Source organism: Streptomyces sp. NPDC096193 (assembly GCF_040302905.1).
Taxonomy (GTDB): Bacteria; Actinomycetota; Actinomycetes; order Streptomycetales; family Streptomycetaceae; genus Streptomyces.
Window position 1 is genome coordinate 1 of the sequence record NZ_JBEOSJ010000006.1, and the last position, 56,749, is coordinate 56,749.

52 protein-coding genes and 2 pseudogenes (1 of these 54 cut by a window edge) are annotated in these 56,749 nt (G+C 70.9%); 18 read left to right on the forward strand and 36 right to left on the reverse strand.

Annotated features, from left to right (window positions below; translation table 11 throughout):
• The 3 genes and pseudogenes from ABTX78_RS11665 to ABTX78_RS11675 all read right to left on the reverse strand — a co-directional run.
• Positions 1-80, reverse strand: a pseudogene (locus ABTX78_RS11665) (hypothetical protein); the annotation flags it as partial.
• Between the two features lie 219 nt (positions 81-299).
• Positions 300-1,085 carry a sulfite exporter TauE/SafE family protein gene (locus ABTX78_RS11670; protein WP_352206621.1) on the reverse strand — a complete coding sequence of 262 codons (786 nt, stop codon included), beginning with the start codon at positions 1,083-1,085 and terminating at the stop codon, positions 300-302.
• Between the two features lie 10 nt (positions 1,086-1,095).
• A complete protein-coding gene (locus ABTX78_RS11675) occupies positions 1,096-1,938 on the reverse strand; it encodes a putative protein N(5)-glutamine methyltransferase (RefSeq protein ID WP_352206622.1) in 843 nt (280 codons plus the stop codon).
• Positions 1,939-2,253: 315 nt separating this feature from the next.
• Between ABTX78_RS11675 and ABTX78_RS11680 the strand changes: the two genes are divergently transcribed.
• The 5 genes from ABTX78_RS11680 (at position 2,254) to ABTX78_RS11700 (ending at position 9,021) form a co-directional block, all read left to right on the forward strand.
• Positions 2,254-3,420, forward strand: a complete 1,167-nt coding sequence (locus ABTX78_RS11680) for an NAD(P)/FAD-dependent oxidoreductase (RefSeq protein ID WP_352206623.1) — start codon at positions 2,254-2,256, stop codon at positions 3,418-3,420.
• Position 3,421: 1 nt separating this feature from the next.
• A complete protein-coding gene (gene nirB, locus ABTX78_RS11685; protein WP_352206624.1) occupies positions 3,422-5,929 on the forward strand; it encodes a nitrite reductase large subunit NirB in 2,508 nt (835 codons plus the stop codon).
• Positions 5,926-6,318: a nitrite reductase small subunit NirD gene (gene nirD / locus ABTX78_RS11690; RefSeq protein ID WP_352206625.1), complete on the forward strand. Its 393-nt coding sequence runs from the start codon at positions 5,926-5,928 to the stop codon at positions 6,316-6,318. The genes nirB and nirD overlap by 4 nt, the downstream gene beginning before the upstream one ends.
• A gap of 134 nt (positions 6,319-6,452) precedes the next feature.
• Entirely contained in the window at positions 6,453-7,379 is a 927-nt protein-coding gene (locus ABTX78_RS11695) for an oxidoreductase (RefSeq protein WP_352206626.1), read from the forward strand.
• Positions 7,380-7,863: 484 nt separating this feature from the next.
• Positions 7,864-9,021: an alkaline phosphatase PhoX gene (locus tag ABTX78_RS11700; protein ID WP_352206627.1), complete on the forward strand. Its 1,158-nt coding sequence runs from the start codon at positions 7,864-7,866 to the stop codon at positions 9,019-9,021.
• Positions 9,022-9,083: 62 nt separating this feature from the next.
• Here the strand turns inward: ABTX78_RS11700 and ABTX78_RS11705 are convergent, their stop codons facing one another.
• The 5 genes from ABTX78_RS11705 to dusB all read right to left on the reverse strand — a co-directional run bounded on the left by ABTX78_RS11705 (position 9,084) and on the right by dusB (position 15,551).
• Positions 9,084-10,076, reverse strand: coding sequence for an ArsR/SmtB family transcription factor (locus ABTX78_RS11705; RefSeq protein WP_352206628.1), 993 nt, complete (start codon positions 10,074-10,076; stop codon positions 9,084-9,086).
• A gap of 542 nt (positions 10,077-10,618) precedes the next feature.
• Positions 10,619-13,336 carry a pyruvate, phosphate dikinase gene (gene ppdK / locus ABTX78_RS11710; RefSeq protein ID WP_352206629.1) on the reverse strand — a complete coding sequence of 906 codons (2,718 nt, stop codon included), beginning with the start codon at positions 13,334-13,336 and terminating at the stop codon, positions 10,619-10,621.
• 543 nt (positions 13,337-13,879) lie between these two features.
• Positions 13,880-14,056, reverse strand: coding sequence for an HAD family hydrolase (locus tag ABTX78_RS11715; RefSeq protein WP_352206630.1), 177 nt, complete (start codon positions 14,054-14,056; stop codon positions 13,880-13,882).
• A 20-nt stretch (positions 14,057-14,076) separates the two neighbouring features.
• Positions 14,077-14,346: a hypothetical protein gene (locus ABTX78_RS11720; protein ID WP_352206631.1), complete on the reverse strand. Its 270-nt coding sequence runs from the start codon at positions 14,344-14,346 to the stop codon at positions 14,077-14,079.
• A gap of 47 nt (positions 14,347-14,393) precedes the next feature.
• A complete protein-coding gene (gene dusB, locus ABTX78_RS11725; protein ID WP_352206632.1) occupies positions 14,394-15,551 on the reverse strand; it encodes a tRNA dihydrouridine synthase DusB in 1,158 nt (385 codons plus the stop codon).
• 52 nt (positions 15,552-15,603) lie between these two features.
• Between dusB and ABTX78_RS11730 the strand changes: the two genes are divergently transcribed.
• Complete coding sequence (locus tag ABTX78_RS11730; protein ID WP_352206633.1) at positions 15,604-17,031, forward strand: MFS transporter; 1,428 nt, start codon at positions 15,604-15,606, stop codon at positions 17,029-17,031.
• A gap of 242 nt (positions 17,032-17,273) precedes the next feature.
• Here the strand turns inward: ABTX78_RS11730 and ABTX78_RS11735 are convergent, their stop codons facing one another.
• Positions 17,274-18,125 carry a helix-turn-helix transcriptional regulator gene (locus ABTX78_RS11735; RefSeq protein WP_352206634.1) on the reverse strand — a complete coding sequence of 284 codons (852 nt, stop codon included), beginning with the start codon at positions 18,123-18,125 and terminating at the stop codon, positions 17,274-17,276.
• 101 nt (positions 18,126-18,226) lie between these two features.
• Between ABTX78_RS11735 and ABTX78_RS11740 the strand changes: the two genes are divergently transcribed.
• Positions 18,227-19,663: an MFS transporter gene (locus ABTX78_RS11740; protein ID WP_352206635.1), complete on the forward strand. Its 1,437-nt coding sequence runs from the start codon at positions 18,227-18,229 to the stop codon at positions 19,661-19,663.
• Between the two features lie 131 nt (positions 19,664-19,794).
• Here the strand turns inward: ABTX78_RS11740 and ABTX78_RS11745 are convergent, their stop codons facing one another.
• Complete coding sequence (locus ABTX78_RS11745) at positions 19,795-19,989, reverse strand: DUF6243 family protein (protein WP_352206636.1); 195 nt, start codon at positions 19,987-19,989, stop codon at positions 19,795-19,797.
• Between the two features lie 381 nt (positions 19,990-20,370).
• On the opposite strand from ABTX78_RS11745, the gene ABTX78_RS11750 reads away from it, so the two are divergent.
• A complete protein-coding gene (locus ABTX78_RS11750) occupies positions 20,371-21,384 on the forward strand; it encodes an aldo/keto reductase (protein WP_352206637.1) in 1,014 nt (337 codons plus the stop codon).
• Positions 21,385-21,422: 38 nt separating this feature from the next.
• Positions 21,423-22,013 (forward strand): TetR/AcrR family transcriptional regulator, encoded by a 591-nt coding sequence (locus ABTX78_RS11755; protein WP_352206638.1) that lies wholly within the window; start codon positions 21,423-21,425, stop codon positions 22,011-22,013.
• Between the two features lie 12 nt (positions 22,014-22,025).
• Here the strand turns inward: ABTX78_RS11755 and ABTX78_RS11760 are convergent, their stop codons facing one another.
• Complete coding sequence (locus ABTX78_RS11760; RefSeq protein WP_352206639.1) at positions 22,026-22,244, reverse strand: hypothetical protein; 219 nt, start codon at positions 22,242-22,244, stop codon at positions 22,026-22,028.
• A gap of 235 nt (positions 22,245-22,479) precedes the next feature.
• Positions 22,480-23,865: a glycine--tRNA ligase gene (locus ABTX78_RS11765; protein ID WP_352206640.1), complete on the reverse strand. Its 1,386-nt coding sequence runs from the start codon at positions 23,863-23,865 to the stop codon at positions 22,480-22,482.
• A gap of 207 nt (positions 23,866-24,072) precedes the next feature.
• Between ABTX78_RS11765 and ABTX78_RS11770 the strand changes: the two genes are divergently transcribed.
• From ABTX78_RS11770 to ABTX78_RS11785, 4 genes are read left to right on the forward strand one after another with little or no spacing between them, the layout of a single operon-like run.
• Complete coding sequence (locus ABTX78_RS11770; RefSeq protein ID WP_352206641.1) at positions 24,073-25,050, forward strand: metal ABC transporter substrate-binding protein; 978 nt, start codon at positions 24,073-24,075, stop codon at positions 25,048-25,050.
• 7 nt (positions 25,051-25,057) lie between these two features.
• A complete protein-coding gene (locus ABTX78_RS11775; RefSeq protein ID WP_502993858.1) occupies positions 25,058-25,837 on the forward strand; it encodes a metal ABC transporter ATP-binding protein in 780 nt (259 codons plus the stop codon).
• Between the two features lie 2 nt (positions 25,838-25,839).
• The gene (locus ABTX78_RS11780) at positions 25,840-26,733 is read left to right on the forward strand and encodes a metal ABC transporter permease (protein WP_352206643.1); all 894 of its coding nucleotides are present in this window, start codon (positions 25,840-25,842) and stop codon (positions 26,731-26,733) included.
• 58 nt (positions 26,734-26,791) lie between these two features.
• Entirely contained in the window at positions 26,792-27,226 is a 435-nt protein-coding gene (locus ABTX78_RS11785; protein ID WP_352206644.1) for a Fur family transcriptional regulator, read from the forward strand.
• 106 nt (positions 27,227-27,332) lie between these two features.
• Here the strand turns inward: ABTX78_RS11785 and ABTX78_RS11790 are convergent, their stop codons facing one another.
• Together ABTX78_RS11790 and recO are read right to left on the reverse strand one after the other, a co-directional pair.
• A complete protein-coding gene (locus ABTX78_RS11790; RefSeq protein ID WP_352206645.1) occupies positions 27,333-28,178 on the reverse strand; it encodes an isoprenyl transferase in 846 nt (281 codons plus the stop codon).
• A 24-nt stretch (positions 28,179-28,202) separates the two neighbouring features.
• Complete coding sequence (recO, locus tag ABTX78_RS11795) at positions 28,203-28,949, reverse strand: DNA repair protein RecO (RefSeq protein WP_313946414.1); 747 nt, start codon at positions 28,947-28,949, stop codon at positions 28,203-28,205.
• Between the two features lie 351 nt (positions 28,950-29,300).
• Between recO and ABTX78_RS11800 the strand changes: the two genes are divergently transcribed.
• Positions 29,301-29,696 carry an SHOCT domain-containing protein gene (locus ABTX78_RS11800; protein ID WP_352206646.1) on the forward strand — a complete coding sequence of 132 codons (396 nt, stop codon included), beginning with the start codon at positions 29,301-29,303 and terminating at the stop codon, positions 29,694-29,696.
• A 33-nt stretch (positions 29,697-29,729) separates the two neighbouring features.
• Here ABTX78_RS11800 and ABTX78_RS11805 read toward each other — a convergent pair whose 3' ends face one another.
• The gene (locus ABTX78_RS11805) at positions 29,730-29,999 is read right to left on the reverse strand and encodes a DUF1905 domain-containing protein (RefSeq protein WP_352206647.1); all 270 of its coding nucleotides are present in this window, start codon (positions 29,997-29,999) and stop codon (positions 29,730-29,732) included.
• Between the two features lie 61 nt (positions 30,000-30,060).
• Complete coding sequence (locus tag ABTX78_RS11810; RefSeq protein ID WP_352206648.1) at positions 30,061-30,900, reverse strand: hypothetical protein; 840 nt, start codon at positions 30,898-30,900, stop codon at positions 30,061-30,063.
• A 313-nt stretch (positions 30,901-31,213) separates the two neighbouring features.
• Between ABTX78_RS11810 and ABTX78_RS11815 the strand changes: the two genes are divergently transcribed.
• A complete protein-coding gene (locus tag ABTX78_RS11815; protein WP_352206649.1) occupies positions 31,214-32,575 on the forward strand; it encodes an FAD-dependent oxidoreductase in 1,362 nt (453 codons plus the stop codon).
• Between the two features lie 5 nt (positions 32,576-32,580).
• On the opposite strand, the pseudogene ABTX78_RS11820 reads toward ABTX78_RS11815, so the two are convergent.
• The 3 genes and pseudogenes from ABTX78_RS11820 to leuA all read right to left on the reverse strand — a co-directional run.
• Positions 32,581-32,730, reverse strand: a pseudogene (locus ABTX78_RS11820) (DNA-binding response regulator); the annotation flags it as partial.
• A gap of 10 nt (positions 32,731-32,740) precedes the next feature.
• Positions 32,741-33,397, reverse strand: coding sequence for a tellurite resistance TerB family protein (locus tag ABTX78_RS11825; protein ID WP_352206842.1), 657 nt, complete (start codon positions 33,395-33,397; stop codon positions 32,741-32,743).
• A 246-nt stretch (positions 33,398-33,643) separates the two neighbouring features.
• Positions 33,644-35,413 carry a 2-isopropylmalate synthase gene (leuA, locus tag ABTX78_RS11830; protein ID WP_352206650.1) on the reverse strand — a complete coding sequence of 590 codons (1,770 nt, stop codon included), beginning with the start codon at positions 35,411-35,413 and terminating at the stop codon, positions 33,644-33,646.
• A gap of 295 nt (positions 35,414-35,708) precedes the next feature.
• On the opposite strand from leuA, the gene ABTX78_RS11835 reads away from it, so the two are divergent.
• Together ABTX78_RS11835 and ABTX78_RS11840 are read left to right on the forward strand one after the other, a co-directional pair.
• Positions 35,709-36,785 carry a M4 family metallopeptidase gene (locus tag ABTX78_RS11835; RefSeq protein ID WP_352206651.1) on the forward strand — a complete coding sequence of 359 codons (1,077 nt, stop codon included), beginning with the start codon at positions 35,709-35,711 and terminating at the stop codon, positions 36,783-36,785.
• Between the two features lie 411 nt (positions 36,786-37,196).
• Positions 37,197-37,466 carry a protealysin inhibitor emfourin gene (locus ABTX78_RS11840; RefSeq protein WP_352206652.1) on the forward strand — a complete coding sequence of 90 codons (270 nt, stop codon included), beginning with the start codon at positions 37,197-37,199 and terminating at the stop codon, positions 37,464-37,466.
• Between the two features lie 5 nt (positions 37,467-37,471).
• Here ABTX78_RS11840 and era read toward each other — a convergent pair whose 3' ends face one another.
• From era to ABTX78_RS11900, 12 genes are all read right to left on the reverse strand, one after another.
• On the reverse strand, positions 37,472-38,422 hold the full coding sequence (era, locus tag ABTX78_RS11845; protein WP_313946403.1) for a GTPase Era: 951 nt from the start codon (positions 38,420-38,422) through the stop codon (positions 37,472-37,474).
• Positions 38,423-38,433: 11 nt separating this feature from the next.
• Complete coding sequence (locus tag ABTX78_RS11850; RefSeq protein ID WP_352206653.1) at positions 38,434-39,402, reverse strand: WxL protein peptidoglycan domain-containing protein; 969 nt, start codon at positions 39,400-39,402, stop codon at positions 38,434-38,436.
• A gap of 68 nt (positions 39,403-39,470) precedes the next feature.
• Complete coding sequence (locus ABTX78_RS11855) at positions 39,471-40,757, reverse strand: beta-xylosidase (protein ID WP_502993859.1); 1,287 nt, start codon at positions 40,755-40,757, stop codon at positions 39,471-39,473.
• Positions 40,758-41,108: 351 nt separating this feature from the next.
• A complete protein-coding gene (locus ABTX78_RS11860) occupies positions 41,109-41,462 on the reverse strand; it encodes a cytidine deaminase-like protein (RefSeq protein WP_352206654.1) in 354 nt (117 codons plus the stop codon).
• A gap of 76 nt (positions 41,463-41,538) precedes the next feature.
• Positions 41,539-42,273, reverse strand: coding sequence for a hypothetical protein (locus ABTX78_RS11865; protein ID WP_352206655.1), 735 nt, complete (start codon positions 42,271-42,273; stop codon positions 41,539-41,541).
• A gap of 200 nt (positions 42,274-42,473) precedes the next feature.
• The gene (locus tag ABTX78_RS11870; RefSeq protein ID WP_327684329.1) at positions 42,474-42,827 is read right to left on the reverse strand and encodes an MmcQ/YjbR family DNA-binding protein; all 354 of its coding nucleotides are present in this window, start codon (positions 42,825-42,827) and stop codon (positions 42,474-42,476) included.
• Positions 42,824-44,122, reverse strand: coding sequence for a hemolysin family protein (locus ABTX78_RS11875; protein WP_352206656.1), 1,299 nt, complete (start codon positions 44,120-44,122; stop codon positions 42,824-42,826). Before ABTX78_RS11875 ends, ABTX78_RS11870 begins: the two co-directional genes overlap by 4 nt.
• Positions 44,119-44,616 (reverse strand): rRNA maturation RNase YbeY, encoded by a 498-nt coding sequence (ybeY, locus tag ABTX78_RS11880; RefSeq protein WP_313946396.1) that lies wholly within the window; start codon positions 44,614-44,616, stop codon positions 44,119-44,121. Before ybeY ends, ABTX78_RS11875 begins: the two co-directional genes overlap by 4 nt.
• A 9-nt stretch (positions 44,617-44,625) precedes the next feature.
• On the reverse strand, positions 44,626-46,764 hold the full coding sequence (locus ABTX78_RS11885; protein WP_502993852.1) for a PhoH family protein: 2,139 nt from the start codon (positions 46,762-46,764) through the stop codon (positions 44,626-44,628).
• A 139-nt stretch (positions 46,765-46,903) separates the two neighbouring features.
• Positions 46,904-48,013: a carbohydrate kinase family protein gene (locus ABTX78_RS11890; protein WP_352206657.1), complete on the reverse strand. Its 1,110-nt coding sequence runs from the start codon at positions 48,011-48,013 to the stop codon at positions 46,904-46,906.
• Between the two features lie 153 nt (positions 48,014-48,166).
• Positions 48,167-49,465, reverse strand: coding sequence for a glucarate dehydratase family protein (locus tag ABTX78_RS11895; RefSeq protein WP_352206658.1), 1,299 nt, complete (start codon positions 49,463-49,465; stop codon positions 48,167-48,169).
• Positions 49,462-50,430 (reverse strand): 5-dehydro-4-deoxyglucarate dehydratase, encoded by a 969-nt coding sequence (locus ABTX78_RS11900; protein ID WP_352206659.1) that lies wholly within the window; start codon positions 50,428-50,430, stop codon positions 49,462-49,464. The genes ABTX78_RS11895 and ABTX78_RS11900 overlap by 4 nt, the downstream gene beginning before the upstream one ends.
• 101 nt (positions 50,431-50,531) lie before the next feature.
• Here ABTX78_RS11900 and ABTX78_RS11905 point away from each other — a divergent pair, with 101 nt between their 5' ends.
• The gene (locus ABTX78_RS11905) at positions 50,532-51,368 is read left to right on the forward strand and encodes an IclR family transcriptional regulator (protein WP_352206660.1); all 837 of its coding nucleotides are present in this window, start codon (positions 50,532-50,534) and stop codon (positions 51,366-51,368) included.
• A gap of 3 nt (positions 51,369-51,371) precedes the next feature.
• Here the strand turns inward: ABTX78_RS11905 and ABTX78_RS11910 are convergent, their stop codons facing one another.
• The 5 genes from ABTX78_RS11910 to ABTX78_RS11930 all read right to left on the reverse strand — a co-directional run.
• Positions 51,372-52,379, reverse strand: a complete 1,008-nt coding sequence (locus ABTX78_RS11910) for an adenosine deaminase (protein WP_352206661.1) — start codon at positions 52,377-52,379, stop codon at positions 51,372-51,374.
• A gap of 14 nt (positions 52,380-52,393) precedes the next feature.
• Entirely contained in the window at positions 52,394-53,302 is a 909-nt protein-coding gene (locus tag ABTX78_RS11915; protein ID WP_352206662.1) for a ribonuclease Z, read from the reverse strand.
• 13 nt (positions 53,303-53,315) lie between these two features.
• Positions 53,316-53,675, reverse strand: coding sequence for a histidine triad nucleotide-binding protein (locus ABTX78_RS11920; RefSeq protein WP_352206663.1), 360 nt, complete (start codon positions 53,673-53,675; stop codon positions 53,316-53,318).
• A 201-nt stretch (positions 53,676-53,876) separates the two neighbouring features.
• Positions 53,877-54,776 (reverse strand): aminoglycoside phosphotransferase family protein, encoded by a 900-nt coding sequence (locus ABTX78_RS11925; RefSeq protein ID WP_352206664.1) that lies wholly within the window; start codon positions 54,774-54,776, stop codon positions 53,877-53,879.
• Positions 54,777-54,881: 105 nt separating this feature from the next.
• Positions 54,882-56,749, reverse strand: the 3' portion of a protein-coding gene (locus tag ABTX78_RS11930; RefSeq protein WP_352206665.1) for a S41 family peptidase. 1,363 nt of this gene lie beyond the right edge of the window; 1,868 of the gene's 3,231 nt are visible here — the last part of the coding sequence; the start codon falls outside the window, past its right edge; the stop codon is at positions 54,882-54,884.

Here is a 56,749-nt window from a genome sequence, read left to right on the forward strand (position 1 = left end):
ACCGCGACCTTGCCGCCGATCAGGACGTCGGTGGCGCGGTTGATGCCGTCGACGAGCGAGTGGCGGCAGCCGTACTTGTCCTGCGCAGTCGGGCGAGCGGCTCGCAGGGCAGCTGACGGGGGACGGCCTGCCGTCCCCCGTCCCCGCCATGTCCCCGTTCCCGCCGGGCCCTCGAGTCCGCCGGGAGCGGGGACCTTTCACCCGGACGGCCGATGCGCACCACCGGCACGGGCGCCACACGGCCCTCGCGGTCCGGCCGGTGAGCGACCTGGATGGCGCCGCAGGCGTCCCGCCGTGGATCACGCCGTCCACTGGTCGAAGGCCAGCTTCGCGACCAGCGAGAAGACCACGACGAGCAGGACACCCCGCACGAACTCGCTGCCCTTGCGGAGCGCCGTGCGCGCGCCGAACATCCCGCCCGCCAGGTTGAACACCGCCATCAGCGCGGCCAGCTGCCACAGCACGGTGCCCTGGTAGGCGAACATGGCGAGGGCTCCGCCGTTGGTGCAGACGTTGACGATCTTGGCGGTGGCCGACGCGGTCACCAGGTCGAGATGGAGGACGGCGGTGAGCGCCAGCACCAGGAAGGTGCCCGTGCCGGGGCCGAACAGCCCGTCGTAGAAGCCGATGCCGCCGCCGACGAGGACGATCGCGGTGACCGCGCGGGCGCGGGTGACGGGCCGCTCGCCGTCGTCCGTACCCCTGCCGAACGCGGGCCGCAGCAGCACGAACGCGGCGACCCCCAGCAGCACGACCATGATCACGGGTCGGAGCACATCGCTGCTGATCCCGGCCGCGAAGAACGCCCCGCCCATCGACCCCGCCAGTGCGGCGAGGCCGATCCGTACGGCCGTCCGCACCGACACGGGGGCCTTGCGCACATAGGTGACGGCCGCGCCCGAGGTGCCGACGATGGCGACCGCCTTGTTGGTGCCGAGGATGTGCGCGGCCTGGACCCCCGGCAGGCCGAGCAGCAGCGCGGGGAGCAGCAGCAGCCCGCCGCCCCCGACGACGGCGTCGATCCAGCCGGCCGCGGCCGCGGCGAGGCAGAGGACAAGGAGCGTGGTCAGCGATATGTCGGGCACGTCCGCGACCCTACGAAGGAGATGGGTGTGACGTCCATCCATCTCTGCATGCTTGAGGGACCTCTGAGCTTCGGGTGCCGATGACGACGGTCGCGTACAGCTCGTCCGAGGTGGCCACCCGTGCGCCGAGCCCGTCCCGGGTGACGATCGCCGCCGCTCGCTCCGCCTGTCGCTCGCTCGTCTCGAACAGCAGCGAGCCGCCGGGGGCCAGCCAGGACGCGGCCTCGGCGGTCACCCGCCGCAGGACGTCGAGACCGTCGGCGCCGCCGTCGAGCGCCACCCGCGCCTCGTGCACCCGCGCCTCCGCCGGCAGCAGGTCGATCTCCTCGGTCGGCACGTAGGGCACATTGGCCAGCAGCACGTCCACCCGGCCGCGCAGCCGGGCCGGCAGCGGGTCGTAGAGGTCACCCTCGTACGCCAGGCCGCCGGCGGCGCGGACATTGCGGCGGGCGCAGCGCACGGCGGCGGGGTCGATGTCGGCGGCGTGCAGTTCGGCCCCGTCCAGGCCCGCGACGAGCGCCGCGCCGAGCGCCCCGGTGCCGCAGCACAGATCGACGACGACGGCTCCGGGCCTGGCGAGGGCGGCGGCCTGCTCGACGAGGAACTCGGTGCGGCGGCGGGGGACGAAGACCCCGGGGTCAACCGCGATGCGCAGACCGTGGAACCCGGCCCAGCCGAGGACGTGTTCCAGCGGCTGCCCTTCGATCCGGCGGCCGACCATGGCGGCGAGATCGGCGGGCGTCCGGGCGGTGGCGACGAGCAGTTCCGCCTCGTCCTCGGCGAAGACACAGCCCGCGGCACGCAGTCCGGTGACGATCGCGGACGGGGACAGAGGGGAAGGAGACAGCGACATGAGAGCCTTTCGGATACCGAAGGACGCTCTCCGGTCGCCTAGGCCGGTTGAACCGGTCCGGCCGAGGGACCACGGTGGGAGAGCACCCCGCCTGGTGCAGCAGCGGTAATGGGTCTCACCTCCTCGGTCGGTCCACTGATGTGGAGACCGCAACACTACCCGACCTGCCCCGACGCGCACGTGCAGCCGAGCACAGTGCCCCGGACCCACCGGGCCCCGGCCTCACAGGGGGGACCGGGCGGCGCTGAGGGCAGCGTTCCCGGTGGGAAACAGGGGAGCACCTGACGGGTAACAACGGACCCGCAGGCTGCGGACATGGCTACAGAGACCGTGGTGATCGGCGGCGGGACGGCGGGTGCGCGAGTGGCGCACCGGCTCGTCACGGCCGGTGTGCCCGTCACCGTGCTCGGCGAGGAGACCCACGCGCCGTACAACCGGGTGCTGCTCGCCGACGTACTCGCCGGGCGCTACGGCCCCGAGGTGATCAGCCTGCCCGACATCCCGGTGCGGCGCGGCGTGCGGGCGGTGTCGATCGACCGGGAGCGGCGGCTCGTGCACTGCGCGGACGGCACGGCGACGCCGTACGACCGGCTGGTGCTGGCGACCGGGTCGAACCCGGTCCTGCCGCCGCTGCGCGGCCTCGGCGGTGAACTGCCCGACGGAGTACACCCGTTCCGTACGCTCGACGACTGCGCGGCGCTGTCCGCCGCGGTGCGACCTGGTCTGCACGCGGTGGTCGTCGGCGGCGGGCTGCTCGGCGTCTCCGCCGCCCGCGCCCTCGCGGCACGCGGCGCCCGGGTGGTGCTCGCCCAGCAGGGCGAACACCTGATGGAACGTCATCTCGATCCGGCCGCCTCCCGGTTGCTCCGTACGCACCTCGAAACCCTGGGTGTGGAGGTGCACACGGAGTGCCGCGTTCGGGGCCTGCGCGGCACGGCCGTCGAGCTCGCCGACGGCTTCGTGCTCGACTCCGACCTGGTCGTCCTCGCCTGCGGGGTGCGCCCCCGGGTCGGTCTCGCCGCCGAGGCCGGACTCGACGTCCGTACGGGCGTCGTCGTCGACGACCGGCTGCGCACCTCGGACCCGTACATCCACGCCGTCGGTGACTGCGCCGAGCACGACGGGCGCGTCTACGGTCTCGCCGGTCCGGCGCTCGACCAGGCCGACGTCCTGGCGTCCGTCCTCACCGGACAGGCCGCGCGCTACACCGGCACGCGCGCCCTGACCCGGCTCACGCTGTCCGGGCAGGGGCCTTTCGACCTGGCCGCGTTCGGCGAGACCAGCCCGCTGCCCGGCGACGACGTCGTGCGGCTCGCCGACGCCACCCGGGGCGCGTACCGCAAGGTCGTCGTCCGCGGGGACCGGCTCGTCGGCGGAATCCTGCTCGGCGATCTCACGACCGTCGGCGAACTGGCCCGTACCTGGGAGGGCGACGAGCCGCTCCCCTCCACCCCGCTGTTGCACCTGCTTGGAGGCTCCTGAGATGTCCACCCCCACGATCGTGGTCGTCGGCCACGGGATGGTCGGCCAGCGATTCCTCGAGGCACTCGCGGAGCGCGGAACGACCGGACGCGCACGGATCGTCGTGTTGTGCGAGGAGCCGCGGCCGGCCTACGACCGGGTCCGGCTGACCTCCTACTTCGACGGCCGTACTCCTGATGAACTCGCCCTCGCCGACGCGGACTTCATGGAACGGAACGGCATCGAGCTGTACCTCGACGACCCGGCCGAGAGCGTCGACCGGACCGCGCGCACGGTCACCTCGCGCGCCGGACGGACGTTCACCTACGACACGCTCGTCCTCGCCACCGGCTCGTACCCGTTCGTACCGCCGGTGCCGAACAAGGACGCCGAGGGCTGCTTCGTCTACCGCACCATCGAGGACCTGCTGGCGATCGAGGAGTACGCGAAGACGGCCACCACGGGTGCCGTCGTCGGCGGCGGGCTGCTCGGCCTGGAGGCGGCGGGAGCGCTCAAGGGACTCGGTCTCACCACGCACATCGTGGAGTTCGCGCCCCGGCTGATGCCGGTCCAGGTCGACGAGGGCGGCGGCGCCGCCCTGCTGCGCACGATCGAGGGCATGGGGCTCACCGTCCACACGGGCACGGGCACCCAGGAGATCACCGTCGACGGCACCGGCGCGGTCAACGGCATGGCCCTGTCGGACGGTTCGGTCCTCGCGACCGATCTGGTCGTGTTCTCCGCGGGCGTCCGGCCGCGGGACCAGCTCGCCCGGGACATGGGCCTGGAGGTCGGCGCACGCGGCGGCATCGTGGTCGACGGGCAGTGCCGCACCTCCGACCCGGCGGTGTTCGCCATCGGCGAGTGCGCGCTCGCGGCGGACGGCCGGGTGTACGGACTGGTCGCGCCCGGGTACGAGATGGCCGAGACGGCGGCGGGCGCACTCGCCGGTGAGATCGGGGTGTTCACCGGCGCCGACATGTCCACCAAGCTCAAGCTGCTCGGTGTGGACGTGGCGTCCTTCGGCGACGCGCACGGCGCGGCGGAGGGCTGCCTGGACGTCGTGTACTCCGACTCCCGCTCCGGGGTCTACAAGAAGCTGGTCGTCGGCGCCGGCGGCGAGTTGCTCGGCGGAGTCCTCGTCGGGGACGCCGAACAGTACGGTCTGCTGCGCCCGCTCACCGGAAGCGTGCCGCCGGTATCCCCCGAGCAGCTGGTGCTGCCCGCCGGTGCGGGTGCCCCAGTGGCGCTCGGCCCCTCGGCCCTCCCCGACGACGCGGTCATCTGCTCCTGCCACAACGTCACCAAGGGCGAGATCTGCGCCTGCTCCTCGCTCCCCGAGGTCAAGAAGTGCACCAAGGCGGGTACGGGCTGCGGCAGTTGCGTCAAGGTCATCGGACAGCTGCTGCCGCAGTCCGGCGAGAAGGGGCTGTGCGGCTGCTTCGGCCACACCCGCAGCGAGCTGTACGAGATCGTCCGCACCCTGCGGCTCACCTCGTACGCCCAACTGCTCGACTCGCACGGCCGCGAGGAGGCGCGCGGCACGGACGGCTGCGAGATCTGCAAGCCTGCGGTGGGGTCCATCCTGGCGTCGCTGGAGGGCGGTTACATCCTGGACGGCGAGCAGGCCGCGCTCCAGGACACCAACGACCACTTCCTCGCCAACCTCCAGCGCAACGGCTCGTACTCGATCGTGCCGCGCATCCCCGGCGGTGAGATCACCCCGGAGAAGCTGATCGTGATCGGCGAGGTGGCGCGGGACCACGGCCTCTACACCAAGATCACCGGCGGTCAGCGCATCGACCTGTTCGGCGCACGCGTCGACCAGCTCCCCGAGATCTGGGCCCGGCTGGTGGACGCGGGCTTCGAGTCGGGGCACGCGTACGGAAAGGCGCTGCGTACGGTCAAGTCCTGTGTGGGGCAGACCTGGTGCCGCTACGGGGTGCAGGACTCGGTCCGCATGGCGATCGACCTGGAACTGCGCTACCGCGGCCTGCGCTCACCGCACAAACTCAAGTCCGCGGTCTCGGGATGCGCGCGGGAGTGTGCGGAGGCGCAGTCCAAGGACTTCGGCATCATCGCCACCGCGAGCGGCTGGAACCTGTACGTCGGCGGGAACGGCGGCGCGACTCCGCGCCACGCCGACCTGCTCGCACAGGACCTCTCGGACACCGAACTGGTCCAACTGATCGACCGGTTCCTGATGTTCTACATCCGTACGGCGGACCGGCTGGAGCGGACGTCGACCTGGCTGGAGCGGCTGGAGGGCGGCCTGGAGCATCTGCGGGACGTCGTCGTCCACGACTCGCTCGGGCTGTGCGACGAACTGGAGGCGCTGATGGCGCAGCATGTGGCGGGCTACCGCGACGAGTGGGCCGAGACGCTCCGCGACCCGGACAGGCTGCGCCGCTTCGTCTCCTTCGTGAACGCCCCGGACACCCCGGACCCGTCGGTGCGCTTCGTCCCCGAGCGCGGGCAGATCAAGCCCGACCTCACCTTTCTCACCCTGGAAGGGGCCGGTTCCCGATGAGCGTCCAACTACTGCTGTGCGGCGAGTGGTTCACCGTCTGCGAGGAGTCCCGGCTGACCCCGGGACGCGGCATGGCGGCGCTGCTGCCGGACGGCCGGCAGGTGGCACTGTTCCTGGACCGCGCGGGACGGGTGTACGCCATCGACAACCGCGACCCCTTCGCCGGGGCCCAGGTCCTCTCCCGCGGCCTTCTCGGTTCGTCGGCGGGCGCGCCCTTCGTCGCGTCCCCGCTGCTCAAGCAGCGTTTCGACCTGGCGACCGGCCGCTGCCTGGACGACGAGGACGTCTCGGTGCGGGCCTATGAGGTACGGCTGGACGGGCCGCCGTCGGGAGGGGCGGAGGATGTGGAGCCGCAGCTCACGGAGAGCGTGCCGGCGGGTGGCGCCTGACATCCGCTGACACGGGAGCGGCCCGGGGCCCCGATACCGGCGCCGGCAGTGGCTCCCCGGCCCGGCGATTCAATACGCTGACGGCCCAGGGTCTTCACCACCGACCGGGGTCTTCACCACCGAGGGGCGCAGCGATGGCGGGCTGGAGCACCAGCGACATTCCGGATCAGCACGGGCGTACGGCTGTGGTCACCGGGGCCAACAGCGGTATCGGTCTCGTCACCGCGCGGGAACTGGCCCGCAAGGGCGCGCGGGTGGTCCTCGCGTGCCGCAGCGAGCCGCGCGGCCGGGAGGCGGAGATCGGCCTACGTGCCGAAGTGCCAGGCGCGGAGGTGGAATTCAGGCCGCTGGACCTGGCGGACCTCACCTCCGTACGCGACTTCGCGGCCTCGTACCCGTACGACCGGCTCGATCTGCTGATCAACAACGCCGGTGTGATGGCGCTGCCCCACTCGGTGACGGCCGACGGCTTCGAGACGCAGTTCGGCATCAACCACCTCGGGCACTTCGCCCTGACGGGCCTGTTGCTGCCGAAGCTCCTGGAGACACCGGGCGCCCGGGTGGTGAGCCTGTCGAGCTTCATGCACGCGATGGCCAACATCGACATCGGCGATCTCAACAGCGAGCGCCGCTACAGCCCGTGGACCGCCTACTCCCGCTCGAAGACGGCGAACCTGCTGTTCGTCCACGAACTGGCCAGGCGGCTGGGCGCGGCGGGCTCCGGGGTCGTGGCGGCCGCCGCCCACCCCGGTTACGCGAACACCAACCTCCAGGCGGCCGGGGCACGGATGGCCGGTCAGAAGACCAAGGAAGGGTTCATGCGGACCGGCAACCGGATCTTCGCCCAGTCTGCCGCCTCCGGGGCGCTGCCCACGCTGTACGCGGCCACCGCGCCGGACGTCCGGCCGGACTCGTTCACCGGCCCGAGGATCCTGGGGTGGCGGGGTGCGCCGGCTCCCTCGTGGCGGCTCTCGTGGTCGAAGAACGACGTGGCCGGGGAGCGGCTGTGGGTGGCGTCGGAGCAGCTGACCGGGGTGACGTACGAGGGCCTCAAGTCCTGAGCCCCCGCGGACACGTCCCGGAGCCCCGCTCCCGCCCGTCCTCACGGCCGGGACGGTGGACCGCGGCCCGGGGAGCCGTGTCTCCACCTCCGGCGGCGCTCTGACGGATTGGCTACGCGGCGCGTCAAGGTCCGTGAGGGCCGGCGGCCCGGGCGCAAGGAACACGACTAGACGTCAAAGGGCGCGAAAGAGCCGCCCGCACGCGGAGGGTTCCCGAGCGGAGTGATCCGCACGGTGACCGTCCTCTCCACGCCCACGGCCCCTGGCTCCGCGGCCCGTCGGGTCCGCCGGGTCCGCCGGGGCCGTTCCGACGAGGTCCCCAGCCCGTCCCGACGAGGCCACCTGCCGCCCAGCCCGCATTTCGACCGCTGCAGGTCACCAGCCGTTGACGTTCCGTCAACTCCGCGCACCTAGGTTCCATCAGCGCGCGACCCCGCTGCGCCGACCGGTGCCGCGGGGCGGTCCCCCCCCATTGGAGCGATACGTGGAACGTCGCAACTTCCTGCGTGGAGCGGTCATCGGCACCTCGGCAGCCGCCCTCGGCGGCACCCTGTGGCGCGGTGCGGCCGTCGCGGATCCCGCGCAGCCGGGCCCCGGTCCCTACGGCGCACTCCGGCCGGCCGACGCCAACGGCATCCTCCTGCCCAACGGGTTCACCAGCAGGGTGATCGCCCGTTCGGGACAGAAGGTCGGCTCCACCTCGTACACCTGGCACAGCGCGCCGGACGGCGGTGCCTGTTACGCCGACGGCACCGGCTGGATCTATGTCTCCAACTCGGAGATCAACCCGTCCGGCGGCGCGAGCGCGGTCACGTTCTCCTCGACGGGTGCGATCATCGGTGCCCGCCGCATCCTGTCCGGCACCCGGCAGAACTGCGCGGGCGGCAAGACCCCGTGGAACACCTGGCTGTCCTGCGAGGAGGTCAGCCTCGGGTACGTCTACGAGACGGACCCCTGGGGCGTGAACGCCGCCGTGCGCCGGGACGCGATGGGCAGGTTCAAGCACGAGGCGGCCGCGGCCGACCCGGTGCGCAAGGTGGTCTATCTGACCGAGGACGAGACCAACGGCTGCCTCTACCGCTTCATCCCCACCACGTGGGGCAACCTCTCCTCCGGCACCCTCCAGGTGCTCAGGGCCGGTACGGCGACCTCGGGCAGCTACACCTGGGCCGATGTCCCCGACCCGGACGGCTCGCCGACAGCGACCCGCAGCCAGGTCTCGGGCTCGAAGAAGTTCAACGGCGGCGAGGGCTGCTACTACGCCGACGACAAGGTGTGGTTCACGACCAAGGGCGACAACCGCGTCTGGCAGCTGAACCTGGCCGCCGGCACCTACGAACTGGCCTACGACGACTCGCTGGTGAGCGGTGGCGCGCCGCTGACCGGCGTGGACAACGTCACCGGCTCCTCCTCCGGGGATCTGTTCGTGGCGGAGGACGGCGGCTCCATGGAGATCTGTGTGATCACCCCTGACGACGTGGTCGCGCCGTTCCTGCGGATCAACGGCCAGTCCTCGTCGGAGATCACCGGCCCGGCCTTCTCGCCGGACGGCAGGCGGCTGTACTTCTCCAGCCAGCGCGGTACGAGCGGGTCGTCCTCGGGCGGCATCACCTACGAGGTGACGGGTCCCTTCCGCACCTAAGACCTCTCGTTCGGCTCCTGCCGGGCCCGCGTGAATCCTCGCCGTCCTGCCGCCCGCGGGCCTCAGCCCGCGGCCTCCGCCGGTGCGCCGCCCCTCAGCAGGGCGGCGCCCAGCGGGGTGAGCGTGTGCAGGACGGCGTTCCCGTGGCGCAGGGTCAGCACCAGACCCGCGTCCCGCAGGACCGCGGCGTGCTGGCTGGCGGAGGCGAGCGACACCCCTGCCCTGCGGGCCAGTTCACTTGTGGTGCAGCCGTACCGTATGGCCTGGAGCACGGCGGAGCGGGTGTGGCCGACCAGCCGGCCGAGGGAGGGGCCGCCGGCGTCCCCGAAGGCCGGGTCGGGGGTGTGCTCGGCCGCGTAGACGAGGACCGGCGGCAGCGACGTGTCGCGGTAGACGACGGGATTGCCCCGGCAGAAGAACGACGGCTGGAGCAGCAGGCCCCGGCCGTCCAGGTGCAGATCGCGGTCGACGGGATAGTCCGCCTCCAGGACCGGGGCGCGCCAACGGAGCACCGGGGGAAGCGAGTCGAGCAGTTCGCCCGCGCCTCCGTCGAGCAGCGCACGCCCCCGCACGGCGCGGTCCGCCTCGACCCTCGCCTGGATCTGCGGCCAGTAGGGCTCGATGGCGGCACGGTGGTAGCTGCGGAGCACCGACACGAGCCGGACGAGCGGCTCGGGCCGTCCCTCGGCGAGGGCGGCGAGCCGGCCCGTCAGCTCCGGAGCGGGGGCGCGGCCGGCGGCCACGAGTCCCAGTTCCGTATACAGTCGTGCCGGCGATGTGGCACGAATCACTTCGAGTCCGGAGTCGAGTCCGAGGCTTCCTTCCGGAGGCGTCAGAAAGTCGGGGAAATAGCCCCGCGTCGGCACCAGAGCGGCCAGCAGACTTGTTTCACCATTCAACCTGGCCCGCGTTTCCGAGCGCCATTCCCCGAACATCAGCGCACGTCGGCGCTCTCTCAATCGATGAAAGCTGAGAATCGTTTCCCACAACACATCCGGTTTCGTCGCCATCCGCACTCTGGCGAGGTCGTCACCGGTGAAATGGATACGAAGCACTGAACCCCCACTGTTGCACCCGCAATCGGCCCCGATCACCGAGTATGCATGCAATCACAGCCGGTTACCACGGTGTTTCAGCCACAGTTGAAATGTCTCGCCGCAGCCGGGTGCGAACCGAAAGGCTGTACGGCGTCGGACAGGAACCAACTGTCACCGATGGACACAGTGAAGGCCGTGGGGGGCTTTGCGTGTCCGGCGGCGGGCGACAGTCGGTGCGGCTCCCTGCCCGGCGTGGGTAATGGGGCGCGGTCGGCGGATGGGGATCCGCGGGCCGCGCCCCGCCCGTTGTTTGCTGAACCAATGGCGGAAATTCACCGGCCGACAACATCCGCAATTGCTCAGGGACTTTGTGAAAGTGCTGAAAGAAGGGACGGCCCGGCGGGGCCGTGCAGGCACAGCAGAAGGGGCGGGCGCCCCGCACAAGGCGCCCGCCCCTTCTCGGTGTTCCGGAGCCTCCACCGGGTCGGTGAGGGTGGGATGCCGGCTCCCCCACGGGCGCCGGCAGGCGCCCGCGGAGGACCGGTGTCGGCTCCGGCGTCCTAGCGGGAGTCGCTGCCCTTCGAGACGGCCGCCGCACGGCCGGCCTCCAGGCGCGCCACCGGGATACGGAACGGCGAGCAGGACACGTAGTCGAGGCCCACCTCGTGGAAGAAGTGCACCGACTCGGGGTCGCCGCCGTGCTCACCGCAGACACCGAGCTTGAGGTCCGGGCGGGTGGCCCGGCCGGCCTCGACCGCGCTGCGGACGAGCGAGCCGACGCCGTCCTTGTCGATGGTCTCGAACGGGGAGACCCCGAAGATGCCCTTCTCCAGGTACGCGGTGAAGAACGAGGCCTCCACGTCGTCGCGGGAGAAGCCCCAGACCGTCTGTGTGAGGTCGTTGGTGCCGAAGGAGAAGAACTGGGCGGCCTCGGCGATCTGGCCGGCCGTCAGCGCGGCACGCGGCAGCTCGATCATCGTGCCGATGGTCAGCCGCAGGTCGGTCCCCGTGGCTGCCTGCACCTCGGCGATGACCCGGTCGGCCTCCTCGCGCACGATCTCCAGCTCCTGGACGGTGCCCACCAGCGGAATCATGATCTCGGCGCGCGGGTCGCCCTTGGCGTTCTTGCGCTCGGCCGCGGCCTCGGCGATCGCCCGTACCTGCATGGCGAACAGACCCGGAATGACCAGACCGAGGCGTACGCCGCGCAGGCCCAGCATCGGGTTCTGCTCGTGGAGCTTGTGCACGGCCTGGAGCAGCCGCAGGTCGTTCTCGTTGTGGTCCTTGCGGGCCTCGGCGAGCGCGACGCGCACCGACAGTTCGGTGATGTCCGGCAGGAACTCGTGCAGCGGCGGGTCGAGCAGCCGGACGGTGACGGGGAGTCCGTCCATCGCCTCGAACAGCTCGATGAAGTCCTTCTTCTGCAGCGGCAACAGGGCGCCCAGCGCGTTCTCGCGCTCGTCGTCGGTGTCGGCGAGGATCAGCTTCTCGACCATCTCGCGGCGCTCACCGAGGAACATGTGCTCGGTGCGGCACAGGCCGATGCCCTGGGCGCCGAACCGGCGGGCGCGCAGCGCGTCCTCGGCGTTGTCGGCGTTGGCCCGCACGCGCAGCCGGCGCACCCGGTCCGCGTAGGCCATCACGCGGTGCACGGCGGCGACCAGTTCGTCGGCGTCGTCCGCGCCTGCGTGCATCCGGCCCTCGAAGTACTCGACGACCGGGGACGGTACGACCGGCACCTCGCCGAGGTAGACCTTGCCGGTGGAGCCGTCGATGGAGACGACGTCGCCCTCCTCGATGACCGTTCCGTTCACGGTCATCCGGCGGCGCTTGGTGTCGACCTCGAGCTCCTCGGCGCCGCAGACACAGGTCTTGCCCATGCCGCGGGCGACGACGGCGGCGTGCGAGGTCTTGCCGCCGCGTGAGGTCAGGATGCCCTCCGCGGCGATCATGCCGTCGAGGTCGTCGGGGTTGGTCTCGCGGCGGATGAGGATGACCTTCTCGCCCGAACGCGACCACTTCACCGCGGTGTAGGAGTCGAAGACCGCCTTGCCGACCGCGGCACCCGGGGACGCGGCGATACCGCGGCCGAGGAGTTCCGTCTTCGCCTGGTCGTCGAAGCGGGGGAACATCAGCTGGGCGAGCTGGGCGCCGTTGACCCGCTGGAGGGCCTCGGCCTCGTCGATCAGCCCCTGGTCGACGAGCTGGGTGGCGATGCGGAACGCGGCGCCTGCGGTGCGCTTGCCGACGCGGGTCTGCAGCATCCACAGCTGGCCGCCCTCGATGGTGAACTCGATGTCGCACAGGTCCTTGTAGTGCGTTTCGAGGGTCTCCATGATCTGCATCAGCTGGTCGTACGACTTCTTGTCGATCTGCTCCAGCTCGGCGAGCGGGACGGTGTTGCGGATGCCCGCGACGACGTCCTCGCCCTGCGCGTTCTGCAGGTAGTCGCCGTAGACGCCCTGGTGGCCGCTGGCGGGGTCACGGGTGAAGGCGACACCCGTGCCGGAGTCGGGACCGAGGTTGCCGAACACCATGGAGCAGATGTTGACCGCGGTGCCGAGGTCGCCGGGGATGCGCTCCTGGCGGCGGTAGAGCTTGGCGCGGTCGGTGTTCCACGACTCGAAGACCGAGCGGATCGCGAGGTCCATCTGCTCGCGGGGGTCCTGCGGGAAGTCGCGCCCGGCCTCGGACTTGACGATCTTCTTGAACTGCTTGACCAGCTTCTTCAGATCGGCGGCGTCCAGGTCGGTGTCGACCGTGACCTTCTTGGCGGTCTTGGCGTCTTCGAGTGCCTCCTCGAAGAGCTCGCCGTCGACACCGAGCACCGTCTTGCCGAACATCTGGATGAGGCGGCGGTAGGAGTCCCACGCGAAGCGCTCGTCGCCGGCCTGCTGGGCCAGGCCCTCGACCGACTTGTCGGAGAGGCCGATGTTGAGGACGGTGTCCATCATGCCGGGCATGGAGAACTTCGCACCCGAACGCACCGACACCAGGAGCGGGTTGTCCGCCTGGCCGAGCTTCTTGCCCATCTTCTGTTCGAGGGCGTCGAGGTGCGCACTCACCTCGTCTCGCAGGGCCGCCGGCTCCTCGCCGCTGTCCAGGTAGACCTTGCACGCCTCGGTCGTGATGGTGAAGCCCGGAGGGACGGGCAGGCCGAGGTTGGTCATCTCGGCGAGGTTCGCACCCTTGCCGCCGAGGAGGTCCTTCAAATCCCTGTTGCCCTCGGTGAAGTCGTAGACGAACTTCGCTACGTGGGGATCTTTGTTTTCCGACACGGGTCTCGACTCCTCGAGGACGCGGTGGCTGCCCTGACGGCCAGGAACATACCCAGATCGAAGGCGCCTGGGTACGTCCACTTGGCCGTCATACGGCCGTAACCGCTCGTCCGCCACCAGATCGAAAGTGACCGGGCAGCCGGCGCGCGATCGGCAACCTTTCAAGCCCTGAACGCATCAGCACTCTCGGCGACGAAAATGCTGCGAACCATCAACGGAGAGCGATGATTTTCGCGATCGGGTGAACCCATGAGGGGTGGCACTCGGTGCCACCCCTCCGAGAGGTGCAGTCGTCACCAAATCGCTCATCTGAGCGGCACCCCAATCAAGGGTGGTGAGAATCACGCGGCCGAAGACCGTCCGGTCCCATCATCCGGACCCGCGTGACACGCCGCAACACATCGGCTCAGCGCCTCCGGGTCCACGTCCTCAAGGCTCTCGGCGACGACCCGACCTGCTGATTCGGGCACCGGCAGCAACGACGGCACCAATAGCACCGGGCACCCCGCGGCCTGCGCCGTGGCACTGCCGTCCGGCGAGTCCTCAACCGCCACACAGGCCCCGGGGTCGGCCCCTCAAGCGCTCGGCCGCCGCCTGATAGTGGTCCGGGCGCGGCTTGGTCCGCGCGGCGTCGTCGGCGGACAGGGTGAAGGAGAAGGGCACCTGCGCCACACAGTGGACGACCAGCCGTGGCGAGGCGCTGATCAGGGCGAACGACACATCGAACCGTTCCGGTTCGGTCAGCAGTCGACGGACTCCGGGGGCGCAGCGGAGCCCCCGCGGCCAACCCGCCGGTGGACGGAGCGGGTCAGTGCCTCGGAAGCGTCGGTGGCACTGAGGGACATCCCGGGACCCGGACGGGCGACCCGCATCAGATGAGCGGCCGTGTCCTGGACGGCGCGACCGACCTCGGGTGCGTCCGCCGCGCCCGGCCGGTGCCCGGCCGAGGCGGCGACCTCCTCGGCCGCCTCCCACCACAGCACCTCGGTGTCGACGGGGGGTGCCGCCACGTGGACAAAGACGGCCGCGGGACGGGCAGGTACGCCCGGCGAGCGCCTCAGCCGCCCGAGGTGTCCAGTTCCGCCTCCGCGCCGATGCCCGCGCAGTCGTAGGGGTCCTTGAGCCAGCCGTCCGGCAGGACGACCCGGTTGTTGCCCGACGTACGGCCGCGCGGGCCGTCCGCGCCCACGGGCCACGCCTGGTCGAGGTCCAGCTCGGCAAGCTGGGCGTCCAGTTCCGCCAGCGAGGAGGTGATCGCCAGCTTCTTGCGCATCTCGGAGCCGACCGCGAAGCCCTTGAGGTACCAGGCCACGTGCTTGCGGAAGTCGATGACTCCGCGTGTCTCGTCGCCGATCCACTCCCCCAGCAGCTCGGCGTGCCGCCGCATCACCGCGGCGACCTCGCGCAGGGTGGGTGCGGCGTACGAGCCCGTGCCCTCGAAGGCCGCGACCAGGTCGCCGAAGAGCCAGGGCCGGCCCAGACAGCCGCGCCCCACGACGACGCCGTCACAGCCCGTCTCGCGCACCATCCGCAGCGCGTCGTCCGCCGACCAGATGTCGCCGTTGCCGAGCACGGGGATCTCCGGGACGTGCTGCTTGAGGCGCGCGATCGCGTCCCAGTCCGCCGTACCGCCGTAGTGCTGCGCGGCCGTGCGTCCGTGCAGCGCGATCGCCGTCACGCCCTCGTCGACCGCGATCCGTCCCGCGTCGAGGAAGGTGATGTGGTCGTCGTCGATGCCCTTGCGCATCTTCATCGTCACGGGGAGGTGGCCGGCGTTGGACACCGCCTCGTGGAGGATGGCGCGCAGCAGCGGCCGCTTGTAGGGCAGCGCGGAGCCGCCGCCCTTGCGGGTCACCTTGGGCACCGGGCAGCCGAAGTTGAGGTCGATGTGGTCGGCGAGGTTCTCGTCCACGATCATGCGGACGGCCTTGCCGACGGTGACCGGGTCCACGCCGTACAGCTGGATCGACCGCGGCGTCTCGCTCGCGTCGAAGTGGATCAGCTGCATCGTCTTCTCGTTGCGCTCGACCAGCGCCCGCGTCGTGATCATCTCGCTCACGAAGAGCCCCTTGCCGCCGGAGAACTCCCGGCAGAGGGTCCGGAACGGAGCATTCGTGATGCCGGCCATGGGCGCGAGCACGACCGGCGGCTGTACGGAGTACGGGCCGATCGAGAGCTTCGCGAGGGACGCGGGAGACGGGGCGAGCGTGGTCATTCGCCCATTGTCGCGCACACCCGGAGTCGTTAGTTAACCGTACTATCGACGTATGTCCGAGCTCACATCACGACGGCGGCTGCTCATCCTGGCGATCTGCTGCATGAGCCTGCTGATCGTCTCCCTCGACAACACGATCCTCAATGTGGCGCTGCCCTCCATCAGCAAGGAGATGCACGCCTCCGTGTCCGGGATGCAGTGGACGATCGACGCGTACACGCTCGTCCTCGCGTCGCTGCTGATGCTCGCCGGTTCCACCGCCGACCGGATCGGCCGCCGCCGGGTCTTCAAGGCCGGACTCGTGATGTTCACCCTCGGCTCGCTGCTGTGCTCGATCGCCCCGAACCTCGAATCGCTGATCGCGTTCCGCATGGTCCAGGCCGTCGGCGGCTCGATGCTCAACCCGGTCGCCATGTCGATCATCACCAACACCTTCACCGACGCCCGCGAACGCGCCCGCGCCATCGGTGTGTGGGGCGGAGTCGTCGGCATCTCCATGGCCGCGGGCCCGATCGTCGGCGGGGTTCTCGTGGACACCGTCGGCTGGCGTTCGATCTTCTGGGTCAATCTGCCGGTCGGTCTGATCGCCCTGCTGCTGACCTGGCGCTACGTCCCGGAGTCCCGGGCGCCGAAGCCGCGCCGGGCCGATCCGGTCGGGCAACTGCTCGTCATCACCCTCCTCGCGTCGCTCACCTACGCGATCATCGAGTCGAGCCCCGTGTTCGCCGTGGTCGCCGCCGTCGCGCTGGCCGGTGTGCTGCTGTACGAGCCGAGGCGCCACGAACCCCTCATCGACCTGCGCTTCTTCCGCAGCGCCCCGTTCAGTGGAGCCACCGTCGTCGCGGTGTGCGCGTTCGCCTCCCTGGCCGGGTTCCTCTTCATCAACACGCTCTACCTCCAGGAGGTCCGCGGTATGTCCGCCCTGCACGCGGGGCTGTACATGCTGCCGATGGCGGGGCTCACCCTCGTCTGCGCACCCCTGTCGGGGCGCTTGGTGGCGAGCCGGGGCCCACGCCTCCCGCTGGTGATCGCGGGGATCACGATGGCCGCGAGCGGGCTGCTGTTCGCCGCCTTCGAGGCGGAGACCTCGGAGGTGCTGCTCTTCGTGGGCTTCGTCCTGTTCGGACTCGGCTTCGGCATGGTGAACGCGCCGATCACCAACACCGCGGTCGCCGGGATGCCACGCGCTCAGGCGGGTGTGGCGGCCGCCGTCGCCTCCACCAGCCGGCAGATCGGCCAGACGCTCGGCGTCGCCGTGATCGGGGCCGTGCTGGCCGCGGGCGTCTCCACGGCGACGTACGCCACGGACTTCGTCCCGGCGAGCCGGCCCGCGTGGTGGATCCTCACCGGCTGCGGTGTGTGCGTGCTGGTGGTCGGGATCCTGACGAGCGGTGCCTGGGCCCGCGGGACGGCCCGCCGGACGGCGGAACGAATGGGAGCGGCGGACCGGGAGCCGGAGCGATCGGTGGCGGATGTGTGAGGGAGTCACAGGTACTGCCGTGGCCGGCGTGCGGCGGGCCGGTCGTGACCGGTTGACGGGCCGACCGGCGCGGCCGGGCGGGGGCGTGACCCGGACGGCGGTGTGAGCCCGTCACGGATTCGCGCCGGACGGGCGGACAGCCCGACCCGCGCCGGGAGGAATCGTCGCCACCTCCACCGGTACGCGCGGGGCGGCCGCGCGGCCGACTCCGCACCCGCCCCGTGGCACCGGACGATGGCTCGTCAGACCCCGGCGGACGCCAGGGCCTGGAGCTTCTCCAGCCGTTCACGGGACACCTCGTCCAGCGGGACGTACGTCACCAGCCGAGGGCCCGCCTTCGGGCCGAGCCACATGTTGTTGTGCTCCAGGTGCAGCAGACCCACGTGCGCGTTGTCGATGTACTTCGTCTTGCCGCCCTGGCCGACCACCTCGTGCCGTGCCCACACCTCGCGGAACTCCTGCGACGACTCCAGCCGTGCCAGCAGCGCCTTCCACGCCGGTTCGGCCAGATGCTCCGCCATCGATGCCCGGAACTTCGCCGCCATCATCCGGTTCGACGCCGCGAGGTCGACGACCGCCGACCGCCAGTCCTCGTTGGAGAAGGCCAGCACCATGCAGTTGCGGTCCTCCGGCGGCAGCGCGTCGAGATCGCACAGCAGCCGCCCGTAGGTGCGGTTGTGGGCGAGGATGTCGTACCGGCTGTTCTGGATGCACGCCGGAATCGGTTCCAGCTGCTCCAGCAGCATTCGCAGCCCCGGGGTGACCGTGGGGCAGGGCGTGCCGGGCGCCGGGTCGGCGGCGCCCGCCAGCGCGAACAGATGGCTGCGCTCGCTGGAGTCGAGATGCAACGCCCGTGCGATCGCGTCGAGCACCTGGGGCGACACCTGGATGTCCCTCGCCTGCTCCAGCCACGTGTACCAGGTGACGCCCACGGCCGAGAGCTGGGCGACCTCCTCGCGGCGCAGCCCGGGCGTGCGCCTGCGGCGCCCGCGCGGCAGGCCCACCTGCTCGGGGGTGATCCGCTCACGACGGCTGCGCAGAAAGCCCGCGAGCTCGTGCCGTCGTACGTCGGACTCCTGCGCCATCGTCGTCATACCCCCAGGGTGCCGAACGGCTCAGACCATTGCCAGGTAGTGCTTGTACCAGGATAAGGACACTCTGGTACCAGGCTGCGAGTCGGAGGATCTTCGGATCCGTGAGTGAGACACGTGTCCTTTCCCCCGTATCCGCCCGCGCCTCCGCCGACGACGGTCCGGTGCTCGGCCCGCTCGGGCTTTTCACCCTTCTTGTCGGCGCGGCGCTTCCGCTGATCGACTTCTTCATCGTCAATGTCGCCCTGCCGACCATCGACCACGATCTCGCCGCGGGTCCCGCGATGCTGGAACTCGTCGTCGCCGGCTACGGGCTCTCGTACGCCGTTCTGCTCGTCCTCGGCGGACGGCTCGGTGACCAGTACGGGCGCCGCCGCCTCTTCCTCGTCGGGATGGCGGCCTTCGGACTGACCTCACTCGCCTGTGGTCTCGCGCCGGACGCCTGGACCCTCGTGGGCGCACGGGTGGCCCAGGGCGCTGCCGCCGCGCTGATGCTGTCGCAGGTGCTGGCCACGATCCAGGCGTCGACCTCCGGGCACCGCAGAGCTCGGGCCATGAGCCTTTACGGAGCCACCGCCGGACTCTCGATGGTGGCCGGACAGATCGTGGGCGGCGTGCTCGTCGCGGCCGACATCGCGGGCAGCGGCTGGCGGGCGATCTTCCTGGTGAACGTGCCGGTCGCGCTGGCCGGCCTGGTCCTGGCGACCCGCTCGGTCCCCGCCACCCGGTCGAAGGACCCGGCACCCGTCGATCTGCCGGGCACGCTTCTGCTGACCGTCGCCCTGCTGGCGCTGCTGGCTCCGCTGACGGAGGGCCGGGCCGCCGGCTGGCCGCTGTGGACGTGGCTCGCGCTCGGCGCCTTCCCGGTCGCCGCGGCGGCGTTCTGGTGGGCGGAACAGCGCTCGGACCGCCGCGGCCGCACGCCCCTGGTGCCGCCGAGCCTGTTCGGCCGGCCATCGCTGCGCCGCGGGCTCGCGATGCTGCTGCCGTTCTCGATCGGCTTCGGCGGCTTCATGTTCGTCATCGCGGTGGCGCTCCAGCAGGGCCTCGGCGCGGGCACGGTCGCGTCCGGGCTGACACTGGTGCCGATGGCCGTCGCCTTCTTCGTGGCGTCGCTCGCCGGGCCGCGGCTGGTGGCCCGCCACGGCACGCGGATCGTCACGGCGGGCGGCGTCCTCCAGGGCCTCGGTGTCACGGTCCTCGCGGTGACCGTGTGGCACGACTGGTCGCAGCTGGCGCTGTGGCAGCTGGCTCCCGGTCTCGCCCTCGCCGGCTTCGGCCAGGGGCTCCAACTGCCCGTGCTGTTCCGCGTGGTGCTCTCCGACGTGCCGAACGAGAAGGCGGGCGTGGGCAGCGGGGTGATGGTGACGACCCAGCAGTCCGCGCTGGCCCTGGGCGTGGCCACGCTGGGCACGCTCTTCCTGTCGCTGACGGAGAGCTCGGGCGCCGGCCGGGCGCTGACGGTGACCCTGCTGGTGTGGCTGGGCGTGATCGCGCTGACCGTGCTGCTGAGCCTGCGACTGCCGCGCGCCCTGACCTGACCCCCGACCTGAGCGGTGCGGGGTGAACCCGAACCGGGGCTTGGGGCGGCTTGCGGGGCTGCGGGTGCGCCGGGGCCGGACATGCCCGTGGGCCCGGACCGCCTGTGCGGTCCGGGCCCACGGCACTGCGTCTACTTGTCCTGCTCCTCCTGCGGAGCGTCGGTGCCATCGGCACGCTCCCGCATCTTCCGCAGCAGCTCGGCCTTCTGCTCGGCGGCCGTCTGCCGGTCGGCGTTGCGCGTGGGTCCGTTGGCCTGCTGTTCGGCGCGGGACAGCTTGCGTCGCTGTCCGCCGACTCCGAGAAGGTTGTTCCGGCTCTTGGCCATGGGGTTCTCCCATTCGTGGTGAGAAGTGACTTCGGAAACGTCAGATGGGGGGCGGGTCGGGCCGCCGCCCTCTCACTCGTAGATCTGGAAGAACGAAGACATGGGGGAGACGGTACCCCCTGGCGAGAGGCCGGTCATCCGATTTCGGGGCAGCGTGGCACACCGCGGCGCGCCGGAAGCCCACCGGAGCACCGATCGGAGCACCGTCCTGAACACCGCCGCAGCCCTCCGAACCACCGCCGGACACCCCCAGCCCCGGGCGGCCCTCCGGACAAGTATCGAATGACAGATATTGAAATCTGTCATTCGTTATGTCATGGTGGTGTTGTCAGCACGGCATCTTCCGCGTTCTCTTCTCACGCGACCTTCAAGGAGCCCCTCATGACCACCCCCGCTCCCCGCCCCCTCGGCACCACGGGCCCGCTGGTCTCCCCTCTCGGCCTCGGCTGCATGGGCATGTCCGCGATGTACGGCGAGACCGACCGCGCCGAGTCCATCGCCACCGTCCACGCCGCCCTCGACGCCGGCATCACCCTGCTCGACACCGGCGACTTCTACGGCATGGGACACAACGAACTGCTCGTCAACGAGGCCCTGCGCAGCGCGCCTTCCGCCGCCCGCGAGAAGGCGCTCGTCAGCGTCAAGTTCGGTGCGCTGCGCGACGCCGACGGCGGCTGGTCCGGGGTCGACGGACGGCCTGCCGCGGTGAAGAACTTCGCCGCGTACTCCCTGCAGCGCCTCGGCCGGGACCACATCGACATCTACCGGATCGCCCGCCTCGACCCCGACGTCCCGATCGAGGAGACCGTCGGCGCCATCGCCGAACTGATCGAGGCGGGCCATGTGCGCCATGTCGGTCTGTCCGAGGTCGGTGCCGCGACCGTCCGGCGGGCCGCCTCGGTGGTCCCGATCGCGGATCTGCAGATCGAGTACTCCTTGATCTCGCGCGGCATCGAGGGCGAGATCCTGCCCACGTCGCGGGAGCTGGGCATCGGCATCACCGCGTACGGCGTGCTCTCCCGCGGGCTGATCAGCGGCCACTTCTCGCGCGACCGCGAGCTGCCGCCGGGCGACTTCCGGGGCATGGGCCCGCGCTTCCAGGGTGACAACCTTCAGCACAATCTCGACCTCGTGGAGCAGCTGCGGAAGGTCGCCGAGCAGAAGGGCATCACGGTCGCGCAGACCGCGATCGCCTGGGTGCTCTCCCGCGGCGAGGACATCGTGCCGCTGGTCGGCGCCCGCCGCCGGGACCGGCTCAGCGAGGCGCTCGGCGCGCTCGACGTCACACTCGACGCCGGTGAGCTCGCGGCCATCGAGGAGGCCGTCCCGGCGGGAGCGGCCGCCGGCGCGCGCTACCCCGAGGCGCAGATGGCCCACCTGGACAGCGAGCACTGACTCCGGCACCGGGGAACCGGCCGGGTACCGTCGACACCATGCCGACGAGCGAGACCCTGACGACCGAGCGCATCCTGGAAGCCACCGAGGACGTGCTGCGCCGCTACGGCCCGGCGAAGGCCACGGTCGTCGACGTCGCGCGGCTGCTGGGCGTGAGCCACGGCAGTGTGTACCGCCACTTCCGTACGAAGGCGGCGCTGCGCGAGGCCGTGACGGCACGCTGGCTCGGCCGTACGGAGGACCTGCTCACAGAGATCACCCAGGCCCCGGCGCCGTCGGCCGGGGAGAAGCTGCGGCGCTGGCTTTCGGCGCTCTTCGAGGCCAAACGTCACAAGGCCGGCGACGATCCCGAACTCTTCGCCACCTACAGCGCGCTGATCACCGAGAGCGGCAGCGACGTGGTGGACCGGCATCTGGCAGTGCTGGCGGGCCAGCTCACCCGCATCATCGAAGAGGGCGTGGCGGCGGGCGAGTTCACGGCGCCGTCGCCCGCGTCGGCGGCGCAGGCGGTGTTCGTCGCGACTGCCCGCTTCCACGACCCCGTGCACGCGCCGGAGTGGCGCAGGCCGGCCATCGAGGACGAATTCCGCGCGGTGTGCGACCTGTTGCTGCGGGGACTGCGTTCCTGAGCCCGGCGGAGGTCAGGCCGGACGCGCGCTCGTCGAAGGGTCGACGGTCGCCTGATGAGCCTCGGCGAGGTGCTCCTCGGCCTTGAGCCAGGGCAGGAACTGCGCACCCTTGCGCCAGCCGCAGGTGTCACAGGTGAGCATCCGCTGCATGCCCGATTTCGCTACGTGCACGACGTGTTCGCGGCCGTGCTGGTCCCATCTGCTGACCTTGCTGGTGGTCGTGGACGGCATGGTGTCCTCTCCCGGATGACGAGTGCGCCCCAGTGTGCAGTACGGACAACATCAACAGGGGACCCTTGTCGCTCTGTTGCCCCGTACGTCGACAACCAGGCGCCCATGCGCCACCTTTCGGCCGGGCGAAGCCGTACGGACACGGCCGTGCTCGCGCGCAGAAGGGACCCGGGCACACACGCGAAGGCCGGCCGGGCTGCACGCCCGGCCGGCCTTCGGTGATCCGACGGATACGTCAGCAGCCGAGGAGCCGCGCGCCGAGGTAGGACTGGATCTGGTCGAGGGAGACACGTTCCTGCGTCATCGTGTCGCGCTCGCGCACGGTGACCGCGTTGTCGTCGAGGGTGTCGAAGTCGACGGTGACGCAGAACGGGGTGCCGATCTCGTCCTGACGGCGGTAGCGGCGGCCGATGGCGCCGGCGTCGTCGAACTCGATGTTCCAGTTCTTGCGCAGGTCCGCGGCGAGACCCTTGGCCTTCGGCGACAGCTGCGGGTTGCGGGAGAGCGGCAGGACGGCGACCTTGACCGGGGCGAGACGCGGGTCGAGGCGCATCACGGTGCGCTTCTCCATGACGCCCTTGGCGTTCGGGGCCTCGTCCTCGTTGTACGCGTCCAGCAGGAAGGCCAGCATCGCCCGGCCGACACCGGCCGCGGGCTCGATGACGTACGGGGTCCAGCGCTCGCCGGCCTCCTGGTCGAAGAACGACAGGTCGTGGCCGGAGGCCTTGGAGTGCGCCGAGAGGTCGTAGTCGGTGCGGTTGGCGACGCCCTCGAGCTCGCCCCACTCGCTGCCGCCGAAGCTGAAGCGGTACTCGATGTCCGCGGTGCGCTTGGAGTAGTGGGAGAGCTTCTCCTGCGGGTGCTCGAACCAGCGCATGTTCTCCTCACGGAGACCCAGGCCGGTGTACCAGTTCCAGCGCTGCTCCATCCAGTATTCCTGCCACTGCTCGTCCTCGCCGGGCTTGACGAAGAACTCCATCTCCATCTGCTCGAACTCGCGGGTGCGGAAGATGAAGTTGCCCGGAGTGATCTCGTTCCGGAAGGACTTGCCCATCTGCGCGATGCCGAACGGCGGCTTCTTGCGCGACGTCTGCTGCACCTGGCCGAAGTTGGTGAAGATGCCCTGGGCGGTCTCGGGACGCAGGTACGCGACCGAGCCCGAGTCCTGGGTCGGGCCGAGGTGCGTGGAGAGCAGGCCGGAGAACTGCTTGGGGTCGGTGAAGGTGCCCTTGTTGCCGCAGTTGGGGCAGTTGAGATCGGCGAGACCGTTCTCCGGGGCCCGGCCGTTGTGCTTCTCCTCGTACGCCTCGATGAGGTGGTCGGCGCGGTAGCGCTTGTGACAGGAGGTGCACTCGGTCAGCGGGTCGGTGAAGGTGGCGACGTGGCCGGAGGCTTCCCAGACCTCGGGGGCCAAAATCACCGACGAGTCGATTCCGACGACGTCCTCGCGCGAGGTGACCATGTAGCGCCACCACTGGCGCTTGAGGTTCTCCTTCAGCTCGACGCCCAGCGGCCCGTAGTCCCAGGCGGCTCGCTGGCCGCCGTAGATCTCGCTGCACGGATAGACGAAGCCACGGCGCTTGCTGAGGCTGACGATGGTGTCGATCTTGTCGGCGGCCACGGTGCTCTCTTCATTAACGACGACGAATGTATGGGGGGCGCGAAGCGCTTCAAACTGGGGGGCGGCGGTCGGGAGACGGGCGGGCGAATGCTTCAGGTTACCGGCGGGCGCACCCCTCCAATCAAATCGGTGGGGGTCCGGCCGGCCCGAGGTGGCACTCAGCAGCTTTGTTGACAATCGTTTCCAGTTTTGTTGAAAATGACACTCATGAACGCACTCCGCCTGATACCCGCCACCGTCACCGCCGGAGCCGTCGCTCTCGGCCTCATGGCCGTGTCCGCCTGCTCGACCTCCGACGCCGCGGACGGCAAGGACGCCGGCGGCAAGCTCAAGGTGGTGACGTCGTTCTACCCCATGCAGTACCTGGCCGAGCAGATCGGCGGCAGCCATGTCGCCGTCTCCACTCTCACCCCGCCCGGCATCGAGCCGCACGACCTGGAGCTCAAGCCCCGCCAGACCGCCGAGCTGGGCGAAGCCGACTACGTCCTGTACCTCAAGGGCATCCAGCCCGCCGTCGACAAGGCCATCGACCAGTCCGGGGCGAAGAGCAAGGTCGATGCCGCCACGCTGACCGAGCTGGAGCACCACGGCACCGAGGGCGGCCACGGCCACGAGGGCGAAGAGACGCACGACGAGCACGCCCACGAGGCGGAGGGCGAGGCGGGCGCCGACCCCCACATCTGGCTCGACCCCGTGAAGTACGCCGAGGTCGCCAAGGGCGTCGGGACATCCCTGGAGAAGGCCGACCCCAACAACGCCGCGGACTACCGCAAGAACACCACCGCGCTGGTCACCAAGCTCAACGGTCTGAACACCGCCTTCCAGCAGGGCCTGAAGAACACCACCACGAAGACCTTCATCACCACGCACTCCGCCTTCGGCTACCTCGCCGAGCGCTACGGCCTGGACCAGGAGGGCATCGCCGGCCTCGACCCCGAGTCCGAGCCGAGCCCGGCCCGCGTCAAGGAGCTCCAGACCCTGGCGAAGAAGGAGAAGGTCACCACCGTCTTCTTCGAGACGCTCGCCAGTGACAAGACCGCGAAGACCCTCGCCCAGGACACCGGGCTGAAGACGGACGTCCTCGACCCGCTCGAGGGAATCACCGACAAGTCCCAGGGCGATGACTACATCGGCGTGATGCAGTCCAACCTCGCCGCGCTGCAGAAGGCTCTCGGCGCGAAGTGACACACCCATCCGTATCGGAGGCCCCGTGAGCGAGCCCGTCATATCCCTCCGCGGGGCCCAGGCCTCGCTCGGCTCACGCCCCGTGCTGCGCGGCGTCGACCTCACCGTGAAACGCGGTGAGGTCGTCGCGCTGCTCGGCGCGAACGGCTCGGGCAAGTCGACCGCCGTACGCAGCGTGATCGGCCAGGTACCGCTCACGAGCGGCACGATCACCCTGTTCGGCACCGAGCTGCGCCGCTTCCGCCAGTGGTCGCGCATCGGTTATGTGCCGCAGCGCACCACGGCTGCGAGCGGTGTGCCCGCGACCGTGCGCGAGGTCGTCTCCTCGGGACGGCTCTCCCGTGCGCGTCTCGGTCTGCTCTCGCGGGCCGACCGCGCGGCCGTGGACCGCGCCATCGAACTGGTCGGCCTGACCGACCGGTCCAGGGACTCGGTGAACGCCCTGTCCGGCGGGCAGCACCAGCGGGTCCTGATCGCCCGCGCCCTCGCCGGCGAACCCGAACTGCTGATCATGGACGAGCCGATGGCGGGCGTGGACCTGGTCAGCCAGGAGATCCTCGCCGGGACGCTGCGCGAGCAGGTGGCCGCGGGGACGACCGTGCTGCTCGTCCTGCACGAGCTGGGCGCGCTGGAGCCGCTCATCGACCGGGCGGTGGTGCTGCGGGACGGCTGCGTCGTCCACGACGGACCGCCGCCCCAGGCCGTGGGCCAGCACGCACTGCCCGGCCACGACCACGTACATCCGCACGCGGCCGACGAGCCGCTCCGCACGGGACTGCTGACCTGATCATGGAAATCCTCGAGACCGCCTTCATGCAGCGCGCGCTCCTCGCGGCCCTGCTGGTCGGCATCACCGCGCCCGCCGTCGGCATCTATCTGGTGCAGCGCCGGCAGGCGCTGCTGGGCGACGGCATCGGCCATGTGGCGATGACCGGCGTCGGCCTCGGCTTCCTGCTGTCCACCAACCCGGTGTGGATGGCGACGGTCGTCTCCGTGGCCGGCGCGATCGCGATGGAGCTGATCCGGGCGTACGGACGCACCCGCGGCGACATCGCGCTGGCGATGCTCTTCTACGGCGGCATGGCGGGCGGCGTCCTGCTGATCAACGTCTCGGACACCGGCTCGACGGCCAATCTGAGCTCGTTCCTCTTCGGCTCGCTGTCCACGGTGTCCGACCAGGACCTCACGGCGATCTGTGTGCTCGCCGCGTTCGTGGTGCTCGTCTCCCTGGGCCTGCGGCGCCAGTTGTTCGCGGTCAGCCAGGACGAGGAGTTCGCCCGGGTGACGGGGCTGCCGGTACGGGCGCTGAACCTGCTGATCGCGGTCACCGCGGCGGTGACGGTCTCGGTGGCGATGCGCGTGGTGGGCCTTCTGCTGGTCAGCGCGCTGATGGTGGTGCCGGTGGCGGCGGCGCAGCAGATCTCGCGCTCGTTCCGGGCGACATTCGCCCTCGCGGTCGGGATCGGTGTCGCGGTCGCCCTGGCCGGGACGACCACGTCGTACTACCAGGACGTCCCGCCGGGAGCGACGATCGTCCTGCTCGCCATCGCGGTCTTCATCACGCTGACCGTGCTGGCAACGCCGCTGGCCAGACGGCGTGCCCGGGCGGTCGAGGCGGCCTCGGCGGAGTGCACCGCGGACCTGCCCGGCAGCCGCCGTCCGGGCGACGACGTCAAGGTCTGACCGCGGGCCTGGCAGAATTGGGCCCGACAGCATGTGCGGGCGAAGCGAGGAGGCACCTGTGGTGACGGCGCCAACCGGCGGGAACCCCGCCCCAGTGCGAGGCCGGTCGACCCGGCAGCGTGCCGCGGTGGCGGCGGCGCTCGACGAGGTGGACGAGTTCCGCAGTGCGCAGGAGCTTCACGACATGCTCAAGCACCGCGGCGATTCGGTCGGTCTGACCACGGTCTACCGGACCCTTCAGTCGCTGGCGGACGCCGGCGAGGTGGATGTCCTGCGCACCAGCGACGGCGAGTCGGTCTACCGGCGCTGCTCGACGGACGACCACCACCATCACCTGGTGTGCCGGGTGTGCGGCAAGGCGGTGGAGGTCGAGGGGCCCGCGGTCGAGCAGTGGGCCGAGACGATCGCCGCGCAGCACGGCTATGTGAACGTGGCGCACACCGTCGAGATCTTCGGCACCTGCGCGGAGTGCGCTGCGGCGCCCGTGGCGTGACCGCGCGGCCGGTTCCGGGGGCCCGTGCCCCCGGAACGGGCCGTCAGCGGTCGTCCGGCGCTCGGCACCGGTCAGGCGGTCGTAGCGGGACGGCGACCCGGGCCGGTCAAGCGGTCGTGCCCTCGGGGCGGCCGCGCATCGCTTCCAGCTCCTCGTTCGGGATGGCACCGCCGAAGCGGCGGTCCCGCTGGGCGTACTCCAGGCAGGCACGCCACAGGTCACGCCGGTCGAAGTCGGGCCACAGCACGTCCTGGAAGACCATCTCGGCGTAACTGCTCTGCCAGATCAGGTAGTTCGAGGTGCGCTGCTCGCCGCTCGGCCGCAGGAACAGGTCGACGTCCGGCATGTCCGGGTAGTACAGGTACTTCTGGAACGTCTTCTCGTTCACCTTCGACGGGTCCAGCTTGCCCGCCGCCACATCGCGCGCGATGCCCTGCGCGGCGTCCGCGAGCTCGGCCCGGCCGCCGTAGTTCACGCAGAAGTACAGCGTCATCGCGTCGTTGTCCTTGGTCTGCTCCTGGGCGATCTGGAGCTCCTGGACGACCGACTTCCACATCTTCGGCATCCGGCCGACCCAGCGGATACGGATGCCGAGTTCGTCCATCTCGTCACGGCGGCGGCGGATGACGTCACGGTTGAAGTTCATGAGGAAGCGCACCTCGTCGGGCGAGCGCTTCCAGTTCTCGGTGGAGAAGGCGTACAAGGACAGGTTCTTCACCCCCATCTCCAGGCAGCCCTTGAGCACGTCCAGCACGACGGCCTCGCCGACCTTGTGGCCCTCGGTGCGGGGCAGGCCGCGCTCCTTGGCCCAGCGGCCGTTGCCGTCCATCACACAGGCCACATGGGCCGGCACCAGCTCGCCCGGGATCTTCGGCGGGCGGGCGCCGGAGGGGTGCGGCTCGGGGACCTTGTACTCGCGGCGGGACCGGCCCAGGATTCCGCGTCGTGCCATGCGGCTCACATCTCCTATTTTCTGCTACTTCTCGACGTACCGGAGGGAGCGCAGTCCGCGCTCCAGGTGCCAGTGCAGGTAGGCGGACACCAGTCCGCTGCCCTCCCTGACGTGGCGCGCCTCGCACGCGTCCGCCGTGGGCCAGTCGCCGGTCAGCAGCGCGCTGAGCAGTGCGATGGCCTCCGCAGAGGGTACGACGCTGCCGGGCACCCGGCAGTCGCCGCATATGACGCCGCCCGCGGCCACGGAGAAGAAGCGGTTCGGCCCGTGGAGGCCGCACTTCGCGCAGTCGTCGAAGCTGGGCGCGTAGCCGTTGACGGCGAGGGAGCGCAGCAGGAAGGCGTCGAGGATGAGGTGGGGGGCGTGCTCGCCGCGGGCGAGGGTGCGCAATCCGCCGACGAGGAGCAGGTACTGCTGGACGGCCGGCTCGCCCTCGTGATCGGTGAACCGCTCGGCGGTCTCCAGCATGGCGGTGCCCGCGGTGTAGCGGGCGTAGTCGGAGACGATGCCGCCGCCGTAGGGGGCGATGGTCTCGCTCTGGGTGCACAGCGGCAGCCCGCGCCCGACGAGTTCGCTGCCGCGGGCGAAGAACTGCACGTCGACGTGCGAGAAGGGTTCGAGCCGCGCGCCGAACTTCGACTTGGTCCGCCGAACCCCGCGGGCGACGGCCCGCACGCGCCCGTGCCCCCGCGTGAGCAACGTGATGATGCGGTCGGCTTCGCCCAGCTTCTGGGTGCGCAGCACGACACCGTCGTCACGGAACAGACTCACCGCGCCTCGCCCCACTTCTGGGTGCGCAGCACGACACCGTCGTCACGGAACAGGCTCATGCGCTCCATTCTCCCGTACGCCGTCCTCTCCGCGGCCCGCAGGGCCGAACCCGTGGGGTACCGGGCCCCGGGGGCCGCCGGGTCGGCGCGGGGCGCGCCGGGGAGAACGCTCGTACAGTGGGAATCAGCCGGCTCCCCCGCCGCAGCGCCCGCCCGTTCCAGGGCCCGCCTGCCGCCCCGGAGCCGGCCGACACCCCTTCACCCCCACCCCTTCACCCCCACCCCTTCACCCCCACCCCTTCACCCCCGAGCAACGCCCATCCGGCGCTGATCCATCACGAAGGGCAGTGACATGCAACTCGCTTACGACTACCCCCTGCTGGGAGCCATGTGGACGGTCCTGTGGATCTCCCTGTGGGTACTCTGGTTCTTCTTGCTCTTCCGGATCATCGGCGACATCTTCCGGGACGACACCCTCAGCGGCGGGATGAAAACCGTCTGGCTCCTCTTGGTCATCCTGCTCCCCTTCCTCGGGGTCTTCGTCTACGTCGTCGCCCGCGGCCGCGGCATGGGCCGGCGTGAGCAGAAGTACGCCGAGGAGCAGAAGAAGGCCGTCGACGACTACATCCGCAGCACCGCCGGTGGCCCGAGCGAGGTGGAGCAGCTCGCGAAGCTGTCCGAGATCCGCGCCCGCGGCGACATCTCGGACGCGGAGTTCAACCGGGCGAAGGAGAAGATCCTGCACTGAGCAGGCACACCGCCCGCCGCGGAGAGCGCCGGCTCACGCCTCCAGGCGCTCTTCGAGGCGCACCGTGACCGAGTCCCCCGCCTCCTTGCCGATCGCCTTTCGTACCTCCGCCTTCACCGGCAGCTTGTGCGTGCCGTTCCCCAGCGCCATGAAGGAGCTGCGGAAGGGGTGCCCGTCGATCGTGCCGCGGACCTTGACCAGGCCCCGGGTGCCGAAGTACTCCACCGACCCCGGCCACACGAGATAGGTCCAGCCACCCTTGCTCGGACTCTTCTCCAGGGTGGCGGTGAATTGCTTGTCCATGACGGTGCCCTCACAGTCCTGTCGTCGGCTCTGCAGGATGGACCGCCGCGGCGGCCGGAACTCATCGCAGCCGCCGGCCCTGCCGCTTCTCCCGTGAGTGGCCGGCCCGCAGCCGCGTCATCTCGGCGTCCTTGCCGATCGCCCGGGCCAGCACGACGCCGAGAATGATGAGCCCGACGCCGAACCACGACGCCGACGCGTCGAAGACCAGCGTGACAATGCCCATCGGGATGAGCAGGGCGGCCAATGGGGTCAGCAGATGGCGGACCGGCGGCGGGTGCCTGTCGGACTGGCGGCTGCGGATGACCCGCGGGTACCACTCGGTGAAGCTCATCGCCACGACGATCGCCGCGATCTGGATGACCCAGCCCGTCCAGAGGTTGTTCGGGTTGTGCAGCACCAGATCGCCGAAGCCGCCCGCGATGGCCGCCACCAGGAAGGCGAGACCCCAGACACCGGTGATCACCTGGTTGGCATGGCGGAACGCGGGCGAGTCCCAGTACTCCTTGCCGACGCGCTCGCGTGCGTACTGGAGGGTGAAGGGCATCCCGGCGGCCATCGAGCCGAACGCGATGAGCACCAGCGCGAGGTTGGACAGCTCACCCGCGTACGTCTCCAGCCAGGTCAGCGTGCCCGCGGAGGCCACGGTTCCGATCGCGGCCAGCACGGCGAAGAAGACGATGTCCGCCACTTCCAGGAGCTTGACCGACCTGCCACGGCTGAGGACCCGGCCCAGCAGCACGAGGAGCACCGCCACCGCCAGTGCGAGGCCCACGGCCAGCCCGTAGCGTCCGGGGCCGACCACCACGGAGAAGATGATCCAGGGGGACATGCCGACGACGGGGCTCTCCAATGCGGCATCCAGCCGGCCACCGGGTGCCGAGCCTGCGGCAGCGTTCATGGGCGCGCCCCTTCGCCGGGCCGGTCTGCCCGGCGCTCCTGTCCCGCCGCGGCCGGTTCCGGCGTGCGGCGGGGTTCCTGGTAACAGCGTGCAGCGGGATCCCGGTCGATGCGACGTGGGGGCGTCCGGTTAGGGTGTCCTTACCTAGGCCGTGCCAGGCTTCAGGTCATAGATCAGGCTTATGGGCTCATAGGCATGTGACGGGTACCGCGGCAGCAGCGTCGTTGCCAGGGTGAACAGGCGAGACATCCCTGCCATCCCACGACCCGCACCACTGTCCCGCCCTGTGGACCACGCTCGAAGGGAACATTCCATGCCCCGCCCTCTGCGGATCGCGATCGTCGGTGCCGGCCCGGCCGGAATCTACGCCGCCGACGCCCTGCTGAAGTCCGAGGCCGCGGTCGAGCCCGGCGTCTCCATCGACCTCTTCGAGCGGATGCCCGCGCCGTTCGGGCTGATCCGCTACGGCGTCGCGCCCGACCACCCGCGCATCAAGGGCATCATCACCGCGCTGCACCAGGTGCTCGACAAGCCGCAGATACGCCTCTTCGGCAACGTCGACTACCCGAGCGACATCGGCCTGGACGATCTGCGCGAGTTCTACGACGCGGTGATCTTCTCCACGGGCGCCGAGGCGGACCGGGCGCTGGACATCCCTGGCATCGAGCTGGACGGCTCGTACGGCGCGGCCGACTTCGTCTCCTGGTACGACGGCCACCCGGAGGTGCCGCGCGAGTGGCCGCTGGAGGCCGAGAAGGTGGCCGTCCTCGGTGTCGGCAACGTGGCCCTGGATGTGGCCCGCATCCTGGCGAAGACCGCGGACGAGCTCCTGCCGACGGAGATCCCGCCGAACGTGTACGCCGGGCTCGCCGCCAACAAGGCCCTCGAAGTGCACGTCTTCGGCCGGCGCGGTCCCGCGCAGGCCAAGTTCAGCCCGATGGAGCTGCGCGAGCTCGACCACTCGCCGAACATCGAGGTCATCGTCGACCCCGAGGACATCGACTACGACGAGGGCTCGATCGCCACCCGCCGCGCCAACAAGCAGGCGGACATGGTGGCGAAGACGCTGGAGAACTGGGCGATCCGCGATGTCGGCGACCGCCCCCACAAGCTGTTCCTGCACTTCTTCGAGTCGCCCGTCGAGGTCGTCGGAGAGGACGGCAGGGTCGTCGGCCTGCGGACCGAGCGCACGCAGCTCGACGGCACGGGCAACGTCACCGGTACGGGCAATGTGCGCACATGGGACATCCAGTCGGTGTACCGCGCGGTCGGCTACCTCTCCGAGGAACTGCCCAAGCTGCCCTTCGACTTCCTCACCGGTACGGTCCCCCACGAGGGCGGCCGCGTGATCGAGGCCGGCGAGCACCTTCGGTCGACGTATGTGACCGGCTGGATCAAGCGCGGCCCGGTCGGCCTCATCGGCCACACCAAGGGCGACGCCAACGAGACGGTCGCCAACCTCCTGGACGACCACGCGGGCGGCCGGCTGCACACGCCCGTCGCGCCGGGCCCGGAGGCCGTCGTGGCGTTCCTGGAGGACCGCGACGTCCGCTACACCACCTGGGACGGCTGGTACCGGCTGGACGAGGCCGAGCGGGCGCTGGGCGAGGCCGAGGGCCGCGAGCGCGTGAAGATCGTCGAGCGCGACGAGATGCTGAAGGCGAGCGGGGCCTAGGACGCTCATCCGCCGCCCGGGACCACCGGTCCCGACTCGTCGGCCACGACGAGTCGGGCAGGGTCACGGGCGGCGAGCCCACCCATGTGCCGGCTGACGTGCGTCTTCGCCGTGAGCGGTGAATGACCGAGCGCCTCGGCGGTCCCGCGGTTGTTCGGACACGGCCTAGAACGGGGTGCGTGCGGTGGCGAGCAGTCGCGCCGTGTCGTCCGCGCACAGTTGCAGCGCGGCGCCCACCGTCGTCAGGACTTCACGCTCCGCGGGGGTGTAGGGCCCGTCCGCGAGGGCGATGCGCGCGCCCTGGAGCAGGATGGACTCCCGCCCGGCGGCGGCCAGGTGCGGAGCGAGCGGTTCGAGGGCCTCGTGCAGCTCGATGGCGAGCGCCGCGCCGTAGGGCCCGGTGTCGGTGACGAAGCGGCCGGTGTCCGCGGCGAGCGCCTCGATCAGCCCGGTGAGCTGGTCCTCGGTGCAGTCGTCGAGGCCGGCCGCGCGCACGGTGGCGACCGCGGTCTCGCGTACCGGCCGGGAAGAGGTGCCGCCGGAGGCGAGGACGGCGAGCGCGACGGTGTGGACGGCGTCCCGGAGCATCGCGGAGAAACGGGCGGTGGTGGGGTGGTCGAGGGCGTCCATGCCGAAGTGCCCGTGACAGGCGGCGCACTCGACGACGGGGCCGGCGGAGCCGCGGGACAGCAGCGGAACACCGAGCAGGGTGAACCGCCGACGGCCCGTGCGGCGCCGGTAGTTGCGGTCGCCTCCGCAGCCGGAGCAGAAGAACTCCCCGTCGCCGACGGTGTTCCACGAAGTGTGAATGCCGCAGACCATCACTTTTCGGCCGAATACCCCACGGTCTGCCCGCACCTCACACCTCCGTAACCGTCCGGCAACATTGCCGCGTTGACGTGATGTTAGCCACACCGATGTTGTGCCGTCAGCACCCCGGCGTCAGTACGCCAGGACATGGCCGATTTCCCCGCCCTCCACAACGGCGCACGACGGCGCGTACCGGACGCACCGCGCCCCCGGCCGTCCGTGGTGGGAGGGCCGGGGGCGCGGTGGAAGTGAACCCGCTCAGCGGGACGCGCGGTTGACGGCCGAGACGACAGCCTTCAGCGAGGCGCGCGTGGTGTTGGCGTCGATGCCGATGCCCCACAGCACCTTGCCGTCGATCGCGCACTCGATGTACGAGGCGGCCTGCGCGGACGCGCCCTCGCTCATCGTGTGCTCGGTGTAGTCCAGCAGCCGGGCGTCCACGCCCACCGCGTTCAGCGCGTCGAAGAACGCGGAGATCGGACCGTTGCCCGAACCGGTCAGCACGGTCTCGACGCCGTCCACGACCGCCTCGACGGTCAGGGTGTCGATCCCGTCGGTGTCGGTGGTGGTCTGACCGGACCGCAGCTGGATACGGCCCCAGCGAGCCGCGCCGTCCACCGGGTTGGGCAGGTACTCGTCCTGGAAGACCGTCCAGATGTCCTTCGGGGTGACCTCGCCGCCCTCGGTGTCCGTCTTCGCCTGGATGATCTTCGAGAACTCGATCTGCATCCGGCGCGGCAGGTCCAGCTTGTGGTCGTTCTTCAGGACGTAGGCGATACCGCCCTTGCCGGACTGCGAGTTGACCCTGATGACCGCCTCGTACGAACGGCCGACGTCCTTGGGGTCGATGGGCAGATACGGCACGGCCCACTCGATCTCGTCGACGGACCTGCCCTGGGCGGCCGCGTCGGCGTCCCGCGCGTCGAAGCCCTTCTTGATGGCGTCCTGGTGGGAACCGGAGAAGGCCGTGTAGACCAGGTCGCCCGCGTAGGGGTGGCGCGGGTGGATCTCCATCTGGTTGCAGTACTCGCTGGTCCGACGGATCTCGTCGATCTGCGAGAAGTCGATCTGCGGGTCGACACCCTGCGAGAAGAGGTTCATGCCCAGCGTCACCAGGTCGACGTTGCCGGTGCGCTCGCCCTGCCCGAACAGACAGCCCTCGATCCGGTCCGCGCCGGCCATGATCGCCAGCTCGGCGGCGGCGACGGCGGTGCCGCGGTCGTTGTGCGGGTGCACGGACAGGCAGATGTGCTCGCGCCGGGTCAGGTGGCGCGACATCCACTCGAAGCGGTCCGCGTGCGTGGAGGGGGTCGAACGCTCCACCGTGGCGGGCAGGTTGAGGATGATCTCGCGGCCCGCCTCGGGCTGCCAGACGTCACAGACGGCCTCGCAGACCTCCAGCGCGAAGTCCAGCTCGGTGTCGGTGAAGATCTCCGGGCTGTACTGGTAGCCGAAGGTCGTCTCCGGGCCCAGGATCTTCTCGGCGTACTCCATCACCAGACGCGTGCCGTCGACGGCGATCTGCTTGATGTCGTCCTTGGACCCGCGGAAGACGACCCGGCGGAAGGTGGGGGCGGTGGCGTTGTACAGGTGCACGGTCGCGCGGTGGGCGCCCTTCACGGACTCCACGGTCCGCTCGATCAGATCCTCGCGCGCCTGCGTCAGGACGGAGATCGTCACATCCTCGGGAATCGCGCCCTCTTCGATGATGGACCGCACGAACGCGAAGTCCGTCTCGCCGGAGGAGGGGAAACCGACCTCGATCTCCTTGTAGCCCATGCGTACCAGCAGGTCGAACATCTCGCGCTTGCGGGCGGGCGACATGGGGTCGATCAGGGCCTGGTTGCCGTCGCGCAGATCGGTCGACAGCCAGCGCGGCGCCTTGGTGATCCGCTTCTCCGGCCAGGTGCGGTCGGGGATGTCCACGGCGTCGTAACGGCCGTACTTGTGGATCGGCATCCCGGACGGCTTCTGGGTGTGGGTCGCGTTGGTGACGGGCGTGGGGCGACCGACAGAGGTGTCAGACATGTGCGTGGGGCTCCTCGGGGGTCCAGATGTAGGACGGCCGACGGGTCGAAGCAGCACCAGATCCCGCGGGGAGGGAGTCGGCCTACGACTACAGGCCCTCGCCGCGGCAGCTAAGAAGAAGCAGCCCGAAACGCATGATGAGAGGCAGCCTAGCCGAGCAGGGCGGAGACGGCGGTCCTGTCCCAGTATGCGGGACGACCCATCGATAACGGCCAAACGGCCATCGATCACATCATTTCACTCATCATGGTGGCAACCAGTGACAAGCGAGTAACTCAGTGCCACATTGCCAGACATGGCTGACATCCATCCCGTTTTCTGCACGATCGTGCCGCCCCACGTCCTCGACAAGCTCGCCCGGGCGGACGACCCCGCGCTCGCCGGCCCCGCCCGCCGCACCCTGGAGGCGGACGCCGCACAGCGCACGCGCCGACGGCTGACCACCGTCATCGGCGCCGCCACCGCGGTCCCCCCGGCGGGCGCGGCCACCGGCCGCCCGCAACGCACCGTCCACGACTGCGGCCACGGCACGGTGCTGCCGGGCGAGAAGGTACGCGGCGAGGGCGACGAGCCCGGCAGGGACGCGACCGTGAACCGCGTCTACGCGGGCCTCGGCGCCACGTTCGAGCTGCTGCTCTCCGCGTACGGGCGCAACTCCCTCGACGGCGACGGACTGCCGCTGAGCGCGAGCGTCCACTACGACGAGAACTACGGGAACGCGTTCTGGGACGGCGAGCAGATGGTGTTCGGCGACGGGGACGGGGAGATCTTCCTCGACTTCTCGATCCCGGTCGACGTGATCGCCCACGAGCTGGCGCACGGGCTGACCCAGTACACGGCGAACCTGAGCTACTTCGGCCAGCCCGGCGCGCTGAACGAGTCGATGTCGGACGTGATGGGCTCGCTGGTCAAGCAGTACACGCTCGACCAGACCGCGGACCAGGCGGACTGGCTGATCGGCGCGGGTCTCCTGGCCCCGCGGGTCACGGGCGTGGCACTGCGCTCCATGAAGGAGCCGGGCACGGCGTACGACGACGACGTCCTGGGCAAGGACCCGCAGCCGGCGACGATGGACGGTTACGTCCGCACGGGCCGGGACAACGGCGGAGTGCACATCAACTCCGGCATCCCGAACCACGCGTTCTGCCTGCTGGCCACGCAGCTCGGCGGCAAGGCGTGGGAACGGGCGGGCCAGATCTGGTTCGACACCCTGACGGGCGGCGCGCTGCCGGTGGACGCGAACTTCGCGTCGTTCGCGCGGGCGACGGTGTCGGCGGCGAGGTCGCGATTCGGTGACGGGGACGAGGTGGACGCGCTGCTGAAGGCGTGGTCGCAGGTGGGGGTGCCGACGACGACCCCGCGGGGGGTCTGAGCCTTGCCCATGCGGCCAGCCTCGGGGCCCCTGGCCTTGTCCCGCATGCCCTACGGCCGTGTGTCGCGGAGGGGGCCGGGCACGTTCATCGCCTCCGGCGGGACGGACCGTCCCGCATGCGCTGCGGCCATGTGCAGCCAAGAGGCCGGGCACATCGATCCCTGCCGCCGAACCGACCGTCCCGCACGCCCTACGGGGCCATGTGACGCCAAGAGGCCGGGCACATCCAGCCCCGCCGGCGATCGAGGCGCGGGGTCCGGGGCAGAGCCCCGCAACGAGCCCGCGCCTCGAAGTCACCCGCCGAACCGACCGTCCCGCACGCCCTACGGGGCCATGTGACGCCAAGAGGCCGGGCACATCCAGCCCCGCCGGCGATTGAGGCGCGGGGTCGCAGGGGCTAGAACGGAACCCATGCGTATCCACGTCCACCGCACCGGCGGCTTCGCCGGGATCGAGCGGGTCGCCGAAGTCGACACCACCGGCCGCCCCGACGCCTCCACCTGGCACGACCTCGCCGAACAGGCCCTCGTCGGCGGCCGGACCGGCCTCCCCGGCGAGGTGGCCGACGGCTTCAGTTACCGCATCACCGTCGACGGGCGGCGGACCGTCCACTGCGCCGACCCCCGTCTGTCCGAGGCCCAGCGCACGCTGATCTCACGCGTGCTCAAGGAAGGTGCCTGACCGGCTCAGAACCCCAGCTTGCGCAGCTGCTTGGGATCCCGCTGCCAGTCCTTCGCGACCTTGACATGCAGGTCCAGGAAGACCGGCGTACCCAGCAGCGCCTCGATGTGCTTGCGGGACTTCGTGCCGACTTCCTTCAGGCGCTTGCCCTTCGGGCCGATGATGATGCCCTTCTGGCTCGGGCGCTCGATGTAGACATTGGCGTGGATGTCCAGCAGCGGCTTGTCCGCCGGGCGGTCCTCGCGCGGCAGCATCTCCTCGACCACCACCGCGATCGAGTGCGGCAGCTCGTCCCGTACGCCTTCCAGCGCGGCTTCGCGGATCAGCTCCGCGACCATGACCTGCTCGGGCTCGTCGGTGAGGTCGCCCTCGGGGTACAGCGGCGGGCCCTCGGGAAGCAGAGGGGTGAGCAGGTCGGCCACCAGCTGGACCTGCTTGCCGCCGACCGCCGAGACGGGGACGATCTCCGCCCACTCCATGCCCAGCTCCTTGCCGAGCTGGTCGATCGCGATCAGCTGCTCGGCGAGGGTCTTGGAGTCGACGAGGTCGGTCTTGGTGACGATCGCGACCTTCGGCGTCTTCCTGATCCCGGCGAGTTCCTTGGCGATGAACCGGTCGCCGGGGCCGAGCTTCTGGTCGGCGGGCAGACAGAAGCCGATGACGTCGACCTCGGCCCAGGTGGTGCGGACGACGTCGTTGAGCCGCTCGCCGAGCAGGGTCCTCGGCTTATGGAGGCCGGGAGTGTCCACCAGGATCAGCTGCGCGTCGGGCCGGTGCACGATGCCGCGCACGGTGTGCCGGGTCGTCTGCGGCCGGCTGGAGGTGATGGCCACCTTCTGGCCGACCAGAGCGTTCGTCAGAGTGGACTTGCCCGCGTTGGGACGGCCGACGAAGCAGGCGAAGCCGGCCCGATGGGGGGCCTCGGAGGACTGGGTAGGAACGCTCATGGCGCCCATTGTCCCTGATGTCAGGCGCCCCTGGGCACGCGCGCCCGGGCGTGCCTGACTCCGGCCCACAGACCCGTGCCCGCGACGGCCACGACGAGCACCACGGCGACGAGCCACGGAAGTGCGAAGAAGGTGACACCCGCGGACTCCCGGACGTCCCGCGCGGCGGCCGTGAGCCGAACCTCGCCCCACTCCAGCCGGGGTGCGCCCGCCCACCGTTCGGTGAGCCGGATCTTCTGCCGAGGCAGGAGTTCGGAGGGGATCCCGGTCGGCTTCCGGCTCAGCAGGTCGCGTCCGAAGAGGCCTTCGGCCTTGAGGGCGACCCGGGGATTGAGGGTGACGTTGCCGCGGTTGTGCAGGGTGTACGAGATCACGGCGTTGCTCTCGCCGGCGCCGGGCACCAGCGACTGGTCGTGGGTGAGCCGTACGTCCTCGACGGACAGGGCGGGCACGGTCGGGCCGTTCACCCGCAGGTAGACGCGGGCGCCGACGGCCTGACGGATGCCGACGGCGACCGAGCCCGTGGAGGGGCTGATCCGCTCGTCGAGTGCGACCAGAGCGCCGGGATGGTCGCCGGGCTCGGCGGTCTCCGGGACGGTGACGGTGTAGGGCACGGTGACCGAACCGCGGGCGGGGACGGTGACGCGGTCGCGTTCGGGTCTGGTCCAGGCGCCGACGCCGCGCTGCTTCTCGTTCGGCGCGCGTACGGCGAAACCGCCGTCCCGCGCGGTGTTGTAGGCGTCGGCCGCGTACAGCCGGAAGGTGAGCGGGGCGGCGCTCTTGTTGGTGACGGTGACGCGGTCGGTGAGGGTGGCGCCGGGTTCGGCGGAGAGGTAGAAGTACGGCCGCGCGCCCAGTTGCGACGAGGCGGGATAGACGGACCAGTTGCCGTTGTCCGCGGCCCGGGCCGTCGGCGCGTGGCCGAACAGCAGCAGGGCCAGCAGGGGCAGGCCGAGCAGCGGCAGAACGGCGTACAGCTGCTTGCGCATGAGCTCATCCCCCAGGGACGAGGCGGGCCGACCGGGTGCGCGCCCGGCCCGCCGTTCTTTTCGCCGGCTCAGGTGAGCGTGAGCGTCAGCACGCCGGAGTAGGTGCCGGGTGCGGTGAAGGCCGGCACGTTCAGCGACACTTGGGCGTCGACGGTGAACTCACCACCGGTGACGGCCCCGTTGGGCGTGGAGGCGAGCGTGGCACCCCCGCTGCCGACCGGTCCGGGGGATCCGGCCGCGCAGGTGCTCGGGCTGCCCTGCTTGGTGGCACAGGCCGGTGTCCAGCCGAGCTTGCCGGCGTCGATCCTGCCGCCGGGGCCCGTGAAGTCGGTGACCTTGCCCGTCAGGGACCAGCCCGCGGGGCCGCCGCGGAAGTCCTTGACCGTCACCGTCCGCAGATCGCCGCCCGCGGCCCCGCCCGTACCGAAGTCGACCGCCGAGAGTTCGACGGTGTCACCGGCCTGGGACATGGACAGCGTGCCGGCTGCGACCGAGGCGCTGAGCTTCTGGCTGTTCTCCGGGAGCGGGGTGTCGTCGACGACGGTGTACGCCGCCGGTCCCGCGCCCTTCTCCGCACTCCAGGCGCCGCCCTCGTACGCGACGATGCCGGTGGTGGCCAGGTCACTGACCTTGAGAGTGACGGTGAACGCGCCGGCCGCGTCCGACCGGACCGTCGTTCTGTCGGCGGTCTCGGCCGCCCCGGACCGTCCGGCGACGGTGATGTCGGTGAGCGGGGTGAACTCGGCGCCGGTGACCGTGACATCGTCCCCCGGGTTCCCGGAGGCCGTGCCCAGCTGGACGGTGCGCTCGTTGGCCCCCGGCTGATCCGTCGCGACGACCGTCTCGGAGACGGGCGCGGGCGGATCGGTCACGGTGCAGGGGGTGTCCAGCTCCATGATGTAGCTGGTGTGGATGTTGTAGTCACCGGGCGAAAGGCTGATCGAGCCGGCCGCGGTGACCGTGAAGGTGCCGGTCATCGAGAACGGCGGGAACGCTCCCTTGCCGGGTACGGGTGGGTTCTTCTTGGGCCCCGTGACGGTGACGCTGCCCGTCTGGGCGCCGCCGAGCGTGACCTTGCCGCTGGGCGTCATGATGTCGGCCGGGAGGGCGAGGTCGACGGGATTGCCGGCCGCGGGCTTGGTGACGGTGTAGGTGACCGTGACCGTGTCGCCGACCTTGGGAGCGGCCTTGTCGACGGTGATCTCGGCGGTCGTGGTGCCGTCGATCGGCGGGATGCCGGCGATGGGCGGCGGCACGCAGTGGGTCGGGAAGTCCACCGGGGCGGCAGCCGCGGTGAGCGCGTTCGCGGGTGCGGCGAGCGCCGCGGTGCCGGCGATCAGGGCGACCGCGCCCAGGGCGGCGGTCCAGCGGCGCCGTCGGGCGGATCTTCGGCAACTGGTCTTCGGGCGGTTGGTTTTCGGGTGTCCGACGCCATGTGATGGCCCCCTTCGGGAGGATGCAGGGGCCCATTGACGGGTCGGCGTCGCGAGAAGTCAATGCTGTCGAACAGCGCCGCCTGATGACCCATCAGGTGCTGTCAAGATCTGGGCCTGCTGTTGCGCCATGATCCGCGTCCGCGCGGGCCGGAAAGGGGAACCGGCGGCACCGGGAAGGTCTGGACCGGGCCTCTCCGTCGCGTGGCCGGGCCGGACCGCTCGAACAACGGCGGGGCCCGGCTCCGCTCCGGCGGGCCGGGCGCAGCCGTCTCAGCCCGCGGTGACCGTGGCCCTGAGACCGCCGTCGGGGCCCGCGAGCAGCACCGGCGTCTGCGGTCCGGCGAGATCGCGGACCGCCGCACGGTCCGCGTCGGCCACGGCGTCCGCGTCGCCGACGACCGCCGCGGCCTCCAGCGACGTCGCACCGCTCGCGACCGCCATCGCCACCGCGGTCTGCAGTGCGCTCAGTTTCAGCGACTCCAGCGTCACCGTGCCCGCGGCGTACGTGCGGCCGGTCTCGTCCCGTACCGCCGCGCCCTCCGGCACACCGTTGCGCGCGCGCACACTGCGCGCCAGAGTAATGATCTTGCGGTCCTCGGGGCCGAGGTCGGTGCTCTGCGTCATGTCCGCGAGCATAGATCCCGGACCGGCGCGGGGTCCCGCGGGGCTGCGCCCCGACCCCGCGCCGACGGGTTCGGCGTCAGCTCTGGACGCCCCGGACGAACTTGTCGCCCGCGCGCTCGGCGAGGTCGCCGAAGGCCGCGCCCGCGGCCTTGTCACCGGGGACGTACGCCAGGCGCGCGACGCCGGTGCCCTGGTGCATCACCAGCATGTGCGAGGCGATGCCTTGGCCGAAGCCCGGGATCTGCATCGTCATCTTGAAGGTGTACGACGTCTCGCCTGGCGTGGGCCCGGACAGCTTCTCGACCTTCACGGGGTACCCGTCCTCGCCCGTCACCTTGAAGCCTGTGCAGCCGTCGAGCGCCGGGCCGAACGCCTTCACGAAGTCCGCGGCGCCGGTGCCGGGGAAGGTCATGACCTGCTGGCTGAGGATGTTGAAGCCCTTGGCGTCGGTGAAGTCCTGGCCACCGCCCATGGTCGCCCCCGCGACCTTGTCTGCGAGCAGGTCGGCGACCGGCTGGCACACGGGCTTGTCCGCCTTCGGCGGCGCCTCGTCCGTGGCCGGAGCGGCGGCATCGGCCTTCCAGCCGGCGGGAAGATCCTTGACCACCAGCGTGGCGGCCTTCATCTGCGCGGCCGTCAGCACGGCGGCCGACTTCCCGGCGCCCTTGCCGGCACCGTCCTCGGCCGTGTCCTGACCGTCCGAATAGGCCGGCTTCCTGTCGTCGTCCGACGAACCGCAGGCCGCTGCCGTGAGGCAGAGCGCGGAGGCAGTGAGAACTGCGGCCGTGGCGCGGCCGAAACGCGTACGCATGATGCGGTGACTCCCCTGAATTCCTGATCCGACGGGGAGCTTCCCCCCTCCCCTGCAACGCGCAGAGGATACACATTCCTCCAGGTCAGCCCGCGATGGGGTACATCGTGTACGAGTACCCCGGGCCGGTCGCGAAGTGGCCGCCGCACAGGGGACTTCGGCCTCACCGGAGTCGGGGCAGGGAAGGTGACCCGAGACGCTCAGGCGCGGTCCAGCCGCAGCCGGACCGCCTTCGGCAGCCCCGCGACCACCAGGTCGTAACTGTCCTCGATCAGCTCCCGGACGAGGCGGTCCGGGAGCTCTCCCACCGTCACCGTGTTCCAGTGGCGCTTGTTCATGTGCCAGCCCGGCACGATCGCCGGGTGTTCCGCCCGCAGTTGCACGGCCATCTCGGGCTCGCACTTCAGATTCACCGTCAGCGGCTCCCCGTCCAGCGCCGAGAGCGCGAACAGCTTTCCGGCGACCTTGAACACCGACGTCTCGGGCCCGAAGGGGAACTCCTCGGCCGCGTCGTTGAACTCCAGGCAGAACGCCCTCAGTTCGCTCGGCGTCACGCGGCGTTCTCCCCCTCGGGGCTCTGCGGCACCGGCTCCGCCAGCACCGTGACGATCTTGTTGCGGCGGCCGGCCGGTGACTCGGCGGTCAGGCGCAGCGCGCGCCCGTCCGGCAGGTCGACGGTGGCGGACGCACCCGCGATCGGCACCCGGCCGAGCGCCTTCGCCAGCAGACCGCCGACGGTCTCCACGTCCTCGTCGTCCAGTTCGTCGAGGCCGTACAGCTCGCCCAGGTCGCCGATGTCGAGCCGTGCGGTGACCCGGAAGCGGCCGTCGCCCAGTTCCTCGACCGGCGGCAGTTCCCGGTCGTACTCGTCGGTGATCTCGCCGACGATCTCCTCCAGGATGTCCTCGATGGTGACGATGCCGGCCGTGCCGCCGTACTCGTCGATGACGACGGCGACGTGGTTGCGCTTCTGCTGCATCTCGCGCAGCAGGTCGCCGGCGTTCTTGGTGTCGGGCACGAAGACGGCGGGCCGCATCGCGGTGGAGACCAGATCGGCCTCCGCGTCGCGGTTGATGTGCGTCTTGCGCACCAGGTCCTTGAGGTAGACGACGCCCACGATGTCGTCCTCGTTCTCGCCGGTGACGGGGATGCGCGAGAAACCGGAGCGCAGGGCGAGGGTGAGGGCCTGGCGGACGGTCTTGTAGCGCTCGATGGAGACCAGGTCGGTGCGCGGCACCATCACTTCGCGGACGAGGGTGTCACCGAGCTCGAAGACGGAGTGCACCATGCGGCGCTCGTCGTCCTCGATGAGGGACTCCTGCTCGGCGAGGTCGACCATGGCCCGCAGTTCGGCCTCGCTCGCGAACGGGCCCTTGCGAAAGCCCCTGCCGGGCGTGAGCGCGTTGCCGATGAGGATCAGCAGTTGGGGCACCGGCCCCATGATCCGGGCCAGCGGCAGCAGGACGTAGGCGGCGGCCGTCGCCGTGTTCAGCGGGTGCTGGCGGCCGATGGTGCGCGGCGAGACGCCCACGGCGACGTACGAGACGAGGACCATCACACCGATGGCGACGGTCAGCGCCTCCCAGGTCTCGGTGAACTCCTGGAGGCAGGCGTAGGTCACCAGGACGCCCGCCGCCATCTCGCACGCCACCCGCACCAGCAGGGCGACGTTCAGATAGCGGGTGGGGTCGGCGGCGACCTGCTCCAGCTTGTCGGCGCCACGGCGTCCGGATCGGACGGCCTCGGCGGCACGGAAGCTGGAGGTGCGGGCGATGCCCGCCTCCGCGCACGCCGCGAGCCATGCGACGACGACCAGCAGAACCGCGCCGAAGACCAGGGGGGCGCTCATGAAACGGTCGGCGCCGGGGAGGGGCCGGTATGGCCCTTCTCCGCCCGCCAGCCGTCGATGATCGCCGCCTGGAGGCCGAACATCTCGGCCTTCTCGTCCGGCTCCTCGTGGTCGTACCCCAGCAGGTGCAGCACCCCATGGACGGTCAGGAGCTGGAGCTCCTCGTCCATGGAGTGCTGCGTCGGGGCTTCCTCGCCCTGCTTCTTGGCGACCTCCGGGCAGAGCACGATGTCGCCGAGGAGCCCCTGCGGGGGCTCCTCGTCGTCCTTGACCGGCGGACGCAGCTCGTCCATCGGGAAGGACATGACATCCGTCGGACCCGGCAGGTCCATCCACTGGATGTGCAACTGCTCCATGGCTTCGGCGTCCACGACGATCACCGAGAGCTCGGACAGCGGGTGGATACGCATCCGCGCGAGGGCGTAGCGGGCGACATCGAGGACCGCCTGCTCGTCGACCTCGGTTCCGGACTCGTTGTTGACGTCGATCGACATGGTGCGCTGCTACTGCTTCCCGTTGCGGTCGTCGTACTTCTCGTACGCGTCGACGATACGGCCGACGAGCTTGTGCCGGACGACATCCTGGCTCGTGAGCCGGGAGAAGTGCACGTCATCGACGCCGTCCAGGATGTCCTGGACCTGCCGCAGACCGCTCTTCGTCCCGTTCGGCAGGTCGACCTGGGTGACGTCACCGGTGATGACGATCTTCGAGTCGAAGCCGAGGCGGGTCAGGAACATCTTCATCTGCTCGGCGCTGGTGTTCTGCGCCTCGTCGAGGATGATGAACGCGTCGTTGAGGGTGTTGTGCGTCAGCAGATAGTCCTCCGTGACGTACAGCGAGTCCTCGGCGGCAACCTGGATGCACACCGTCTCCTCGCTGCCCGCGGGCTCGATGGAGTCGATGAAGCGCATCGGGCGGCCGCCACCTCCGGCCGCGTGGTAGCTGTCCCGCTTCCGGGCAAGACGGAACGGCTCGACGCCGACCGGCAGCCGGATGTCGACGGTGTGCGCGTCACAGCGGTGCTGGACGTCCCGTCCCTTGGCTCGACCCGGGGTCCTGCCTTCGGCCTGCCGGCGCGTGTAGGCGACGCCGCCCAGCGACCGGACCAACGAGACCACATCGTCCCTGAGCCGGATCGACGTGGTCGTGTACTGGATGCGGCACGTCCTGCCTGCCTGGGCAACCGGACCACCGTCGGCGTCCAGCAGCCCCTGAAGTACGGCCAGGCGGACATCGGCGCAGTTGTCGGCGTAGACGTCCGGGACGAACTTCGAGTGCGACCGGGTGCCGAGCAGGTCCAGGGCGCGCAGCACAGCAGTGACCGGGTTCTCCCGCGTCATCACATCGCCCGGCTCCCGCTCCCGCTCCCGGTTGAGAACGTAGTTGACGGGATCCTTCCGTCGCACCATGACACCTGGCAGCGCCGCGTCCAGAGCATCGGCGAGTGCCGAGTCCTCGGTGGAGAACGAGGGCGTCGTCCTACCCGTCAGGCAACCGTCGCCGAGGAGGAGGCCCAGGGCGTACGGGTCCATGGGCACTGCTTGCTCGGGAAGGCTGACCGGAGCGGTCAGCATCGGCAGTTCATACCTCCGTGCGTGCGCGGCGCGAAGGTTGCCGATCATCTCCTGTGTCTCCAGGACCCGCCACGGCTTGTCGCGGCGGCGGTCAGCGGCAGTCCGGACCGTCCAGAGATGCTCTCCGCAGCAAAGTGTCGAGGACCCGTCCTGAGCCGTGACGCGGTAGATGTCCTTCTCACCCTGCGGATACACGCCGAGGACCGGAGTGGGCTCACCGTTCGAGCCGATCACCAGGTCGCCCACTGCGAGGTCGCCGATGGATCGGAACCCGTCCGGCGTCAGGACCTTGGTGAAGACTGGTTGAGCGCGGCCGCGCATGTACGCCAGGGGTGCGACCTCGATCGTGCCCGCGGCCATCAGCCGCGGGATGGAGTCGGGGTCGAGCATGTCGTGCAGCGCGTCGTACAGCGGGCGCAGATACGGGTCGATCTTCTCGTAGAGCGTGCCCGGCAGGAAGCCGAGCCGCTCCCCCGCCTCCACGGCGGGCCGGGTCAGGATGATCCGGTTGACCTGCTTGGACTGCAGGGCCTGGACCGCCTTCGCCATGGCGAGATACGTCTTGCCCGTACCGGCGGGGCCGATGCCGAACACGATCGTGTGCTTGTCGATGGCGTCGACGTACCGCTTCTGATTGAGCGTCTTGGGGCGGATGGTCCGGCCGCGGCTGGAGAGGATGTTCTGGGTGAGCACCTCCGCGGGGGTCTCGGCCCCGTCGCCATCGCCGTTCTCGCCCGCTCTGAGCATGGCGATCGAGCGTTCCACTGCGTCCTCCGTCATCGGCTGCCCGGTGCGGAGCACGAGCATCATCTCGTCGAACAGGCGCTGGATGAGGGCGACCTCCGTCGCGTCCCCGATCGCACTGACCTGATTGCCCCGGACATGGATGTCGGCCGCCGGGAAGGCCTTCTCGATCACGCGCAGGAGGACATCACCCGAGCCGAGGACCGTCACCATCGGATGCTTGGCGGGAACGGTGAAGTGGGCTCGTGCCTGCCCCGGCGCCTGGGATTCCCCCGCGCCCCCAGGGCGCTGGGGACGGGTGTGGGCGTTGGGTGTCTGAGTCATGGGCCGGCTCTGTGGCCTGCACATACCTCCCGTTGCAGGGTTCTCGCTGCTCGACAACCTCTGGAACACAAGCGTACGACGCGGCACTGACAAGGCCGAGGGCTTTTCCGCGGGGATACCGCGCCACCCCGCGGCGCCGTCAGGCCGGGCTGCGGAAACCGATCGTCGGTACGGCCCTGCGCAGCGGCCAGGGCCTGACCGGCGCGGGCAGCAGGTCGTCGAGGAAGGTGTACCGGCGCAGGGCGGCCGGGTCCTGGCCGGGGAGGGCCTGGACGCGCTGCCACCAGGCCGCGATCTCGGACCAGCCGGGGGCGGAGAGCGAGCCGCCGAACTCCTGCACCGACAGAGCCGCGGTCAGTCCCGCGAACGCGAGCCGGTCGGCGAGCGGCCAGCCGGCGAGTGTGCCGGTCACGTATCCGGCCACGAACACGTCACCCGCACCCGTCGGGTCGAGGGCCTCGACCGCGATGGCCGGAACCTGCGCACTCTCGCCGGTCGCCCCGTCGACCGCGTACGCCCCCTCGACACCGAGGGTGACGACGGCGAGCGGTACGTGCTCGGTGAGGGCGTGGGCGGCGGCGCGGGGGCAGTCGGTGCGGGTGTAGCGCATCGCCTCCTCCGCGTTCGGCAGGAAGGCCTCGCAGTACCTCAGATCGCCGAGGTCGGCCGGGTCCCAGTGGCCCGTGTCGTCCCAGCCGCAGTCGGCGAAGACCCGGGTGCCCTTGCGTGCGGCCTGGGCGACCCACTCGTCTCCGCCGGGTGTGAGCGAGGCGATGGCGGCCCTGGCGGGCGGGGGGCAGTCGGGCGCGGGCTCGGGCGGCGGGGCCTCGTGCCCGTGGGAGACCATGGTGCGCTCGCCCTCGTACGCCATCGAGACGGTGACGGGCGAGTGCCAGCCGGGCACGGTCCGGGAGAGGGAGAGGTCGATGCCCTCGCCCTGTTCGAGGGCGTCCCAGCAGTACTCGCCGTAGTGGTCGTCCCCGAAGGCGGCGGCGAGCGAGGTGTGCAGTCCGAGCCGGGCGAGCGCGGTGGCCATGTTGGCGACCCCGCCCGGGCTGGAACCCATCCCGCGAGCCCAGGACTCGGTGCCGCGGACGGGGGCGGAGCGGAGGCCCGTGAAGATGATGTCGAGGAAGACGGTCCCCGTGAGGTAGACGTCGCAGGCCGGGTCGGAAGGGGTCCTGAGGGCCTTGAGGGGGTCGAGGCAGGTGCCTCCGCCGTTCGCCTGATGTCCGTGTCGAATGATCACCGTGCCACTCCCGTACGTGGTGCAGATCTGGCCAGTCTGCCTGATCCGCACCGGTGACGAGGTGAGCCCTGGGCGGGCCGCCGGCGGGAGCACGGTGGGACCACGGGTCCGGTGGAGCACCGGGGTCCACCGGACCGGACGCCCGGGCCGGGGCTACCAGCGCGGGACCGCCGGCGCCGACCAGTCCGGGTGGGCCACCCGCATCGCCGCCGCGTCGTCGCGGTCGCGCATCGTGCCGTCGTCGTCCCTCCAGCGCCGGTGGAGACGGGCGAGCCGGTCCGGGTCCAGCTCGACGCCGAGCCCGGGAAGGTCGCTGACGGCGAGGCGGCCGTCCTTGAACTCCAGTCGCTCGGTGACGACATCCTCGGTCTGCCAGGGGTAGTGGCTGTCGCACGCGTAGTCCAGGTTGGGGACGACGGCGGCCACGTGCGTCATCGCGGCGAGGCTGATGCCGAGATGGGTGTTGGAGTGCATGGACAGTCCGACCCCGAAGGTGCGGCAGATCGCGGCCAGTTCACGGGTGTTGCGCAGTCCGCCCCAGTAGTGGTGGTCGGAGAGGACGACCTGGACGGCACCGCGAGAGAACGCCTCCGGGATCTCGGCGAAGGTCGTCACGCACATGTTCGTCGCGAGCGGCACCCCGGTGCCGGCCGCGACCCTCGCCATCCGGTCGGTCGTGGCGGCCGGGTCCTCCAGATACTCCAGGACGTCCGCGAGTTCGGCGGCGACCCTCAGCGAGGTCTCCACGGACCAGGCGCCGTTGGGGTCGAGCCGCAGCGGCTGCCCGGGGAACGCCTCGGCGAGGGCCCGTACGGCGGCGATCTCCTCGTCCGGGTCGAAGACACCGCCCTTGAGCTTGAAGGAGCCGAAGCCGTACGCGCGGGCGAAGCGGCGGGCCTGGGCCACGATGCCGGACGGGTCGAGTGCCGCGCCCCAGTCGTCGGACTCCCCCGCGCCGCCCGGGTGTTCGGCCCAGCGGTAGAAGAGGTAGGCGCTGTAGTCGACGGCGTCGCGGACCTTGCCGCCCAGCAGCGCGTGCACGGGCAGCCCGAGCGTTTTGCCGAGCGCGTCGAGCAGGGCGACCTCGAAGCCGGAGACGACCGAGAGCCGCAGTTTGTCGGCGGTCTGCACACCGCGCAGGCCGCCGGCGTCCACCGCGTCGGCGCCGGTGGCCTCGGGCGAGTCCGCGCAGACCAGGTCGGCGAGCCGGTGCAGTCCGTTCACGTCGTCGATCCGGCAGCCGGTCAGAGCGTCGGCCAGCGGGTCGGCCAGATCGATGTACGTGGTGTCGCCGTAGGTCTCGCCGACGCCGGTCACGCCGTCCGCGGTGACGACCTCGATGATCAGCCGGGGCGTGTAGGGCTGGTGCACGCCCTGGGTGTTGAGCAGCGGCGGGTCGGCGACGAGGATCGGGGTGAGGCGCACCTCGGTGATCGTCAGGTCGTGGGTCATGCCGTGGCTCCTGCCAGGTCGAGTCCGTCGGCGAGCAGTGCTTCGAGGGCGGCGAGGTCGTCCGGTCCCGGCTCGGTCAGGGGTGCGCGTACCGGGCCGACGGGCTTTCCGCGCAGCCGGGCCGCCGCCTTGATCAGGGACACGGCGTATCCGGGCACTTTGTCGCGCAGTTCGACGAGGGGTACGTAGAAGCCGCGCAGCAGCCGTTCGACGGTGTGGTCGTCGCCGTCGCGGTGTGCGGCGAAGAACGCGTCGGCGATCTCGGGGGCGAAGGCGTGGACGGCGGAGGAGTAGGCGCCGACGCCGATGGAGGCGTACTGCCGGGCCTGGATCTCGGCGGTGGCCGCGCCGTTGAAGAACAGGAAGTCCGCCGGTGCGGCGAGGCGTTGGCGCTGCACCAGGTCGAGGTCGCCGTGGCCGTCCTTGAGCCCGATGACGCCGGGGAGCGCGGCGATACGGCGTACGGAGGCGGCGGTGTAGGCGACCTGACCGCGCTGGTAGGCGATCAGCGGCAGCCGGGTCGCGCGGGTGATCCGGCGCAGTTGCTCGACGAGCCCTTCCTGCGGGGCGCTCACCAGGTAGTGCGGCAGGGCCAGCGCGGCGTCCGCGCCCGCCTCTTCGGCGATGCGGGCGAACCGCACGGCCTGGGCCCAGCCGTAGCCGATACCCGCGACGACGGGCAGGCGTCCGGCGGCGGCCTCGACGGCGGCGGTGACGACCTGCCGGTACTCGTCCTCGTCGAGCGAGAAGAACTCGCCGGTGCCGCAGGCGGGGAAGAGCGCGCCGGGTCCCGTCGCGGCCTGTGCGGCGAGGTGTTCACGGCAGCCGTCGGTGTCCAGGCCGCCGTCCGCGTGGAAGCTGGTGAGCGGGAAGGAGAGCACCCCGCGCGCCATGCCGTCCCGCAGCCGGGCGGCGACATCGGCGTCCGCCGCCCGCCGTTCGCCCAGGTCCGTGCTCTGTCCCATCACTGTCTCCCTATGTAGATGACATACACGGATGGGAATGGAGATTAGGCAGACGGACCGAGACCGTCAATGGGGCGGGCGCCGCCGCTTACGATCGGCGCATGTCGGAGACGGAATCCGGGGCGGGACCGGCCGCCGGGCCGGGAACGGGACCGCGGACCGGCGGGGTACGCGAGGTGAAGTCGGCGGCCCGCACGGTCGACCTGCTGGAGGTGCTGGCCGCACGCGGTGACCGCCCGGCGCGGCTGCGCGAGCTCGCCGAGGAGCTGGCCGTACCGCGCAGCAGCATGTACGCCCTGCTGCAGACGCTCATCGACCGCGGCTGGGTCCGCACCGACGCCACCGGCTCGCTGTACGGCATCGGCATCCGCGCCCTGCTCACCGGCACCAGCTATCTGGACACCGACACGCGGGTCGGCGCCGTGCGCCCCTATCTGGACGAAGCGTCGGACGCGCTCGGCGAGACCATTCATCTGGCGCGGCTCGACGGCCCGGACGTCGTCTACCTCGCCACCCGGGAATCGCACGAGTACCTGCGCACCTTCAGCCGGGTCGGCCGGCGGCTGCCCGCCCACGCGGGCGCCCTGGGCAAGGCGCTGCTCGCCGAACGCCCGGACGGCGAACTGCCCCTGCCCGCGGGGGAACTGGCGCGCCTCACGCCCAACACCCGTACCGACCGCGCGGCGCTGGCCGCCGATCTGGCCGCCGTCCGGACGCGCGGCTACGCCGTCGACCGGGAGGAGGGCGTGATCGGCATCACCGGCTTCGGTTTCGCCCTGCGCTACGACTCCCCCGCCCGGGACGCGATCAGCTGCTCGGTGCCGGTGGCCCGCCTCACCGAGCAGCACGAGCGGCGGATCGTCACGGTGATGCGGGAGATCAGGGCGAAGATCGAGTCGCTCGCGCCCCGCACGAAAGGCGCACCGGACTGGCGCTGACCGCTACGCGGTCGCGTCGGCCCCGAAGTCGTAGGCGTCGACCTCGGCGATCAGCCGGGCCCGGCGCTCCTCGTCGTCCTCCAGGAACGACGCCAGGAAGGAGTTGCGGGCCAGTTCCCGCAGCCGCTCCTCGCCGACTCCCAGAGCACGCTGCACCGCGTCGAAGTTGTCACCCGCGTAACCGCCGAAGTAGGACGGGTCGTCGGAGTTGACCGTGCACATAAGACCGGCGTCCATCATGGCCGGGAGGGGGTGCTCCTCCAGGGTGCGGACGGCCCGCAGGCGCACGTTCGACAGCGGGCAGAGCGTCAGCGGGACCCGGTCCCGCACCAGCCGTTCGACCAGTTCCGGATCCTCCATGCAGCGCAGCCCGTGGTCGACGCGCTCCACGCCCAGCACGTCCAGCGCCTCGCGGATGTACGCGGGCGGGCCCTCCTCGCCCGCGTGCGCCACCCGGTGCAGCCCGAGTCCGGCCGCCGCCTCGTACACCTCGCGGAACTTCGAGGGCGGATGCCCCGCCTCCGCCGAGTCGAGGCCGACTCCGGCGATGCGGTGCAGATACGGCTTCATCGCCTGCAGCGTCTCCATCGCCGACGCGGCGGACTCGTCCCGCAGGAAGCACATGATCAGGCGGGTCGAGATGCCGTGCCGCTCCTCGCTCGCTTCCAGCGCCCGGCCGAGTCCCTCGACGACGGTGGCCGGCGGCACCCCGCGGGAGATGTGCGCCTGCGGGTCGAAGAAGATCTCGGCGTGGCGTACGCCCTGCGCGGCGGCGCGGGCGAGATAGGCGTCGGCGAGCTCGGCGAAGTCGTCCTCGGTGTGCAGGACGGCCATCAGCCGGTAGTAGAGATCGAGGAAGGACTGGAGATCCTGGAAGCGATAGGCGTGGCGCAGCTCTTCGGTGTCCTTGAAGGGCAGTTCCACGCCGTTGCGGGCGGCGAGCGTGAAGGCGAGTCCGGGTTCCAGGGTGCCTTCGATGTGCAGGTGCAGTTCGGCCTTGGGGAGCGGCACGGGTCAAGCCTCGTTCATGTACGTCGTTTGGGGACAGGGACCCGCAAGAGGTCCGTGGCGATGGTCAGTTCCGCCTCGAATCCGGCGGCGCGGGCCTGCCGCTCGAACTCCTCGGCATCGGTGTAACGCTGCGAGAAGTGCGTCAGCACGAGGTGCCGCACTCCCGCGTCGCGGGCCACCCGGGCAGCCTGACCTGCCGTCAGATGACCGTGGTCGGAGGCGAGTTGTACGTCCTCGTCCAGGAAGGTCGACTCGATGACGAGCATGTCGCAGCCCTCGGCGAGCGCGTACACCCCCTCGCAGAGACGGGTGTCCATGACGAACGCGAACCGCTGGCCCGCCCTCGCCTCGCTGACCTCCTCCAGCCGCACACCGCCGACCTCGCCCTCGCGTTGCAGCCGGCCGATGTCGGGCCCCGCGATGCCGCGCTCGGCGAGCGCCTCGGGCAGCATCCGCCGGCCGTCCGGCTCGGTGAGCCGGTAGCCGAACGACTCGACGGGGTGGGAGAGCCCGCGCGCTTCCAGTGTGTACGAGGGGGTCGTGGCCAGGACCCCGTCGGCGGCCACCGGCGCCTCGGTCAGCGACACCGTCTCGCGGTACGCGGTCGCGTACCGCAGCCTTTCGAAGAACCGCTGTCCACTGGCCGGGTAGTGCGCGGACACCTCGTGCGGGACCCGGTCGAGGTTGATCCGCTGGATCACCCCGGCGAGGCCCAGGGAGTGGTCGCCGTGGAAGTGCGTGACGCAGATCCGGTTGATGTCGTGGGCGGCCACCCCGGCGCGCAGCATCTGGCGCTGGGTGCCCTCGCCGGGGTCGAAGAGGATCCCGTCGGCGTCCCACCGCAGCAGATAGCCGTTGTGGTTGCGGTGCCGGGTGGGTACCTGGCTGGCGGTGCCGAGGACCACCAGTTCTCTGACGGACACGATGGACGGCCCGTTATCCGGGAGGCCATTCGAGGCCGCGGCCGCCGAGCACATGGGCGTGTGCGTGGAAGACGGTCTGGCCCGCTCCGGCGCCCGTGTTGAAGACGATGCGGTACCCCGGCTCGACCGTCTTCTCCTGCGCGGCGATCTCGCCGGCCTCGCGCAGCACGTCGGCGGCCAGATCGGGGGCTTCCACGGCAAGCGCGGCGGCGTCCGGATAGTGCGCCTTGGGGATGACCAGGACGTGCGTCGGGGCCTGGGGATTGATGTCCCGGAAGGCCAGGACGGTCTCGGTGTCCCGTACGACCGTGGCCGGCACCTCCCCCGCGACGATCTTGCAGAACAGGCAGTCTGCCTGCGGTTCTCCCGCCATGCCGGGGTCCTCCTCGCGTGGGTGGTTACCCGCCACATCGTATCGACCGTCCCGGCCTCCCCGTGGGCCCCACCCGCGCGACGCCGGGCGGCCGTCCACGGGAACGAGCCGGCGCGGGGACGGCACCCGGGGCGGCCGGCCGCGGAGCCGGACACCCTGGACGGCCTTCCACGGCACCCGCTTCCGACGGCACCGGCCCGCTCATCCCTCTCCCAGCACCGCCCGGATCACGTGCCGGGCGTTGCGCGCCATCGCCGGGTTCGTCGTGCGGTGGTACGGCAGCGCGATCACCGCCTGCGAGAGCGTCCGCGCACGGCCGCGGCGCCAGGCCGCCTCGTCCACGCCGAGTGCCTCACGGAAGACGTCCCTGGCGCCGACGGGAAGCAGATTCCACGCGGGGAACAGGTCGCAGGCCGGGTCGCCCGCGCCCATGCACCCGAAGTCGATCACCGCGGTCAGCCGGCCCCCGTCCACCAGCAGGTTGCCCGGCATCAGGTCGGCGTGCAGCCACACCGGTGGCCCCTCGTGGTCCGGGGCCCGCAGCCCGTCGTCCCAGACGGCGGTCAGCGCGTCGCAGTCGACGTCCTCCTGCGCAATCCCGCGCAGTTCGCCGATCGCCGCCCGGGTCGAGGTGTCGAGCGAGGTGAGCGGCCCGCCCCGGTGGGCCACCGGAGCGCCCGGCAGGGTGATGCCCCGCATCGCCGCCACGAAGCGCGCCAGATCCCCGGCCAGCAGCTCGAGATCCCTCAGCGCTCCCTCCTCGGGGTGCCGCCCGACGAGCCACCGGTGCACCGACCACGGCCACGGATACCCCTCGGCGGGCTTCCCGGCCCCGAGCACCTCGGGAATCGGCGTGGGCAGCAGGGGCGCGAGGCGGGGCAGCCACTCCTGCTCCCTCGACACGTCCCCGGCGCCGCCCTCGATCAGCGGCAGGCGTACGACCATGCGATCGCCCAGCCGGTACATGGCGTTGACGGTGCCATTGGAGGCGAACCGCTCCACCGGGAGGGCGGCCCATTGCGGGAACTGCCCGGCGACCAGGCGCCGTACGAGGTCGTCGTCGACGGGGTGCGGGCCCGGATGTGTCTGCCCTGTGCTCATGGGGCGCCATCCGACCGCCCGCGCCCGCCGGTCGTCAAACACCTTTGGGTACGGAGGTGCCGGTCCCCGGGAGGGAAAGGCTCCCGAGGACCGGCCGGAAACACCTCAGTCCAGCACCGGGGGCGTCCTGGCCGGGTTCTCCGCCAGGACGGCGAGCGCCATCCGGATCGCCTCGTCCAGCTGCGGATCGCGGCCCGCCACATGGTCCTGCGGGGTCATCACCACTTCCACGTCCGGGTCGACGCCGTAGTTCTCCACGCCCCACCCGTAACCGTCCACCCAGAACGCGTACTTGGGCTGCGTGACCCCCGTACCGTCCACCAGGGAGTAGCGGTTGTCGATGCCGATGACCCCGCCCCAGGTCCGGGTGCCCACGACAGGGCCGATCCCCAGCGCCTTGATCGCCGCGTTGACGATGTCGCCGTCCGAGCCGGAGAACTCGTTCGCCACCGCCACGACCGGGCCGCGCGGTGCGTTCGCCGGATAGCTGTACGGCTCCATCCCGCGCGGCACGGCCCAGCCCACGACCCGGCGTGCCAGCTTCTCCACGACCAACTGTGAGGTGTGACCGCCGCGGTTCTCCCGCACGTCCACCACCAGGCCCTCACGCGCGACCTCGACGCGCAGATCCCGGTGGATCTGGGCCCAGCCCGGCGCCTGCATGTCGGGGACGTGCAGATAGCCCAGACGCCCCGCGGAGTGCTCGTGGACGTAGGCGCGCCGGTCGGCGACCCATGCGTGGTAGCGCAGCGGCTCCTCGTCGGCGAGCGGGACGACGACCGCGTGGCGTGGCTCGCCGCCGTCCGCGGGCGCGACGGTGAGTTCGACCGGCTTGCCCGCCGTGCCGACCAGCAGCGGGCCGGGACCGGCGATCCGGTCGACGGGCCGCCCGTCCACCGCGAGGATCGCGTCGCCGGCGTGCACCGCGGCCCCGGGGGCGGCCAGCGGGGAGTGCCCGCACGGGTCGGACGTCTCGGACGGCAGGACGCGTTCGACGCGCCACAGGCCGTCCTCGGACCGGGAGATGTCCGCGCCGAGCAGCCCCTGGCGCCGGGCGCTCTGCCCGTGCCCGCCGCGCGGCACGATGTACGCGTGCGAGGTACCGAGTTCGCCCTGCACCTCCCACAGCAGATCCATCAGATCGTCGTGCGTGGCCACCCGGGACAGCACCGGCCGGTAGCGGTCCAGTACGCCGTCCCAGTCGACGCCGCCGAGGTCCGCGCGCCAGAAGTTGTCGCGCATCAGGCGTCCGGCCTCGTCGTACATCTGCCGCCACTCGGCCGCCGGGTCGACGGTGCGGCGGACGCGGGAGAGATCGACGGAAACATTGGTGTCGCTGTCGTCGTCGCGCGACGCGCGCCGGTCGGCGGGCACGACCTTCAGCTTGTCGTCGGTCCGCAGCAGCACCCGCTTGCCGTCGCCGCTGACCGAGAACGCGTCGGCGTCCGCGGCGAGTTCCTCGACGCGCTGCTGGACGAGGTCGTAGCGCTCCAGAGCGGTCGTGGGTCCCTCGTCGTCGGGGGTGGCGCGGGTGGCTCCCAGCGTGCCCCGCAGCGGGTGGCGCAGCCACAGCAGCCCGTCCTTCGCCGCGCGCAGGGTGGAGTAGCTGCCGGCCTCGACCGGGAACGGCACGATCCGGTCGGCGAGACCTTCGAGGTCGACCCGGGTGGCGGGCGCCTCGCCGTCGCCGTCCCGGCTCCGGTCCTTGTCCTCCTCGAACGGCCGGCCGTGCCGCTGCGGTCCGAACGGCGACGGAGTGGTGGCCGCGAGCGTGATCAGATGCGGGCGGCAGCCGCCGATGAACGCGAGGTCGAAGACGTGGGTGTCGTAGACCGGGTCGAAGGCGCGCTCGGACAGGAACGCCAGATGCCGGCCGTCGAGCGTGAACGCGGGCTGGTAGTCGCGGAATCGGAGCGGCGTCGCCTCGACGACGGACAGGTCGCGTACATCGGCGAGCTTGAGCTGGCGCAGCG

Bases quoted from the DNA above. Each gene is read 5' to 3' on its own strand.
- ABTX78_RS11815 (WP_352206649.1), top strand. From the start codon at position 31,214: ATGCCCCGCCCTCTGCGGATCGCGATCGTCGGTGCCGGCCCGGCCGGA.
- ABTX78_RS11675 (WP_352206622.1), bottom strand. From the start codon at position 1,938: ATGTCGCTGTCTCCTTCCCCTCTGTCCCCGTCCGCGATCGTCACCGGA.
- ABTX78_RS11735 (WP_352206634.1), bottom strand. From the start codon at position 18,125: ATGACGACGATGGCGCAGGAGTCCGACGTACGACGGCACGAGCTCGCG.
- ABTX78_RS11925 (WP_352206664.1), bottom strand. From the start codon at position 54,776: ATGAGCACAGGGCAGACACATCCGGGCCCGCACCCCGTCGACGACGAC.
- ABTX78_RS11885 (WP_502993852.1), bottom strand. From the start codon at position 46,764: ATGACTCAGACACCCAACGCCCACACCCGTCCCCAGCGCCCTGGGGGC.
- dusB (WP_352206632.1), bottom strand. From the start codon at position 15,551: ATGACCACGCTCGCCCCGTCTCCCGCGTCCCTCGCGAAGCTCTCGATC.
- ABTX78_RS11730 (WP_352206633.1), top strand. From the start codon at position 15,604: ATGTCCGAGCTCACATCACGACGGCGGCTGCTCATCCTGGCGATCTGC.
- nirD (WP_352206625.1), top strand. From the start codon at position 5,926: ATGAGCGTCCAACTACTGCTGTGCGGCGAGTGGTTCACCGTCTGCGAG.
- ABTX78_RS11805 (WP_352206647.1), bottom strand. From the start codon at position 29,999: ATGGACAAGCAATTCACCGCCACCCTGGAGAAGAGTCCGAGCAAGGGT.
- ABTX78_RS11695 (WP_352206626.1), top strand. From the start codon at position 6,453: ATGGCGGGCTGGAGCACCAGCGACATTCCGGATCAGCACGGGCGTACG.
- ABTX78_RS11850 (WP_352206653.1), bottom strand. From the start codon at position 39,402: ATGCGCAAGCAGCTGTACGCCGTTCTGCCGCTGCTCGGCCTGCCCCTG.
- ybeY (WP_313946396.1), bottom strand. From the start codon at position 44,616: ATGTCGATCGACGTCAACAACGAGTCCGGAACCGAGGTCGACGAGCAG.
- ABTX78_RS11895 (WP_352206658.1), bottom strand. From the start codon at position 49,465: ATGACCCACGACCTGACGATCACCGAGGTGCGCCTCACCCCGATCCTC.
- ABTX78_RS11825 (WP_352206842.1), bottom strand. From the start codon at position 33,397: ATGGTCTGCGGCATTCACACTTCGTGGAACACCGTCGGCGACGGGGAG.
- ABTX78_RS11905 (WP_352206660.1), top strand. From the start codon at position 50,532: ATGTCGGAGACGGAATCCGGGGCGGGACCGGCCGCCGGGCCGGGAACG.
- ABTX78_RS11800 (WP_352206646.1), top strand. From the start codon at position 29,301: ATGCAACTCGCTTACGACTACCCCCTGCTGGGAGCCATGTGGACGGTC.
- ABTX78_RS11875 (WP_352206656.1), bottom strand. From the start codon at position 44,122: ATGAGCGCCCCCCTGGTCTTCGGCGCGGTTCTGCTGGTCGTCGTCGCA.
- ABTX78_RS11745 (WP_352206636.1), bottom strand. From the start codon at position 19,989: ATGGCCAAGAGCCGGAACAACCTTCTCGGAGTCGGCGGACAGCGACGC.
- nirB (WP_352206624.1), top strand. From the start codon at position 3,422: ATGTCCACCCCCACGATCGTGGTCGTCGGCCACGGGATGGTCGGCCAG.
- ABTX78_RS11750 (WP_352206637.1), top strand. From the start codon at position 20,371: ATGACCACCCCCGCTCCCCGCCCCCTCGGCACCACGGGCCCGCTGGTC.
- ABTX78_RS11900 (WP_352206659.1), bottom strand. From the start codon at position 50,430: ATGGGACAGAGCACGGACCTGGGCGAACGGCGGGCGGCGGACGCCGAT.
- ABTX78_RS11920 (WP_352206663.1), bottom strand. From the start codon at position 53,675: ATGGCGGGAGAACCGCAGGCAGACTGCCTGTTCTGCAAGATCGTCGCG.
- ABTX78_RS11770 (WP_352206641.1), top strand. From the start codon at position 24,073: ATGAACGCACTCCGCCTGATACCCGCCACCGTCACCGCCGGAGCCGTC.
- ABTX78_RS11810 (WP_352206648.1), bottom strand. From the start codon at position 30,900: ATGAACGCTGCCGCAGGCTCGGCACCCGGTGGCCGGCTGGATGCCGCA.
- ABTX78_RS11835 (WP_352206651.1), top strand. From the start codon at position 35,709: ATGGCTGACATCCATCCCGTTTTCTGCACGATCGTGCCGCCCCACGTC.
- ABTX78_RS11840 (WP_352206652.1), top strand. From the start codon at position 37,197: ATGCGTATCCACGTCCACCGCACCGGCGGCTTCGCCGGGATCGAGCGG.
- ABTX78_RS11860 (WP_352206654.1), bottom strand. From the start codon at position 41,462: ATGACGCAGAGCACCGACCTCGGCCCCGAGGACCGCAAGATCATTACT.
- ABTX78_RS11760 (WP_352206639.1), bottom strand. From the start codon at position 22,244: ATGCCGTCCACGACCACCAGCAAGGTCAGCAGATGGGACCAGCACGGC.
- ABTX78_RS11780 (WP_352206643.1), top strand. From the start codon at position 25,840: ATGGAAATCCTCGAGACCGCCTTCATGCAGCGCGCGCTCCTCGCGGCC.
- ABTX78_RS11755 (WP_352206638.1), top strand. From the start codon at position 21,423: ATGCCGACGAGCGAGACCCTGACGACCGAGCGCATCCTGGAAGCCACC.
- era (WP_313946403.1), bottom strand. From the start codon at position 38,422: ATGGGCGCCATGAGCGTTCCTACCCAGTCCTCCGAGGCCCCCCATCGG.
- ABTX78_RS11680 (WP_352206623.1), top strand. From the start codon at position 2,254: ATGGCTACAGAGACCGTGGTGATCGGCGGCGGGACGGCGGGTGCGCGA.
- ABTX78_RS11865 (WP_352206655.1), bottom strand. From the start codon at position 42,273: ATGCGTACGCGTTTCGGCCGCGCCACGGCCGCAGTTCTCACTGCCTCC.
- ABTX78_RS11790 (WP_352206645.1), bottom strand. From the start codon at position 28,178: ATGGCACGACGCGGAATCCTGGGCCGGTCCCGCCGCGAGTACAAGGTC.
- leuA (WP_352206650.1), bottom strand. From the start codon at position 35,413: ATGTCTGACACCTCTGTCGGTCGCCCCACGCCCGTCACCAACGCGACC.